This is a genomic window from Mycobacterium sp. Marseille-P9652 (genome assembly GCF_902652685.1).
In the GTDB taxonomy this organism is placed as follows: Bacteria; Actinomycetota; Actinomycetes; order Mycobacteriales; family Mycobacteriaceae; genus Mycobacterium.
Genome location: NZ_CACRUY010000034.1, coordinates 1 through 55657, shown reverse-complemented (window position 1 = coordinate 55657; position 55657 = coordinate 1). Strand labels below are relative to the sequence as shown.

Genomic DNA, 55657 nt, shown 5'->3' with positions numbered 1-55657 from the left:
CCGCCTGATGAGCCAGGCGCTGCGGAAAATGACCGGCGCGCTGAACAATTCGGGCACCACGGCCATCTTCATCAACCAGCTCCGCGAGAAGATCGGGGTGATGTTCGGCAGCCCCGAAACCACCACGGGCGGAAAGGCTTTGAAGTTCTACGCGTCGGTGCGCATGGACGTGCGCCGGATCGAGACGCTCAAGGACGGCACCAACGCGGTCGGCAACCGCACCCGGGTCAAGATCGTCAAGAACAAGGTTTCGCCGCCCTTCAAGCAGGCCGAGTTCGACATCCTCTACGGCCGGGGGATCAGCCGCGAGGGATCGCTGATCGACATGGGTGTGGATCAGGGCTTCATCCGCAAGTCCGGGTCGTGGTTCACCTACGAGGGCGAGCAGCTCGGCCAGGGCAAGGAGAACGCCCGCACGTTCCTGATGGAGAACGCCGACGTCGCCAACGAGATCGAGAAGAAGATCAAGGAGAAGCTCGGCATCGGCGCGGTGGTGACCGACGATGACGTCCTGCCCGCCCCCGTCGACTTCTGAGGCCTCGCGCGAGGAGCAGGCGCGGGCGCTGTGCCTGCGCCTGCTCACCGCGAGGGCGCGCACCCGGGCCGAGCTGTCCGGTCAGCTGGCCAAGCGCGGCTATCCGGACGACGTCGCCGGCCGGGTGCTCGACCGGCTCGCCGCCGTCGGCCTGATCGACGACAGCGACTTCGCCGAACAGTGGGTGCAGACCCGCCGGGCCAAGAGCAGGCGCGCGCTGGCCGCCGAACTGCACACCAAGGGTGTCGACAGGGAGGTGATCACCGCGGCGCTCGCCGGGATCGACGCGGGCGCCGAGCGTGACCGGGCCGAGCAGTTGGTGCGGTCCAGGCTGCGGCGCGAGACCCTGAGCGGCGACGACGCGAAGGTGACCCGCAGGCTCGTCGGAATGCTGGCCCGGCGCGGGTACAGCCAGAACCTGGCGTGCGAGGTGGTGCTGGCCGAGCTGGCCGCCGAGCGGGATCGCCGGCGCGTCTGACGGTCGGGTGGCCGGGGCCGGGCACCCCCCGGCCGCCGTACCATGGCCAGGTGACTTCGGTGGTGGCGCGAGACGACGTGACGGGCCCGGGCGGGCTCGACGGCGCGTCGTCGCGCACCTATCAGGTCCGGACGTACGGCTGCCAGATGAACGTCCACGACTCTGAGCGGCTGGCGGGCCTGCTGGAGGCGGCCGGCTACCGCCGCGCCGACGACGGGGCCGACGCGGATGTGGTGGTCTTCAACACCTGCGCCGTCCGCGAGAACGCCGACAACAAGCTGTACGGCAACCTGAGCCACCTGGCGCCGCGCAAGCGCGGCAACCCCGACATGCAGATCGCGGTCGGGGGCTGCCTGGCCCAGAAGGACCGGGAGGCGTTGCTGCGCAAGGCGCCGTGGGTGGACGTCGTGTTCGGCACCCACAACATCGGGTCGCTGCCCACGCTGCTCGACCGGGCCCGGCACAACCGGGTGGCCCAGGTCGAGATCGCCGAGTCGCTGCAGCAGTTCCCGTCCTCGCTGCCCAGCGCCCGCGAATCCGCCTACGCCGCCTGGGTTTCCATATCCGTCGGCTGCAACAACACCTGCACGTTCTGCATCGTGCCGTCGCTGCGCGGCAAGGAGGTCGACCGCGACCCGGCCGACGTGCTGGCCGAGGTGCGCTCGCTGGTCGCCGACGGCGTCCTCGAAGTCACGCTGCTCGGGCAGAACGTGAACGCCTACGGGGTGTCGTTCGCGGACCCGGTGCTGCCGCGCGACCGCGGGGCCTTCGCCGCGCTGTTGCGCGCCTGCGGGGACATCGACGGCCTCGAACGGGTCCGGTTCACCTCGCCGCATCCGGCGGAGTTCACCGACGACGTCATCGAGGCGATGGCCGAGACCCCGAACGTCTGCCCGGCGCTGCACATGCCGCTGCAGTCCGGCTCGGACCGGGTGCTGCGGGCGATGCGCCGTTCCTACCGCGCCGACCGCTACCTCGGGATCATCGACCGGGTGCGGGCCGCGATGCCGCACGCGGCCATCACCACCGACCTGATAGTCGGCTTCCCCGGTGAGACGGAAGAGGACTTCGCGGCGACGCTCGAGGTGGTTCGCCAGGCCCGGTTCGCGGCGGCGTTCACCTTCCAGTACTCCAAGCGGCCCGGCACGCCGGCGGCCGAGCTCGACGGGCAGCTGCCCAAAGCCGTTGTGCAGGAACGCTATGAACGGCTGGTCGAGCTGCAGGAGGAGATCTCGCTGCAGGGCAACCGGGCGCTGGTGGGCGAGGTCGTCGAGCTGCTGGTCGCCGCCGGCGAGGGTCGCAAGGACAGCCGCACGGCGCGCATGACCGGGCGCGCGCGCGACGGCCGCCTGGTGCACTTCGCCGCCGGCGAGGGGGTGCGGCCGGGCGACGTCGTCACCGCCGCCGTAACCGGCGCCGCGCCCCACCACCTGATCGCCGACGCGGGCGTCCTCACCCACCGCCGCACCCGTGCGGGCGACGCGTTCGCCGCGGAACTGCGCCCGGCAGCCACCGGCCTCGGCATGCCGACCATCGGGCCGTCCGTCGGCCCCGTACCACCCATGGGATGTGCACGATGAAGGAAGAACCCACCGGCCTCGACGCCCTGCGGACCGAGATCGAAGCCGCGGAGAAGCGCGTCGCCAGTGAAATCGACCCCGGCCCAAGGGGTTTGGTGGTGGCCATCCTGGTGTTCATTCTGCTGGCGACGTTCATCCTGCCGCACACCGGCGGGGTGCGCGGCTGGGACGTGCTGTTCGACAGCCACGGCGCCGACCGGGCCGCCGTGGCCCTGCCCTCGCGGGTGTTCGCCTGGCTGGTGCTGGTGTTCGGCGTCGGGTTCTCGATGCTGGCGCTGACGACACGGCGCTGGGCGCTGGCGTGGGTCGCCCTGGCGGGCTCGGCGATCGCCGGCGCGGCCGGGCTGCTTGCGGTCTGGTCGCGCCAGACCGCGCCGGCCGGACAGCCCGGTCCCGGCATCGGCCTGATCCTGGCGTGGATCACGGTGCTGGCGTTGACGTTTCATTGGGCCAGGGTCGTGTGGTCGCGCACGATCGTGCAGCTCGCGGCCGAGGAGCGGCGGCGCCAGCTCGCCAGAGACCAGCAGTCGAAGACCTTGCTGGAAAGCCTCGAAAACCCCGCCCGGCCGCAGACGCCCCCCGAGGCCCCACCTTCTTCGAGCTAGGACCTGCGGGTCAGCGCCTGGGCGGCCGCATCCGCCCACTGCCGCCACTGCTCGGCGTTGGCCCTGGCCTCCTCGGCCTCCTTGGTGCGGCCCGCCGCGGCGGCCTTCTGTGCCTGCTGCTCGTACTGCTCGGCGCGGTTGCGGAACTGCTCGGCGCGGGCCTGCGCCTGCGGATCCGACCAGCCGGCGTCGCCCGCGTCGCGCACCTTCTTCTCCACCGCGCGCAACCGCCGCTCCAGCTCGGCCGACCGCTCCCGCGGCACGCGGCCGATCGCGTCCCACTTGTCCGCGATCGCCCGCAGCGCCGCGCGGGCGGCGTCGTGGTTGGTGGTGTCGATCTTCTCCGCCTCCGCCAGCAGCGCCTCCTTGGCGGTGGCGTTGGCCCGCAACTCGGCGTCCTTCTCCGCCGTCGCCGCGTTGCGGGCGGTGAAGAAGGCGTCCTGGGCGGCCTTGAACCGCTTCCACAGCGCGTCGTCGACCTCCCGGCTGGTGCGGCCCGCCGCCTTCCATTCGGTCAGCAGCTTCCGGAACTCCGCGCTGGTGGCCGTCCAGTCGGTCGAATCGGACAGCTCCTCGGCGCGCTCGCACAGGCGTTCCTTCGACTGCCGCACGCCCGACCGCTCCCGGTCGAGTTCGGCGAAATGCGCGCCGCGCCGCCGGTTGAAGGCCTCGCGCGCGGCCGAGTACCGCTTCCACAGCGCGTCGTCGACCTTGCGGTCCAGGCCGCTGATGGTCTTCCACTCATCGAGGATCGTGCGCAGCCGGTCGCCCGCGCTCTTCCACTGCGTCGAGTTGGCGGCCAGCTCCTCGGCCTCCGCGGCCAGCGCCTCCTTGCGGGCCGTCTGGGCGGCCCGGTGCTCGTCGCGCCGCGAGCGCTCCTCCGAGACGGCCGCCCCGGCGCGTTCGACCAGGGTGGTCAGCCGCGCGGCCAGCGCGTCGATGTCGCCGAGCACCGCGGCCGTCGGCAGGGTCTCGGCGAGGGCGGAGGCGTTCGCCCGGATCTTGCGGGCGTCGCCGGTCCCGGCCGCCAGCCGCTCCTCCAGGAGCGTGACCTCGGTGCTCAGGTCGTCGAATCGGCGGCCGAAGTGGGCGAACGCCGCTTCCCGGTCGCCGGCCTGCCACGAGCCGACAACGCGCTCGCCCGCGCCGCTGATCAGCCACACGGTGCCGTCGTCGTCGACGCGGCCGAACCGGTGCGGATCGCTGCGCGGCGGCGCGATCACGGGGTGGGCGGCGGGCCTCGCAACGGGCCGGGGGCCGGGGCGCGGGCCCGGGCGCGGCACCGGGCCGGCGGCCGAGACCGGTTCGGGAGCCGGCTCCGAGACCGGGCCGGGCGAATCGCTGCCGTGGGGCCCCTCGACCGTCATGCGCTCGTCACCACCTTCCGCGCGGTCACCTACCCGCGCACCTGCCGCGCGAAGCGGCACCCGTACGGCCTTCGGGGCCGTTTCCCTCAGTATTCAAGCACTTGCCTGATCGCGTGCCGCAACCTTCGACCGCGCGGGCGCGGCGGCAGAGTCATGACACAGATTCCGCACAGCCGACGCATAGGTTCACGGAGTATGAATTGTCCAACCGTCGGTCGAGACCGTGACCGTCTCGCACTACAGTGTTGGTTTAACCGGTATCAAACATCACGTGTACATGCGTCTTTCGTAGGGAACGCTGGTCGGGACGCTGATGAGGGGGTTCCCATGTCGAAAGTGGACGTAGCGGCGCTGATCGCCTTGTGCGCGGCGCTGGCCTCCGCCGTGGGCGACGTGATCCGTCAGCGCTCGGCGCAGGAGATCACCGACAAGGAAGTCGGACACCTCGAACTGTTCCGCATGTCGTTGCGCGACAAGCGGTGGTGGCTGGGCGGGCTGGCGGCGGTCGTCAACTACAGCCTGCAGGCCGGGGCCCTGGCCTGGGGCTCGGTGGTGCTGGTGACCGCGCTGCAGGTGACCGCCCTGCTGTTCGCCCTGCCGATCTACGCGCGGCTGAGCAACAACCGGGTGACCCGCTGGGAGTGGATGTGGGCGGTCGTGCTGGCCGCCTCGCTGGCCGTCGTCATCATCGTCGGCGACCCGGCGTCCGGGCATCAGCGGGCGCCGCTGTCGACGTGGCTGGTGGTGGCCGCGATCATGGGCCCCTTGTTGGTGTTGTGCGTCGTGGGGGCGCGGGTGTGGCGCGGCCGCCCCGTCGCGGCGATCTTGCTGGCCCTCGTGGCCGGGTCGTCCCTGGCGTTGTTCGCGGTGCTGACCAAGGGCGTGGTCGAGGTGGCCGAGGACGGACTCGGCGCCGTGGTGCGCGCACCCGAGCTGTACCCGTGGCTGGTCGTGATGATCTGCGGAATGGTGTTCCAGCAGTCCGCCTTCCGCGCGGGCGCGTTGACCGCGTCGCTGCCGACGATGACCGTGGCGAAGCCCGTGGTGGCCGGCGTGCTCGGGGTGACGGTGCTGGGTGAGGCGCTGGGCGCCAGGGGCCCCGCGGCGGTCGTGCTGGTGGCGGCCGTGGCGATGGTCGTCATCGCGACCGTGGCGCTGGCCCGCGGCGAGGCCGCCTCGATGGCCGCCGAGCACGGAAGCGACGTGAACCTCGCCGGCGCGCACGAGCGGCTCCCCGGCGGGGATCGGCCACCGGCCGAGGGCACGGGGGGCGCACTCGCGCGGGACGCGGCCGCATCCGAAAGCGCGCGGACCATCCCCTAGTTTGGTGGCGTGCTGAGCGCCATCGCGATCGTGCCCTCGGCGCCGGTCCTGGTACCCCAACTGGCGGGAGCGGCGGCCGCCGAGGTGGCCGACGTCGCCAACGCCGCGCTGGCCGCGGCCGCCCTGCTGCCGCCGCGATGGGTGGTCATCGGCATCGGTGAGGCCGACGCCGCTTACGGTCCCGACGCCGCCGGCACCTTAGCGGGCTTCGGCGTCGACGTCCCCGTCAGCCTTTCCCCGCGGGGCGGCCGACCCGTCGAACTCCCCGTCTGCGCGCTGCTGGGCGCGTGGCTGCGGGGCCGGGCGCGGCCCGAGGCCAGCGCCAGGGTGCGCGTCTACCGCGCCGACCACGACGCCGGCGCCGCGCTGGAGCACGGCCGGCGGTTGCGCGCCGAGCTGGATGCGGAGCCGGACCCGACCGGGGTGCTGGTGGTTGCCGACGGGGCGAACACGCTCACGCCGGCCGCGCCGGGCGGACACCACCCGGAAAACGCCGACGCGCAGCGGGCCCTGGACGACGCGCTGGCGCGCGGCGACGTCGCCGCCCTGACCCGGCTGCCCCGGCCGATCCCGGGGCGGGTCGCCTTCCAGGTGCTCGCCGGCCTCACCGAGCCGGGGCCCCGCTCCGCCAAGGAGCTCTACCGCGGCGCCCCCTACGGGGTGGGCTATTTCGTCGGCGCCTGGCAGGCGTGACGGTGGCCGTGCGACCGCTGGCGATCATCGGGCCCACCGGCACCGGCAAGTCCGGGCTGGCGCTCGACTTCGCCGAGCGGGCCGAGCGGCTGGGGCTCGGCGCCGAGATCGTCAATGCCGACGCGATGCAGCAATACCGGGGCATGGACATCGGCACCGCCAAGCTGCCCGTCGAGGAGCGCCGCGGCATCCCGCACCACCAGCTCGACGTCCTGCACGTGACGCAGACGGCGACCGTCGCCCGCTACCAGCGGGAGGCCGCCGCCGACGTCGAAGCCATCGCGGCCCGGGGCGCGGTGCCGGTGATCGTCGGCGGCTCGATGCTCTACATCCAGTCGTTGCTTGACGACTGGTCGTTTCCCGCGACGGACCCCGACATGCGGGCCCGCTGGGAACGGCGCCTGGCCGAGGAGGGCGTCGGCCGGCTGCACGCCGAACTGACCCGCCGCGACCCCGCCGCGGGCGCGGCCATCCTGCCCACCGACGCCCGGCGCACCGTGCGGGCGCTCGAGGTCGTCGAGCTCACCGGGCAGCCGTTCGCCGCGTCGGCGCCGACCATCGGCAGCCCCCGATGGGACACCGTGATCGTCGGATTGGACTGCGACACCGCCATTCTCGACGAACGGCTGGCCCGGCGCACCGACGCCATGTTCGACCGGGGCCTGGTCGCGGAGGTGACCGCGCTGCTCGACGAAGGCCTGCGCGACGGGGTCACGGCGTCGCGGGCACTGGGGTACGCGCAGGTGATCGCGGCGCTCGACGCGGGCGGCGGGGCCGACCGGCTGCGTGCCGCGCGCGACGAGACCTACGTGGGCACCCGGCGCTACGTGCGACGGCAGCGGTCGTGGTTCCGACGCGACCACCGGGTGCGCTGGCTCGACGCGACCGACGGCGCCAGTCTCGTCGACGACGCCGTGCGGTTGTGGCGAGACGTACCCTGAACAGGTGATCCGCTTCGCCAAGGGCCACGGCACCGAGAACGACTTCGTGCTGCTGCCCGACCTCGACGCGGCGCTGGCGCTGAGCCCCGACAGGGTCGCCGCGCTGTGCGACCGGCGTCGTGGCCTGGGCGCCGACGGCGTCCTGCGGGTCACGACGGCCGGCGCCGCGCTGGGGGCCGGCGTCCTCGACCGCCTGCCCGACGGCGTCGCCGCGGGCGACTGGTACATGGACTACCGCAACGCCGACGGCTCGACCGCCCAGATGTGCGGCAACGGGGTGCGGGTGTTCGCACACTACCTGCGCGCCGCCGGCCTCGAGGGCCGCGACGACTTCGTGGTCGGCTCGCTGGCCGGGCCGCGGCCGGTCACCGTGCACGGCGTGGACTCCACCAACGCCGACGTCACCGTCGACATGGGCAAGGCCAACACGCTCGGGAGGGGAGAGGCGGTCGTCGGTGGCCGGCGGTTCGCCGGCCTGGCCGTCGACGTCGGCAATCCGCACCTCGCCTGCGTCGACCCCGGCCTGACCGCCGAGGCGCTGGCGGCGCTGGACGTCGCCGCGCCGGTGCGCTTCGACCACGGGCAGTTCCCGGAGGGGGTCAACGTCGAGATCCTCACCGTCCCGGTCGACGGCGTCGTGCGGATGCGGGTCCACGAGCGGGGGGTCGGCGAGACGCGATCGTGCGGCACCGGAACGGTCGCGGCCGCCGTGGCCGCGCTGGCCGACGCCGGCGCGAACACCGGGGCCCTGACCGTGCGGGTGCCCGGCGGCGACGTCGTCGTCACGATCACCGACGCCACCAGCTACCTGCGGGGACCGTCCGTCCTGGTGGCCCACGGCGAGATCAGCGGGGAATGGTGGCGCGCCCAGGAGCGTTAATTCGGATGCACGCCACCGATTCCGCGTGCATCATCGTTTATTGCCTATGACAAATCCCGAATTCACTGAAATTGTGCCGGAGCCCAGCACCGGCGAGCTCGCACTCGAGGACCGCTCCGCGCTGCGCCGCGTCGCCGGCCTGTCCACCGAGCTCGCCGACGTCTCCGAGGTCGAGTACCGGCAGTTGCGCCTGGAGCGCGTCGTCCTGGTGGGGGTCTGGACCGACGGCACCGCCGCCGACAGCCAGGCCAGCATGGCCGAGCTCGCGGCCCTCGCCGAGACCGCGGGCTCCCAGGTGCTCGAGGCGCTGATCCAGCGCCGCGACAAGCCCGACCCCGCCACCTACATCGGCTCGGGTAAGGCCCAGGAACTACGCGAGGTGGTGCTGGCGACCGGCGCCGACACCGTCATCTGCGACGGCGAGCTGTCCCCGGCGCAGCTCACCGCGCTGGAGAAGGCCGTCAAGGTCAAGGTCATCGACCGCACCGCGCTGATCCTCGACATCTTCGCCCAGCACGCCACCAGCCGGGAGGGCAAGGCGCAGGTGTCGCTGGCGCAGATGGAATACATGCTGCCGCGGCTGCGCGGCTGGGGTGAATCGATGTCCCGGCAGGCCGGCGGCCGCGCCGGCGGCAGCGGCGGGGGAGTGGGCCTGCGTGGCCCCGGTGAGACCAAGATCGAGACCGATCGCCGCCGCATCCGCGAGCGCATGTCCAAGCTGCGCCGCGAGATCAAGGACATGAAGCAGGTGCGCGACACCCAGCGCAGCCGCCGGCTGGCCAGCGACGTGCCATCCGTCGCGATCGTCGGTTACACCAACGCCGGCAAGTCAAGCCTGCTCAACGCGCTGACCGGGGCGGGCGTGCTGGTGCAGGACGCCCTGTTCGCCACCCTCGAGCCCACCACCCGGCGCGCCGAGTTCCCGGACGGGCGTCCGTTCGTGCTCACCGACACGGTCGGGTTCGTCCGGCACCTGCCCACCCAGCTGGTCGAGGCGTTCCGCTCCACCCTCGAGGAGGTCGTCGACGCCGACCTGCTGGTCCACGTCGTCGACGGCTCCGACGTCAACCCGCTCGCCCAGATCAACGCCGTCCGGCAGGTTGTGTCCGACGTGGTAGCCGACCACAACGGCGCGCCGCCGCCGGAGTTGTTGGTGGTCAACAAGATTGACGCCGCCAGCGACCTGGCACTGGCCAAGCTGCGGCACGCGCTGCCCGGCGCGGTGTTCGTCTCGGCGCGCACCGGTGACGGGATCGACGCCCTGCGGCGGCGGATGGCCGAGCTCGCCGCTCCCAGCGACGCCGCCGTCGACGTGGTGATCCCGTACGACCGCGGCGACCTCGTGGCCCGGCTGCACGCCGACGGGCGCGTCCAGCAGGAGGAGCACAACGCCGACGGCACCCGGATCAAGGCGCGGGTGCCGGTCGCGCTGGCCGCCACTCTCCAGGGCTTCGCCGCCGAATAGCCCGTCGGTCGCGACCCGCATCGCCCGGCGACGCCGCGCTCGCCGCCCCCTAGGCCGCGCGGCGGCTGAGACCGGCACGCCCCGACACCCTGCCGACCAACCGCCCGGTTGGTATATGTTGGGCGACAGAGTTGCCAGTCGGCGGCGGTCACCGGAGGTCTTCCATGGGCAGTGCCATCAAGTATCAGCGCACGTTGTTCGAGCCCGAGCACGAGCTGTTCCGCGAGTCCTACCGCGCCTTCCTGGACCGCCACGTGGCCCCCTATCACGACGAGTGGGAGAAGGCGAAGATCGTCGACCGCGGCGTGTGGCTCGAGGCCGGCAAACAGGGCTTCCTCGGCATGGCCGTCCCGGAGGAGTACGGCGGCGGCGGCAACGGCGACTTCCGGTACAACACGATCATCACCGAGGAAACGACCGCCGGACGTTACAGCGGAATCGGTTTCGGCCTGCACAACGACATCGTGGCGCCCTACCTTCTGGAGCTCGGCACCGAGGAGCAGAAGCAGCGCTGGCTGCCGAAATTCTGCTCCGGCGAGATCATCACGGCGATCGCGATGACCGAACCCGGGACGGGAAGCGACCTGCAGGGCATCAAGACCCGCGCGGTCAAGCAGGGCGACCACTACGTTCTCAACGGGTCAAAGACGTTCATCACCAACGGGATCAACTCCGACCTGGTGATCGTCGTGGCGCAGACCGATCCCGACAAGGGGGCACAGGGCTTTTCGCTGCTTGTCGTCGAACGCGGCATGGAAGGCTTTGAGCGGGGCCGTCATTTGGACAAGATCGGCCTCGACGCCCAGGACACGGCGGAATTGTCGTTCACCGACGTCAAGGTGCCCGCCGAGAACCTGCTGGGCCAGGAGGGCATGGGCTTCATCTACCTCATGCAGAACCTGCCGCAGGAACGCATCTCGATCGCCGTCATGGCGGCCGCGGCCATGGAGCAGGTGCTCGAAGCGACCCTGCAATACACCAAGGAGCGCAAGGCATTTGGCAAGCCGATCGGCAGCTTCCAGAACAGCCGCTTCGTGCTGGCCGAGCTCGCGACCGAGGCCACCGTGGTTCGCATGATGGTCGACGAGTTCGTCCGCCTGCACCTGGACAAGAAGCTCACCGCCGAGCAGGCCGCGATGGCCAAGTGGTACACCACGGAAAAGCAGGTGCACCTGATCGACCGGTGCCTGCAGCTGCACGGCGGGTATGGGTACATGCGCGAATACCCGGTCGCCCGTGCCTATCTCGACGCCCGGGTGCAAACCATCTACGGCGGCACCACCGAGATCATGAAGGAAATCGTCGGCCGCAGCCTCGGCGTCTGATAGCGGCGCCGCACGCCATTGCGGCAAAGATTGGCGTTTCCTCGGGTGGATTGTCGCCCCGTGGAGGGCTTCACGTACCGTCTGCACATGCGGGTCGTCGGTGAACGCGGCGCTTTTCGGTTATCTCGCGGCGTCGTGAATGGGCTGCGATATGGGCGCGGTCCGGCATCATTTCCACATCGGCGCGGTCTCCGTTTCCGTACTATTCCGGAATCGACTTCGCATTTTCCGATGGCAGGAGCAAAGTTATGCGAGCCGGCGATAATGCGGATCGTCATCGGGTCGCGTCCCATTGGTGGGGGCGCGACCCGTTCGCCGGGTCTGCAGGATACGGACGTGGCCGCAGATAGCTGCATATCCGTCGGCTGGGAGGCTTGGTGAACGGGCACAAAGGGCGCATGCGCAGGCTGATCGGGACCGCGCTGGTCAGCTTGGCGGTCACGGCGGCGGCCGCGGCATTGCTGGGGCCCGCGGCGGTGGCGTCTCCGATCGGCGACGCCGAGGCCGCGATGATGGCGGCCTGGGAGAAGGCCGGCGGCGACACCTCACCGCTCGGCGCACGCAAGGGCGACGTCTACCCGGTGGCGGACGGCTTCGCCCTGGACTTCGACGGCGGCCGGATGTTCTACACCACCGACACCGGCGCCAAGTTCGTGTTCGGCCCCATCCTCGACAAGTACTCCTCGCTCGGCGGCCCGGCCGGCAGTGACCTGGGGTGGCCGACCATCAACGAAGTGCCCGGCCTGGCGGGCCCGGACAGCCGCGTGGCCACGTTCTCCGCGAGCGACAAGCCGGTGATCTTCTGGACGTCCGAGCACGGCGCCTTCGTCGTGCGCGGGGCGATGAACGCCGCCTGGGACAAGCTCGGCAGCTCCGGCGGCGTCATGGGCGCCCCGGTCGGCGACGAGACCTACGACGGCGAGGTGACCTCGCAGAAGTTCACCGGTGGCCAGGTGTCGTGGAACCGGCAGACCAAGCAGTTCGCCACCGAGCCGCCGGCCCTGGCCGAACAGCTCAAGGGCCTGCAGGTGCCGATCGACCCGACGGCGGCGATCAACATGGCGTGGCGCGCGGCCGGCGGCGCGAACGGCCCGCTGGGAGCCAAGCAGGGAGGGCAGTACCCGATCGGCGGCGACGGGATCGCCCAGAACTTCGCCGGCGGCAAGGTGTTCTTCAGCCCGGCCACCGGCGCGAACGCCGTCGAGAAGAACATCCTCGCCAAGTACGAGTCGCTGGGCGGCCCGGTGGGCAGCGACCTGGGCTTCCCGGTGGCGAACGAGTCCGACGGCGGCGTGGGGCCCTCGAGCCGGATGTGTACGTTCTCCGCCGCGGACAAGCCGGTGATCTTCTGGACATCCGACCACGGCGCGTTCGTCGTGCGCGGCGCGATGAAGGCCGCGTGGGACAAGCTGCGCGGCGCCGCCGGGAAGTTGGGCGCGCCGGTCGGCGACCAGTCCGTGGACGGCGACGTGGTCTCCCAGCAGTTCACCGGCGGCAAGGTCTCGTGGAACCGGGCGAAGAACACGTTCAGCACCGACCCGTCCAACCTGGCGCCGCTGCTGTCCGGCCTGCAGGTGCCCGGACAGAACCAGCCGAGCAGCGCGGCGGGACCGTCCCACGCCAAGAAGTTCACCTGGCAGTGGTGGTGGCTGCTTGCCGCCATCCCGGTGCTGGTCTTGCTCGCGGTGTCGGCGCTGCTGGCCCTGGGCTGGCGTCGTCGCCGCGCGGGCAGGCTGGCCGCCTCGTGGGACCGGCAGCCCGACGCGGATGCCGGCTACGAGAGCGGCTACGAGGCCGCGGGGGACCGGCGCTGGGGCCACGACGACGCCGACGGCGGCCACTACCCGGTCGACGACTACGCGGCGCCCGAGCAGGAACCGGCGCGCGTCAGCTGGCGGCGCGGGCCGGACGACGACGACGGCGCGGCGCCTGCGGCCGCGGAGGACGAATACGGCCGTGTGCCCGGTGGATTCGCCGCCGACGAGGACGAAGATCCCGACTCGATCGACACCGACTCGATCCCGGTCGTGTCCGGAGCGGCGCTCACCGGGGCCGCACACCCCGAGGCGGGCTACGACGAGCACGGCTATGACGAGGCGGGCTACGACGAGCACGGCCATGACGAGGCGGGCTACGAGGAGCCTGGCTATGACGAGCCGGGCTATGGCGAGCCGGGTTATGCCGAGCACGGCTACCCGGAAGCGGAGACCGCCGCGCAGCATCCGTTCGCGGGCCACCCGGACGAAGCGGGGGAGCAGGGTCCCGAGGAGCACCCGGACGTCGCGATCCCGCGCGCCGCAGCCGATCTCGGCACGCCCGAGGCCACCGCACCCGACGAGGAGGTGGCGGAGGCGGGCGTCGCCGACACCACCGGCGACGAGCCCCGCACTGACGAGCCCCGCACCGGCCGTCACGCGGCCGTGGATGCCGACGATGACGGCGAGTGGGCCGCAGCCTTGGCGCCGAGCGGCCGGCCGACCATCCACCTACCGCTCGACGACCCCTATCAGGTTCCCGACGGCTATCCGATCAAGGCCAACGCCAGCTTCGGCCTCTACTACACACCCGGCAGCGCGCTCTACCATGACACGCTGGCCGAAATATGGCTCACGAGTGAGGAAGTCGCGCGGGCCAACGGCTTCATCAAGGCCGACTGAAGCCGGCAGGCGCTAGACCTTGCGGATCACGGTGACGACCTTGCCGAGCACGGTGGCGTCATTGCCCGGTATCGGATCGAACGCCGGGTTGTGGGGCATCAGCCACACCTGACCGCCCGCGCGCCGGAACGTCTTGACGGTGGCCTCGCCGTCGAGCATGGCGGCGACGATGTCGCCGTTGTCGGCGACATTCTGCTGGCGCACCACTACCCAGTCGCCGTCGCAGATCGCCGCCTCCACCATCGAGTCGCCGACGACCTTGAGCAGAAACAGCGTGCCCTCACCGACGAGCTCGCGGGGCAGCGGGAAGACGTCTTCGACGGCCTCCTCGGCGAGGATCGGCCCGCCGGCCGCGATGCGCCCGAGGACCGGAACGAAGGTCGGTTCCGGCAGGGCGTCCGACCCGGCGACCTCGGTGGTCGGCACGGCATCGTCGCGGGCGTCGTCGGCACCGCGGACGTCGACGGCGCGCGGGCGGTTCGGGTCGCGGCGAAGGAAGCCCTTGCGCTCCAGGGTGCGCAGCTGGTGGGCCACAGAGGAGGTCGACGTCAGGCCGACGGCGTCGCCGATCTCGCGGATGCTCGGCGGGTAGCCCCGGCTGGTCACCGAGGCGCGAATCACGTTGAGGATGGTGCGCTGACGTTCGGTCAGCGAAGAATCGGCGGAAGGCAACCGGCCGCCCCGGCCGGCGGATGAGGTGTCGTTGCTGTCGCTCATGGACTGAGGGTAACCGCGGCGTTGGCAAGAATCAAACATGTGTTCGACTGGCGTGTCGCGGGCCGCAAGACCGCCCGAAACGCTGTCAAGCCTGGGGAATAACAATGGTGTAACTCTTCGGGCGACGGGGTACTTCTGCTCCATGCCATTGGTAGCGACCGACGGACTTGTCGGTGGTGTGATCTAGCGTCTTGCTCGTGGAAGACACGCTTCGCTCAAACGTTCGGTTTCGAACACGCGAGCGACTACAGTGTCGAACACACGAGCGAGACTTAGTTGACCGGAGGGAACGCAGATGACCATCATCCACACACTCTCGCCGCATACCGGCAGCGTTCGGCGCCCTGGCCCGTTCCCCAGCGCACCCGCGCCGGGCCAGCGCTACGGCCGCGACGGAATGTCCCGCTCACGCAGGCCGGGGCCGTCCCGTCCGGCGGTCGCACCGATGCGCTACCACGGGACAGGCGTCCGGATGTCCGCGGCGCCGCACCGCCGGCGTCCCGTGACGGTGGCGACGACGGTCGGACTCGCCCTGGTGGCGGGCCTGATCACGCTGTGGCTCGGTCTGGTCGCAAACGTCGGGCAGGTCCTCAACGGCGACGCCGGCGCAGCGTCGGCCCGCGTTCCCGACCGGCTCGCCGTCGTGCGGGTCGAGGGTGGAGAGTCCCTGGAAGACGTCGCGCACCGCGTGGCGCCGGACGCGCCGGCCGCCCAGGTCGCGCAGCGGATCCGCGAGCTCAACGACCTCCCGTCGCCGGCGCTGGCCGCGGGCCAGACCCTGATCGCCCCGGTCGACTGACGGTGTGGGCCGCGCGCCCCGTGGTCGCTCCGCGCTCGCCCGGCAGGCGAACGCGCGGGTACGCTCAGGTTCTGCGGTACCCGGTTTCATCACGGCGAAGGAGCGGCCATGCACTGTCCGTTCTGCCGTCATCCCGATTCGCGGGTGATCGATTCCCGGGAAACCGATGAGGGGCAAGCCATCCGGCGCCGCCGATCGTGCCCCGAATGCGGTCGGCGCTTCACCACCGTCGAGACCGCGGTCCTGGCGGTCGTCAAACGCAGCGGCGTCACCGAGCCGTTCAGCAGGGAGAAGGTCATCAGCGGCGTCCGACGGGCGTGCCAGGGCCGCCAGGTGGACGACGACGCGCTGAACCTGCTGGCCCAGCAGGTGGAGGACACCGTGCGGGCGGCCGGCTCGCCGGAAGTCCCCAGCCACGAGGTCGGCCTGGCGATCCTCGGGCCGCTGCGCGACCTCGACGAGGTCGCCTACCTGCGGTTCGCGTCGGTGTACCGGTCCTTCTCGTCCGCCGAGGACTTCGAGCGCGAGATCGAGGCGCTGCGCGAGCACCGCAAGGTCTCGGCCCCGGGCTGACCATGCCCGCCGACCTGCACCCCGACCTGGCCGACCTGGCCCCGCTGCTGGGCACCTGGACCGGCCGGGGCGCGGGCAAATACCCGACTATCGAGCCGTTCGACTACCTCGAGGAAGTCGTGTACTCGCACGTCGGCAAGCCGTTCCTGGTTTACGGCCAAAAAACCCGGGCGGTCAGCGACGGCAGGCCCCTGCACGCCGAAACCGGTTACCTGCGGGTGCCGCGGGCCGGGCACGTCGAACTGGTCCTGGCGCACCCCAACGGCATCACCGAGATCGAGGTCGGCACCTACTCGCTCACCGGCGGCGGCGTCGAGATACAGATGGCGTCGACGGCGATCGGTCTGACCCCGACCGCCAAAGAGGTGACCAGCCTCAGCCGTTCCCTGCGCATCCGGGGCGACGAGCTGTCGTATTCACTGCGGATGGGCGCGGTCGGCCAGCCGCTGCAGGATCACCTCGACGCGGTGCTGTACCGCGGCCACTAGGCCGCGGGACGTCAGGTCGCGCTGCGTTCGTCGGAACCCATGGCGTTGAGGACGGCGACGCGCGTGGGGGCGGGCCCGGTGACCGTCTTCTCGCCGCCACCGCTGCGGAGCAACTCGCGCAGCGCGGTCTGGTTGTATTCGGCGGGCTCGGTCGTATCGACGAAGCGCTGCACCACATCGATGAACCGGGCCGGGTCGTCGTGGAACGGGAAATGGCCGGCGCCCTCGAAGATCTCGAGGCGGGAGCCCGGCATCGCGGCGTGCGCCATCCGCGCATGACCCACGGGCACCACCGAATCCTTGGCGCCCCAGACGATCTGCACCGGGATGGCCTCGGTCAGGTAGCACCGGTCCAGCATCGTGACGATCTGCCCGCGCCAGTCCACCACCGCCCGCAGCGTGCGGCTGAACGCCGCCGACGCCGTCGGCTCCGGCAGGTCGTCGAGGATCCGCAGCATGTTGGGCAGGTCGCGGCCCAGGCCCGTGCTGCCCAGCATCGTGCCCAGCACGCGGCCGAAGATCTGAACTGCCGGCAGCACCAGCGGCAGGCGCAGCAGGGCGAGCGCCTCGCTGCCCATCGGCAGGGATGCGCAGCGCAGGACGAAGTTCACGTCCTTGGTGACGCCGCCGGCGCCCACCAGGATCAGCCGCTCCACCAGATGCGGGAACTGGTAGGCGAATTGCATGGCGACCCCGCCGCCGAGCGAATGGCCGACGATGGTCGCCCGCTCGATGTCGAGCACGCTGAGCAGGTCGCGCATCCCGTTCGCGTAGGCCGCGACGGAGTAGTCGGCCCGGGGCTTGTCGGACCGCCCGTGGCCCAGCAGGTCGGGGGCGATCACCGTGAACCGCTGAGCGAGCTTGGCCTGCACGGTGTTCCACGTCGTGGAGTTGTCGCCGATGCCGTGGATCAGCAGGATCGCCGGCCCCGAGCCGGCGATCCGGAAGGCCCGTCGGTACCCGTGGATGGTGCGGAACTCCAGCCGGGGTGCGGTCACTTCACGCACCGGGCGGAGGGTGGCCGTGCGCTTCCGCTCGGTCATCTCGCCAACCTTGGTGTCGGGCCGGGGCATGAGCCGCGGCGAAGGGCGGGTGGGAGTAGGTCGGACGGAAACTCAAGCCTGGTCGTCGTCGTCGAACTTCTTCTCCGCCTGCTGGGCCAAGAATCGCTCGAACTCTGCGCCAAGCTCGTCGCCGCTAGGCAGGTCCTCGTCGCGTGTTAGTAACGACCTGTTCTCCTGAGCGTCGATGAAGGCATCGTACTGTCGCTCCAGCGCGGCCACCACTTGAGCCACTTCGGCGCTCGCCTGCACCTGCTCGTCGATCTTGGCGCGGATTTCGGTAGCGGCCTCCGCCAGGGCGGCCAGGGGCAACTCCAGCGAGCCGGTCTTCGCGACCTGCGCGAGCAGCGCCTGCGCGGCGGCGGGGTAGTCGGTCTGGGTGAGGTAGTGCGGGACGTGCACCGTGAAACCGACCACCTCGTGGCCGTGCTGGGCCATCCGGAACTCGAGCAGGTTGGACGCGCTGCCGGGGACCTGGATCTCGGAGATCCACGGCGTGAAGTCGGCGATCAGTTCGGGGTTGTTGGAATGCGCCGTCATCGTGATCGGACGCGTGTGGGGGACCGCCATCGGGACCGTGCCCAGCCCGATGGTCTGACGCACCCCCAGCCGCTCGGCGAGCAGGCGCACCGCGGTGACGAAACGCTCCCACTTGAGGTCCGGCTCCATGCCGGCGAGCAGCAGGAACGGGGTGCCGACGCTGTCGCGCAGCGCGTACAGGCTGAGGTCGGGGTCGTCGTAGTTGGTGAAGTGGTCCGTCTTGAAGGTCATCAGCGGCCTGCGCGAGCGGTAATCCAGCAGGTCGTCGATGGCGAACGACGCGACCAGCTCGGTGTCCAGCACCGCCCGCAGGTGGGCCGAGGACAGGCGAATGGCGTGGCCGGCGTCGGAAAAGCCCTCCAGCGCGTGCACCAACACCGGGCCGCGGCCGTCCGACGCCGACAGCTGGGGCGCCGGGAACTCGAGCTCGTACATGCCCTGTTGCCCGGGCTGGTAGTAGTCGTCGTCTCGGCCTCGGTGGTCGGCCATGGGATTGCCTCCTGCCGGTCCTGTCCAGGGTGCCCTGACTATTCTCTCTCGAATCGTCCCGCGATTCAGCGAACAGCACCGCGTCTGGTCGGTCAAACTCCGGTGCGTGGCCCGGGGCGCTGGGAGGCGCGGTGAAGTGCGCCCGGCACAGGGTGGTCAGGCATGATGGGGACACAATGCGCGTGCCGAAACTCTTGCTGTGCTTGGTGGTCGGTCTGGCGACGTCGGTGACGTCGTGCCACCGGCCCGGCGACCATGCGTCGGGTCCCGCCCCGTCCGCCCCCAAGGCCAGCGGCCCGGTCCAGCGGCTCGCCCAGCCCCAGCAGAAGGCAACCGCGACCCCGGTGGACCCGGATCGGCGGGTCGGTGCCATCTTCATCGACGGCGGCTCCCTGCACGTGTGCACGGGCTCGGTGGTGCACTCGGCGAGCGGGAACCTGATGATCACCGCGGCGCACTGCCTGGCGGGCGCGTCCAAGATCACGTTCGTCCCGGGGCTGGCCGGCGACGCCGCGCCCGCACCCGCGGACGTGTGGAAGGCCGACGCGATCTACCTCGATCCGCGCTGGTCGGCCGACAAGGACCCGCACGCCGACTACGCGGTCGCGCGGATGAGCAACGAGGCCGGCATTCCGGTCGAGTCGCACGTCGGCCTCGCGCTCACGCTCGGGACGACGCCCCCGCCCGGCAGCCACGTCACCGTCCTCGGGTATCCGGCCGGCGTGGGCGGGTCACCCATCGGCTGTCAGGCCAGCACGTCACTCAACGACAGTGGCTTCCCCTCGCTCGCCTGCGAGGGGCTGGTGGACGGAACGAGCGGCGCGCCGTGGGTCAGCGGTACCACGCTCACCGGGCTGATCGGCGGGTTCGAGCGGGGCGGGTGCGCCCCCAACGTCTCGTACTCGGCGCCGTTCGACGAGCACGTCGCCCAGTTGCTCGCCCGCGCCGACGCGGGGGGTCCCGGCGACCCGCTGCCGGGTGACGTGCCCGACACCTGTTAGGGCTCAGCGCCGGAACTGGTGGAGCGCCCGAATCTTGTTCATGACGTCGAGCGCGGCCACCTTGTAGGCCTCGGAGAACGTCGGGAAGTTGAACACCGCCTCCACCAGGTACTCGACGGTGCCCCCACAGCCCATCACGGCCTGCCCGATGTGCACCATCTCGGTGGCGCTGGTGCCGAAGATGTGCACGCCCAGCAGCCGCAGGTCCTCGGTGGACACCAGCATCTTGAGCATGCCGTAGGAGTCGCCGGCGATCTGGCCGCGGGCCAGCTCGCGGTACCGCGCGACGCCCACCTCGTAGGGGATGGCGTTCTTGGTGAGTTCCACCTCGGTGGCGCCGACATAGGAGATTTCGGGGATCGAGTAGACGCCGATCGGCTGCAGTTGGGTGATGCCCTCGGTCGGCTCGCCGAACGCGTGGTAGGCGGCCAGCCGTCCCTGCTCCATGGAGGTCGACGCCAGCGCGGGGAAGCCGATCACGTCACCGACGGCGTAGATGTGCGGCACCTTCGTGCGGAAGGTGTCGTCGACGAAGATCCGTCCGCGGCTGTCGGCCTCGAGCTCGGCGTTGTGCAGGTCCAGGTGGTCGGTCTGCCCTTGCCGGCCGGCGGAGTACATCACCGTCTCGGCGGGGATCTGCTTGCCGCTGGCCAGCGTGGTGACGGTGCCCGCCGCGCCGACGTCGACCGCGGTCACCTCCTCGCCGAAACGGAACGTGACCGCCAGGTCGCGCAGGTGGAACTTGAGCGCCTCGATGACTTCCGGGTCGCAGAAGTCGAGCATCTCGTTGCGCTTCTCCACCACGGTCACCTTGGTGCCGAGCGCGGCGAACATCGAGGCGTACTCGATGCCGATCACACCGGCGCCGACCACCACCATCGAGGAGGGGAGCGACTTGAGGTCGAGGATCCCGTCGGAGTCGAGCACCCGCTCCTCGTCGAACTCGACGCCGGACGGCCGCGCCGGCCTGGTGCCGGTGGCGATCACGATGTTCTCGCCGGTGACGGTTACGCTTTCGCGGCGGGCGGGGTCCTCGACGAGGACGGTGTGCGGGTCGACGAACCGTCCGTGGCCGATGAGCAGGTCGATCCGGTTGCGCATCAGCTGGTTGCGCACCACGTCGATCTCCTTGCCGATCACGTGCTGGGTGCGGGCCAGCAGGTCGGCCGGGGTGATCCGCTCCTTCACCCGGTAGCTCGCGCCGTACAGCTCGCGCTGGTTCATCCCGGTGAGGTATAAAACCGCTTCGCGCAAGGTCTTTGACGGGATGGTGCCGGTGTTCACGCAGACGCCGCCGAGCATCCGGCCTCGTTCGATGATTGCGACGGACTTGCCCAACTTGGCCGAGGCGATGGCGGCCTTCTGTCCGCCGGGCCCCGAGCCGATGACCACCATGTCGTACTCTTGCGCCGACTCCATGCGTAAACAGTAGAGCAGCGGAACTCACAGTGCTGGGTTCATTCACAGGAGGTGGGCGGTAGCGGGGCCGCCGGGCACCGGCTGACGGTGGGGGCCGTCAGCGTTGGTGCCCATGACGACGCATCCACCTGACTTCCACCTCAACCGCCCTGCCGCGTTGATCGCCGCGCTACCGGCCGTTCTCGGGTTCGTCCCGGAGAATTCATTGGTGCTGGTGTCCGTGGGCGACGGCGAACTCGGGGCGGTGATGCGCGCGGACCTCTCCGACGATCTGCTCGACCAGATCCCTCATCTCGCCGATGTCGCCGCCGTCGCCGAGCCCGAGGCGGCGATCGCGGTCATCGTCGACGAAGAGGGCGCCCACTGCCCGGGTTGCAACGACGATCACCGAAAACTGTGCGATGCGCTCTCAGAGGCCTTGTCGCGGCACGACATTCAGTTGTGGGCGGTCCACGTGGTGGACCGGGTCGCGCTGGGTGGCCGCTGGCACTGTGTCGACAAATGCGGTTCCTGCGGCACGGTCGACGACCCCTTTGCATCGCCGCTGGCCGCGGCGGCGGTGCTGGAGGGGAGGCGGCTGTACCCGCGGCGCGCCGACCTGCAGGCGGTCATCGCGGTCGAAGACCCTTCGCGCACCACGGATTTGGGGCGGGAGGTCGAACGGCAGGCGGCCCGGCGCCGGACGGCGCATCGCGCGGATCCGTCCCGCTGCGCCCGGCGGGACGTGGATCATGCGATGGCCGCGGCCGCCCGCGTCGCATCCGGGGAGTCGCTGTCGGACACCGAGCTGGCCGAGGTCGGCTGTGCCCTGAGCGACGTCGAGGTGCGCGACACCCTGTACGCCCTCGCCGTCGGCGAAACCGCCGGCGAGGCCGAGTCGCTGTGGGCGCTGCTGGCGCGCACGCTGCCACCGCCGTGGCGGGTGGAGGCCCTGGTGCTGCTGGCGTTCAGCGCCTACGTGCGCGGCGACGGGCCGCTGGCCGAGGTGTCCCTGGAGGCCGCGCTGCGCTGTGAGCCCGACCATCGCATGGCGGGCATGCTCGACACCGCCCTGCAGTCGGGGATCCGGCCCGAACGCATCCGGGAGCTGGCGGCCACGGGTTACCGGCTGGCGAAGCGGCTGGGCGTGCGGCTGCCGCCGCGGCGGGCCTTCGGCCGCCGGGCGGGCTAGCGGCGATCACGAGCGCGGCGTAGCCGGGCGACGTGGGTCGCCGCCAGAAGACGTCAGACCTTCTCGACCTTGACCGCGTGGGCCATCTCGTGCGGCAGGGTGACGTTCTCGTGCCCGGGGATCAGGATGGTCACCCCACCGCCCGTCGGGCTGGTCTGCACGCTCACCCGGGCGTTGGGCACGACGCCGGCGTCCTTGAGCCGCGAGATCAGGTCGATGTCGCCCTGGACGTGCTCGGTGAGCTGACGCACCACGACCGCCACGGGGGAGCCGGCCGGCAGCTCGGTAAGCCGGACCAGGTTGGCGTCGTCGGAGCCGGATTCCGGCCCCACGCCCAGGTCCAGCAGGCCGGGGATGGGGTTGCCGAACGGGGACGTGGTGGGGTTGTTGAGCACCTTCACCAGCCGCCGCTCGACCTCCTCGCTCATCACGTGCTCCCAGCGGCACGCCTCGGCGTGCACCTCTTCCCAGGGCACGCCGATCACGTCGACGAGCAGCCGTTCGGCCAGGCGGTGCTTGCGCATGACGGCGACGGCCAGCGCCCGGCCCTTGTCGGTGAGCTCCAGGTGACGGTCGCCGGCGACGTGCAGCAGGCCGTCGCGCTCCATGCGCGACACAGTCTGGCTGACGGTCGGCCCGCTCTGCTCGAGCCGCTCGGCGATCCGGGCGCGCAGCGGCGTAACGCCCTCTTCCTCGAGGTCGTAGATGGTCCGCAGGTACATCTCGGTGGTATCGACCAGCTCGTTCATCCGGCATCCTCCATTGCGGCTGAGTCTACTTGGCCAGCTGCACGAATGGGTGTAACGCCTCCTCGCAAAGCGGTATGCCCGCCGCTCACGCGACGGGCATACCGATTGCTGCAGGCTCTAGCTGGCGTACGAGCGCAGCCGGTCGGCGCGCTCGCCGTTGCGAAGCTTCGACATGACGTCGCGCTCGATCTGCCGGACCCGCTCGCGGGACAGGCCGAACAACTTGCCGATCTGGTCCAGCGTGCGCGGCTGCCCGTCGTCCAGGCCGAACCGCAACCGGATCACCTGGTGCTCGCGCTCGTCGAGGGTGGCCAGCACGCTGCGGATGTCGGTGTGCAGCAGCTCGGCGATCACCGCGTTCTCGGCGGACATCGCCTCGGCGTCCTCGATGAAGTCGCCCAGCGGGGCCTCCTCCTCCGAGCCGACCGGCATGTCGAGGCTCACCGGGTCGCGGCTGTGCTCGAGCAGGTCGTTGATCTTCTCGACCGGGATGCCCGACTCGGCGGCCAGCTCCTCGTCGGTGGCCTCGCGGCCCAGGTTCTGGTGCATCTCACGCTTGATGCGGGCCAGCTTGTTGACCTGCTCGACCAGGTGGACCGGCAGCCGGATGGTGCGGCTCTGGTCGGCCATGCCGCGGGTGATGGCCTGGCGGATCCACCACGTGGCGTAGGTCGAGAACTTGAATCCCTTTGTGTAGTCGAACTTCTCCATCGCGCGGATGAGGCCCAGGTTGCCCTCCTGGATCAGGTCCAGCAGCGGCATCCCGCGGCCCGTGTAGCGCTTGGCCAGCGACACCACGAGGCGCAGGTTGGCTTCGAGCAGGTGACGGCGTGCCGCCTCGCCATCGCGCACGACGGCCTCCAGCTCACGTTTGCGGTTGTCGCCCAAGCGCTTACGAGTCGCGAGCAGATGCTCGGCGTACAACCCCGCTTCGATTCGCTTGGCGAGTTCGACCTCACCCGCAGCGTTGAGCAGCGCCGTCTTACCGATGCCGTTGAGGTATACGCGCACAAGGTCGGCTGCCGGGCTCTGAGCATCCAGATCGCTGTCAATCCTGCTTGTGGTGGCGTTCGCCATAGCGACCTCCCAATAGGCTTTTACTGTCATGAGGTTCAACGACAGATCAAGCCTCTGAGTTCCCAGCGATCCCAGATCTCACACGGATTGACGTGCAGAAATGTGCCGGCGACCTGAGAATGTCCTGAGAACCGCGACCGGTTGGAGAATGGCGCTACGCGCGCTCGTCCCAAAGCGGCGCCTTCGCCTGCGGTTCGGGCTGCCGAAGCGGGGCCTCGATCGCCGGCCGCTCGGCCGTCGGGAACAACGGTGTGCGCCGGGGGACGGCGTCGAACCGCCGGGGCTCGTCGGAGCGGCGCGGCGGCCGGTCATTCGCGATCAGGACGGCCATCCACGGCAGCGGCAGCGACGCGGCCACGATCGCCAGCGAGATCAAGCCGTTGTGCCAGGCGCCGTAGGCCAGCGCCGCGAGGATCAGCGCGGGGATGCGGAATGCCATCAGCGTCAAATATTTACGGACGCGCGCCCGGTGCTGTTCCTCGTAGGACACGGCGGCGCCGGTGATGAGCACTGGGCGACCGCCGTCGTCGAAGCCAAAATCCGAGCCGCGCTTCATTAACCCACTCTTCCACTACGAATAACTCCACTCTTCCACAGAGAACGGATTCCGGCCGCAAGAAGTTCGAGGCAGAATGTGCCGTATGGACACCCAGACGATCGAACGCACCGATACCGACGAACGCGTCGATGACGGGACCGGCAGCGACACCCCCAAGTACTTCCACTACGTCAAGAAGGACAAGATCGCCGAGAGCGCGGTGATGGGCACCCACGTGGTGGCGCTGTGCGGCGAGGTGTTTCCCGTCACCAAGGCCGCGAAGCCCGGTTCGCCGGTGTGCCCGGACTGCAAGCAGATCTACGAAAAGCTCAAGAAGGGCTGATCAGCCGGGCGGCGAGTCCGCCGCCGCCTTGGCCGTCGGCATGCGGGCCGCCAGCCAGTTGCGCAGCCGGTGGGCGTGCGTCTTGGGGGCGGGGAACTCCTCCTGGATCGCGGCATTGAGTTCGGCGCCGATCATGATGGCGAAGCCGCCGAAGAAGGCGAACAGCAGGAACGCTATGGGGGTGGACAGCGCGCCGTAGGTGTAGCCGGTGCTGGTGATCCACCGCAGGTAGAAGCGCAGTCCCAGGGTGGCGATCACGAACACGGCCGTCGCCAGGATCGCGCCGAAGACCAGCCGGTGCGACGGCAGCGGCTCGGGCAGCGAGACCCGGTACAGGATCATCACGCCGACCATCAGTCCGAGCAGCAGCGCCGGGTAGTAGCCGTAGCGCAGCACGTTGGCCAGGCCGACCGGGATGTGCTCGGCGATCTTGCGCGGCCCGACGACCACCAGCGGGGCCGTCGCCACGACGACCACCAGACCCACGACGTACAGGAACAGTGCGAACAATCGCTGCCGCACCGGGTGGCGCAGTGGGGTCTGGTCATGAGCCTCGACGACGGAGTCGACGAACGCGGAGATGGCCGACGACCCGGCCCACAGCGAGATCAAGAATCCCAGCGACACCACCTCGCCGCGGGCGTGGTTGGCGATGTCGCGAACGGTCGGCTCGATGATCTCGTTGACGACGCTGGGGGAGAACACGCTGTGGGCCGTCGAGATCAGTTGACGCAGGATGGCGGGCAGCATGTCAGGGCCGAAGAGGGGTGCCACGTAGGCGAGGCTCCCCAGCATTCCCAACAGCAGCGGGGGAAGAGAAAGCGCAGACCAGAAACCGGCCTGCGCTGACTCAGAAAAGATCGAATCGTCCCAGCTTTTCCCCAACGTCCTCAGACTGATGCGCCAAATATGGTGGCGGGACGGCTTTGCGACCTGATCACTCGAACCCGTCTGATCGCTCATACCCGTCCAGCTTTACCGATGACCGCCCGCTCAACAAACGTTGTCGATGGGCGAGTCGGGTAAAGCTAGCTTCCGCTGACCTCCAGAACGGCGGCCAGCTCGATCAGCTTGGCCTCGTGCTCGTTGGCGTGGTGCTGGCAGAAGAGAAGCTCTGCACCGGAAGGCAGCTTGGCGCGAACCCGGGCCGCGGCACCGCAACGATCGCAGCGGTCCGCACGAGTCAGCTCGGGACTGGTCAGAGTTGCTTGCATGGCTTCTCCGTTCTTACGTTGATTCACTCTCTCAGACGTATGGGGTTTTCGCGTTGTTCCCTAACCGTTGTGAGGTGTGTCGTTTCTCACGGGCTGTTTGATACCCGCTTTCGACCCCGTTTAAGGTGGCCGACTGTGGGTTTCGCTCCTGGCGTATTACTGCACCTGTGCGGGGCCGACGACTGGCAGGCCGCCCGCACGCGCGGCGCCATCGAGCCGGATCCCGCAACCGGCGGCCGCTTCGTGCACCTGTCCACACCGCGGCAGGTGCACCTGCCGGCTAACCGGCTGTTCCGCGGGCGACCCGACCTGGTCCTGCTCGAGATCGACCCCACCCTGCTGGACTCGCCGGTCCGCTGGGAGCCCGGCGTGCCCGCCGACCCCGAGTCGATGCGCTTTCCGCACCTCTACGGTCCGCTGCCGGTGCGCGCGGTGGTCAGCGTCATGCCCTATCGGCCGGCGCCCGACGGCGCCTTCCCGTCGTTCGACGCCTAAGTGACCACGTAGGCGTCGGCCTCGATCTCCACCAGCAGCCCGGGAGCGATGAGCGCCGAGACCTCCACCATGGTGGCGACGGGACGGATGTCCCCGAAGACCTCGGCGTGAACGTCGCCCACCTCCCGCCAGCGCGAGATGTCGGTCACGTAGATGCGCGTGCGAACCACGTCGGTCAGCGCGGCGCCGGCCTCGTTGAGCGCAATCTCTATGCGGCGCAACGCGTCTCGCGTCTGGGCCGCGACGTCACCGCCGGCTCCGGTCGTCCCCGCGACCGTGACCAGGGGCCCGACGCGGACCGCCCTCGAATAGCCGACCGCGGCTTCGAAGTCGGAGCCGGACGAGACGAGGACGCGGTCACGTGACATGCGGTTACCGTACGGCGGCGGTCGCTGCGCGTGGCCGGTTACGGCAACAGGCGAAGGATGTTGAGGAAGCCCGATATGAAGGTGCCAGTATTGAAGAAGCCGGAGTCCTTACCGCTGAAGGCAGGACCAAAAAGGTCCGGGACACCAGTATTGCCGATGCCCGAGATCTGGCCGCTCTGGAAAGTCCCGAAGCTTGCGGTGTTGAAGAAGCCCGAGATGTCGCCGTTGTTAAGGGGGTTGATAGCGCCGCTCGCGGTGTTGAAAAAGCCCGAGATGTTGGTGCCAGTGTTCCCGAAGCCGGAGTTGATCAGACCGGTGTCGGTGGTGAACCCGAACCCGGTGTTTACGTCGCCCGAATTCCACAAGCCGGTGTTGGTGCTGCCGGAGTTCCCGTTGCCCGTGTTCACGTCGCCCGAGTTCCAGAGTCCCGTGTTGAAGTTGCCGTTGTTCCCAAAGCCGGTATTTTGTAACCCCGAGTTCCCGAAGCCGGTGTTTCCCTGGACCGTGTTCCCAAAGCCGAAGTTGTGGTTTCCGAAGTTCCCGATCCCGATGTTGACTTCGCCCGCGTTCCCGAAGCCCACATTGTTGAAATGGTTCGAAAATCCTAGCGGGGTCCCCGCATTGAAGATGCCGATGTTGCCGTCACCGGAGTTGAAGAAACCGATGTTGCCGTTGCCCGAGTTCCCCAGGCCGATGTTGCCGGTTCCCGAATTCAGCAGCCCGGCGAGGTTGATGCCGACCTGGTTGTTGCCGGTGAGCCCGATCCCGATGTTTCCGTTTCCGGTGTTCCCGAAGCCCCAGTTCCCGTTGCCTGTGTTGCCGCCGCCGAAGTTTGCGTTGCCGGTGTTTCCGCCGCCGGTGTTCGCGTCGCCGATGTTTCCGAAGCCGAAGTTGCCATTGCCGCGGTTGCCCATGCCCACGTTGTGGCCCGGATCTGAGCTGGTGCCGGCATTGCCCATGTTTCCGAAGCCGATGTTCGAGTTGAAGACGTTTCCGCTGCCGAAATTGTTGTTGCCGTCGTTGCCGCTACCGATGTTGTTCAGAGCCGGTGAAGAAGCACTACCGTTGCCGCCACCAATGTTTCCGCTGCCGGTGTTTCCGCTGCCAACGTTGGCGCTGCCGGTATTGCCGTTGCCGATGTTCCCGGTGCCGCCTTTGTTCCCGAAGCCAACGTTCGGTAGCGCCTGCAGCAACTGCGCGACGGGGTTCAGCTGGGAGGCTGCCGCCACTGCCTCGGCGTGATAGCCCGTCATGGCGGAGACATCGGCGGCCCACATTTCCTCGTACAGGCCCTCGACGGCCATGATCGAAGGCGCGTTGAGTCCGAGGAAGTTCGTCCGCACCAACTGCACGAACGCGTTGCGGTTCGCGGCCACCAGCATCGGATGCACCGTCGCCGCCTGAGCGGCCTCGAAGGCGCTGACCGCCGCCTGTGCCTGTGCCGCCGCTCCGGCAGCCTGGGCCGACGCTGCGCTCAACCACCCCGTGTACGGGACGGCTGCGGCAGCCATGGCGGCCGAGGCCGGTCCCTGCCAGGCCTGGCTGGCCAGGCCGGAGGTCACCGAGGAGAACGACTCGGCCGCGGCCCCGAGCTCGTCTGCCAACGAATTCCATGCCGCAGCCGCTTGCAACATTGGCGCTGAACCGGCACCGCTGAACATCAACGAAGAGTTGATCTCCGGCGGCAGCATCGGAAAACTGACCATGGCCGAGCCTCCTACCCGCATAAGCGGCCGCCCCGACGCGACCCGTGCGCAGATGCTATGAGGAGTGCAGCGCGCGTGTTAGGGACCAATGTCCCTAACAGCGATGAGCGAGTGGCCTATTAGCCCTGCAGAATCCGCACCGCAAGCCACCCGCGCGGCCTCGGAACGCCCGCACATCGTCAGTCCAGGTAGTCGCGCAGGACCTGCGACCGGCTCGGGTGGCGCAGCTTCGACATGGTCTTGGACTCGATCTGACGGATGCGCTCGCGGGTCACGCCGTAAACCTGGCCGATCTCGTCGAGCGTGCGCGGCTGGCCGTCGGTGAGTCCGAAGCGCAGCCGTACCACGCCGGCCTCGCGCTCGGACAGCGTCTCGAGCACCGACTGCAGCTGGTCCTGCAGCAGGGTGAAGGAGACCGCGTCGACGGCCACCACGGCCTCGCTGTCCTCGATGAAGTCCCCGAGCTGGCTGTCGCCCTCGTCGCCGATGGTCTGGTCCAGCGAGATCGGCTCCCGGGCGTACTGCTGGATCTCCAGCACCTTCTCGGGCGTGATGTCCATCTCCTTGGCCAGCTCCTCGGGCGTGGGCTCGCGGCCCAGGTCCTGAAGCAGCTCGCGCTGGATGCGGCCCAGCTTGTTGATGACCTCGACCATGTGCACCGGGATGCGGATGGTGCGGGCCTGGTCGGCCATCGCGCGGGTGATGGCCTGGCGGATCCACCAGGTCGCATACGTGGAGAACTTGTAGCCCTTGGTGTAGTCGAACTTCTCGACCGCGCGGATCAGGCCCAGGTTCCCCTCCTGGATGAGGTCGAGGAACGCCATGCCGCGGCCCGTGTACCGCTTGGCGAGCGAGACGACCAGCCGCAGGTTGGCTTCCAGCAGATGGTTTTTGGCGCGGTCGCCGTCGCGGCAGATCCACATCATGTCGCGGCGCTGGGCGGCGGGCAGCTTGTCGCCGCGCTCGGCCATCTCGGCCATCAGCTGCGTGGCGTACAGGCCGGCCTCGATCCGCTTGGCCAGCTCCACCTCTTCCTCGGCGTTGAGCAGCGCCACCTTGCCGATCTGCTTGAGGTAGGCGCGAACCGAGTCCGCCGACGCGGTGAGCTCGGCGTCCTTGCGGGCCTGCCGCAGCGCCTCGGACTCGTCCTCGTCCCAGACGAAATCGCCCGAGGCCTTGTCCTTTTCGCTGGGCTCGGCGATCTCCTCGTCCTCGTCGGCGGGCGCCTTCACGGCCGCCGCCGCGGGGGCGGCCGGTCCCTCCTCGGCGTCGTCGGCCTCGGCGGGGTCGATCTCGACGTCCTCGGCCTCGACCTCCTCTTCCAGGTCGTCCAGGCTGAGGTCGGCGGCGTCGATCTCGATGTCCTCGACGGGCTCGGCCTCGAGGTCGGGATCGACGTCGAGGTCCTCGACGGCGCCGTCGGTCTCGACGGCTTCGAGTTCGACCTCCGGCTCGGCGCCGGCGCCCTTCCCGGATCGCGGGGCGGCCTTCGCGGCGCGGCCCGACGGTGCCTTCGCGGCGTCGCCCTTGGCGGCGCGGGTCTTCTTCGCCGGGGCGGCGGGCGAGGTGTCCGGAGCGGGGGCCGCGGCTTTGGCGGCACGCGGCGCCGACTTCGTCGCCCGTTTGGCGGGGGCGGCGCCGTTGGCCGCCTTGGCCACGGCCCGCTTCGACGACGGAGCCTTGGTGGCGGTGCGTTTCACCGGCTCGTCAGTTGCCGAGCTTGCCTTGGTCGCTGCCACGTACACCCCTTCGTTTGGACTCACTTCCGGTGGGTACGGGCATGCAAAACCGAAAGTGTCTGCTATGTCGATGTTGGCGTTGGTATCAGCGTGGGTGAGGCACGCTGTCGGTCTGGGCTGGGCGACTTGGCACCGCCGACGACCATTGTAACGACAGCATGCGCCCGCACCCCCTTACCGGCCGGAATTCAGTGCGTCACGTCGACGGTGGCGGCCATGGCGGCGCCGACGATGCCGGCGGTGTTCTGCAGGGCGGCGGCGACCACCGGGGTCCGGTTCTCCAACAGCGGCAGCCACTTGTCGGCCTTGCGGCTGATGCCGCCGCCGGCGATGAACAGGTCGGGCCAGATGGCGTTCTCGATGGCCACCAGCACGCGCGTCACCTGCTTGGCCCACCTCTCGTAGCTCCAGCCGTTGCGCTCCTTGACCGACGACGCCGCGCGTTGCTCGGCCTCCTTGCCGCCGACCTCGAGGTGGCCGAATTCGGTGTTGGGAATGAGGATGCCGTTGTGGATCAGCGCGGAGCCGATTCCCGTGCCGAACGTCAGGAGCACGACGACGCCGGACTTGCCCGCGCCCGCGCCGTAACGCTCCTCGGCGAGGCCCGCCGCGTCGGCGTCGTTGAGGACCGTGACCCGCTGGCCGTTCAGCTCGGCGCTGATGACGTCGCGCACGTTGGTCCCGATCCACGACTTGTCCACGTTGGCCGCCGTCTGGACGACCCCGTGGGTGACGACCCCGGGGTAGGTCACGCCGAGCGGGCCGGTCCACCCGAACTCGTTGACCACCGCGGCGATGGTCTTCGCGACCGCGGACGGCGTCGCCGGCTGCGGCGTCAGCAGTTTGACCCGGTCGCCGATCAGCAGACCCGTGTTGAGGTCGACGATGCCGCCCTTGATGCCGCTGCCTCCCACGTCGATGCCGAACGCGCGCCGCTCCGGCGCCCCGTCGGCGCTGCCGGGCAGAACCGTGGTCGAGTCGGTGGTGGTCAAGAGAACCCCCTCGGCGAGACGTGGGCTGTCCGCCCACCTTATCCCCCGGCGACCGCTCGATGGGATGGTTGCGCGTTCAGGTGGCCCGGGCGGCTGTGATGCGATGGTTGGGTGACGCGACCCGAGCACGATCCCGCGCGGCTGCGCTCCGTCGCCGAGACCCTGGCCGCCGAGGCGGCCGAATTCGTCGGGCGCCGGCGACGGGAGGTGTTCGACGGCGACACCGCGGGCGGTGACGCGGTGCGCTCCAAGAGCACCCCGACCGATCCGGTGACCGTGGTGGACACCGAAACCGAACGCCTGCTGCGGAACCGGTTGGCGGAATTGCGGCCCGGCGACCCGATTCTCGGCGAGGAGGGCGGCGGCCCCGCGGCGGCCCCGCCGGGCGCGGTCACCTGGGTGCTCGATCCCATCGACGGCACGGTGAATTTCGTCTACGGCATCCCCGCCTACGCGGTGTCGGTCGGCGCACAGGTCGACGGCATCTCCGTCGCCGGCGCGGTCGCCGACGTCGTCGCCGGGCGGGTGTACTCGGCGGCCGCCGGCCTCGGCGCGCACGTCACGGACGGGCGGGGGCGCCGGGCGCTGCGCTGCGCCCAGGTCGACGACCTCTCAATGTCGTTGCTGGGCACCGGGTTCGCCTACACGCGGGGCCGCCGAGAGGTGCAGGCCCGGCTCGTGGCCGGGCTGCTGCCGGTGGTTCGCGATGTGCGTCGGATCGGTTCGGCGGCGCTGGACCTGTGCATGGTCGCCGCCGGGCGCTTGGATGCCTTCTACGAGCACGGTTTACAGGTGTGGGATCGCGCGGCGGGCGCCCTGATCGCGTCGGAGGCCGGCGCGCGCGTGGTGTTACCCGCCCCCGGCTCGGACGGCGGGGAGTTGGTGGTGGCGGCCGCCCCGGGCATCGCCGACGAACTGCTGGCGGCCCTGCAACGGCTGGGCGGGCTCGAGCCGATTCCCGACTGAGCGGTCAGCAGCTGCTGGAGTGAATCCTGGCCAGCAGAGCGGGATCTGACGGCTCCGAGGCCCCCGGCCGAAGTGTGGCCAGGACGGCGTCGATGTCGTCGTTGTGGGCCAGTGCCGTGAACTCGGTTCCGACCGCGAGGTCGACGGTGTCGTCGGCGCGGTTGTCGTTGTACAGCTCCGTGCACGGCGCCACCAGCCACACCGCGGCGGCGCTGGCCTGGCCGGCCGTGCCGAACCGGATCTGGCCCTGGCAGTTGAGCCGGGTGCCCGCGTAGACGGGGTCGTTGGCGGCGGCGGGCTGGGCGAAGCCCAGATCCTTCATCGCGCCCGCGACGTCGGCGGCCTGGCCGCCTCGGCCGCTGGCGTTGAGCACCCGCACCTTGGTGTCGGCCAGCTTGGCCGGTGTGACGTCGGCCATCACGCTGCGAGAGACCTGCTCGCCGAGCTGGGGCGCCGCCGACCCGGCCGGTTGCGGCGGCGGGTTGCACGCCACGGCTTCGTGCTCCTTCGCGGGGCGGGTCAGCGCCACGGTCCACACGACCGCCGTCGCCACCACGAGCAGGACGGTAACGATGATGGCGGGGCGGGGGTTGCGTCGCCGGAAGGGCCGACCGTGCTTGTCGAAAGCGGTTCCCTCGGTGATTTGTGCGACCACAGCTGCACTCTAATCGGACGCCAAACACACTGTTCACAGCCGAGCACAAGTGCCGTCGGTCTAATGTGACGTAAATCACACGTAGCCGCGCGGCGATCCGGGCACGAATCGTTTGGTGGATGCGTTCGACGCTGGTACAAAGCGATGCTTGGGATACGAGGGCATGCATAGGGAATTGAGGGCAGGGGACTAGGGATATGCCTACCGACTACGACGCTCCGCGGCGTACCGAGACCGACGACGTCTCGGAAGACTCGCTGGAGGAGCTCAAAGCGCGGCGCAACGAGGCGGCCTCGGCCGTCGTTGACGTCGACGAATCCGAAACCGCTGAGTCTTTCGAGCTGCCGGGGGCCGATCTTTCGGGGGAAGAGCTTTCCGTTCGCGTGATACCGAAGCAGGCCGACGAGTTCACCTGCTCGAGCTGTTTTCTGGTGCAGCACCGCAGCCGTCTCGCCAGCGAGAAGAACGGGATGATGATCTGCACCGACTGCGCGGCCTGACCGGATCCTTCCGATCAGCTGCGCAATGCCGACAGCACCCGCTCCGGGTGGCGGCAACTCACCAGCCAGTAGGGCGTCGGGTCGTCGGGGTCGTCGAGGACCACCAGAACCATGGGGCCGATCCATGCGCGGTGCAGCACGTAGGCCGCCGGGTCGAGCTGGCGGCCGAGCGCTGCGGATTTCGCCGACGGCGCGATATCCGCGGAGCGGGCGATGGCCGTGACGGGTAGGTGCGCGTCGCCGGCCCACAGCTGGACGCCGTCGTCTGCCGCTGTGACCTTGATCTCGATCCGGCCCAGCCAGAGCAGGGCGCCGACGACGGCGGCGGCCAGGACCGCGTACGGAACCCAGGGGGGCATGGAGCGCACCCCGAGGTCGACCTCGAACGCGACGACGGCCGCGAGCCCGAGGGCCGGCGGCCACCACCACCACGGCACCCACAATCGCTCGCGATATCGCACGGCGTGCGGCGCGACGCGCGTCTCAGACACGCGGTCAAGGGTAGTCTGTGGCCCCGTGTCGACCAGTCTGGCCATCGTTCGCCTCGACCCTCAGCTGCCCCTGCCCAGCCGGGCCCACGACGGCGACGCCGGGGTCGACCTGTACAGCGCCGAGGACGTCGAGCTGGCGCCCGGGCACCGGGCCCTCGTGGGCACGGGCGTCGCGGTCGCCATCCCGCACGGGATGGTCGGCCTCGTCCACCCGCGGTCGGGACTGGCTGCGCGCGTTGGGCTTTCGATCGTCAACAGCCCGGGGACCATCGACGCCGGCTACCGCGGCGAGATCAAGGTCGCGCTGATCAACACCGATCCGTCGGCGCCGATCGTGGTGCACCGCGGCGACCGCATCGCCCAGCTGCTGGTGCAGCGGGTCGAGTTGGTGGAGCTGGTCGAGGTCTCGTCGTTCGACGAGGCCGGGCTGGCCCAGACCTCCCGTGGCGACGGCGGCCACGGTTCCTCCGGAGGACATGCGAGTTTGTGATGATGGCAGCGGGTAAACGCTCAAGCGACAAGAACGATCAGGACGGGACCGTGACACAGCCAGGCGACGACCAGGCTCCCGAGGATTCGGAAGAGCTCGAGGGCCCGTTCGACATCGACGACTTCGACGACCCCTCGGTCGCCGAGCTCGCCCGGCTGGACCTGGGCTCGGTGCTCATCCCCATGCCGGAGACCGGGCAGCTGCAGGTCGAGCTGACCGAGACGGGCGTGCCCAGCGCGGTATGGGTCGTCACTCCCAACGGTCGCTTCACCATCGCCGCCTACGCGGCGCCGAAGACGGGCGGGTTGTGGCGCGAGGTGGCCGCCGAGCTCGCCGAGTCCCTGCGCAAGGACTCGGCCAAGGTCAGCATCAAGGACGGCCCGTGGGGCCGGGAGGTGGTCGGCACCGCGTCGGGCGTGGTGCGCTTCATCGGCGTCGACGGCTACCGCTGGATGATCCGCTGCGTCATCAACGGCCCGCACGAGACGATCGACGCGCTGGACGCCGAGGCGCGGGCGGCGTTGGCCGACACCGTCGTTCGGCGCGGCGACACCCCGCTCCCGGTGCGCACACCGCTGGTGGTGCAACTGCCCGAGCCGATGGCCGAACAGCTGCGCCAGGCCGCGGCCGCGCAGCAGGCCCAGCAGCAGGAGGCCGCGCAACAGCCGGCCGACGAGCCGGCCGCCCGCCGCAGCGCCGACGGGTCGGCGATGCAGCAACTTCGCACGACCACCGGCGGTTAGTGGCGATCGCAAGCGCGGCCGCGGCGATCACGAGCGCGGCGAAGCCGGGCGAAGTGGGTCGCCGCCAAAGGCGTTAGCCGGGCGCTGCGGGTCGCCACCATCGGGTCAGCCCAGGTCTTCGAGCGCGGCCAGGCAGGCCGCGCCCAGCACCGCGGGCTCGGCGCCCATCGCGTCCAGCGTCACCGTCCGTAGCGCCGCGCGCGGTGCGGCGCTCACCCATTCGACCGCCGCCTGCACCGGGTGGACGGTGTCGTCAACGGCAGCCGCGACGCCCAAGGGCGCGGCCAGGCGCGCCAGCTCGGCGCGACTGGGCGCCACGTAGGCCGCGGCCTCGTCCATCGCGTCGGGCAGCAGGGGCCACTGGGCGCGCCACGAGCGGGTCAGCTCCTCGGCCAGCCAGGCCGGGCTCGACGCCCGCATCTGCGTGGTCGTGACCGCGAGCCCGTCCGCGCGTAGCCGCGACGCCGTGTACCGCGCGGCCTGGGCGGCCGGCGCGTCGCCGGGCGCGCCGGCCCAGGCCGGCAGCGCCGCGAGGACGGCGATCGTGCGGTCGGGGTGGGCCAGCGCCCAGGCCGTCGCGACGGCGGCGCCGATCGAGACGCCGCCGACGGCGATCGGGCCGTCGCGCGCGGCGTCGTCCAGCGCTGTGACGTAGCCCTCAATGAGCCGGTCCGGCCGCGGCGGCGGAGCCACCAGCAACGCCCCGACGTGCTGCAGGGGCTCGGCGAAAGCCCGCCTGACGTAGTCGTCGTCGGAGCCGGTTCCGGGCAACAACACGGTCGTCACACCCCGCAGGTCGACCGCCATCCCTCGATCGTGCCCGGGGTCCGAAATTCGCTCAATCACCATGTTTGGTTCGGTTGGCGTGGGGGAACCAGGAGGTCTACGTTATCCGTTGGCATAGAGACACAAAGGCTTTATCGGCATCGTCAGGAGTGGCCATGGGGGCCCAAGGATATCTGCGCCGTCTCACCCGTCGGCTGACGGAGGACCCGGAGCAACGCGACTGCGAGGAGTTGTCCGACGAAGTCGCCAGCACCGGCGCACAACGGGTGGTCGACTGCGAGCGTGGCCAGGAGGTCACGATGATCGGGACGCTGCGCAGTGTCGAGACGAACGGCAAAGGCTGCTCCGGGGGGGTTCGCGCCGAACTGTTCGACGGCAGCGACACCGTGACGCTCGTGTGGTTGGGGCAGCGGCGCATACCCGGCATCGACTCCGGACGCACCCTGCGGGTCCGCGGCCGGCTGGGCAAGCTGGAGAACGGCACGAAGGCCATCTACAACCCGCACTACGAAATCCAGCGGTGACGATCCCCGACAATCGGGGGGAGCCGGACTCGCCGGACGCCGCGCGCGCCGGCCGCATGAGCCCCGAGCGTTTGCTGGCGCAGGCCGGCGGCGTCAGCGGTGTCATCTACTCGTCGCTGCCCGTCGTCGCCTTCGTGGCGGTGTCCAGCGCGTCGGGCCTGCTGCCTGCCATCGCGGCCGCGTTGGGGGTGGCCGCCCTCGTCCTGGTGTGGCGGCTGATCCGGCGGGACTCCCTGCAGCCGGCGCTTTCGGGCTTCATCGGCGTCGCGGTCTGCGCGCTGATCGCCTACGTCGTGGGCCAGTCCAAGGGTTACTTCCTGCTCGGCATCTGGATGTCGTTGCTGTGGGCCGTGGTGTTCGCCGCGTCGGTCGCGGTCCGGCGGCCCCTGGTCGGCTACGCGTGGAGCTGGGCGAGCGGGCGCGACCGGGCATGGCGCGCGGTCCCGCGCGCCGTCTACGCGTTCGACGCGGCATCGCTGTGCTGGGTCTTGGTGTTCGGCGCGCGGTTCGTCGTGCAGCGGCTGCTGTACGACGCCGGCCAGACCGGCTGGCTCGGGGTGGCGCGCATCGCGATGGGCTGGCCGCTGACGGTGCTGGCGGCGCTCGTCACGTACGCCGCCATCAAGGCCGCGCAGCGCGCCATGGCGGGCGCGGGTGAGGTCGTGATCGAGGCGGATACCGCCAGCGACTGACCGGCCGGCGCGAACTACGGCTGGGCGGCGGGCGGCTTTTCGCCCGGCAACAGCAGCTCGCCCAGGGCCTCCTCGGCCTCCGCGGCCGCCACGAACAGCAGCTCGTCGCCGCCCTCCAGCGGCTCGTCGGCCTCCGGCACGATCACGCGCGGCCCGCGCAGGATGGTCACCAGCGCGGTGTCCCGCGGCAGCTGGAGCCTGCGCACCGGCTTGCCGCCCCACGGGGTGTCGTCGGGCAGGGTGATCTCGACCAGGTTGGCCTGGCCCCGGCGAAACTCCATGAGCCGCACCAGATCCCCGACGGCGACGGCCTCTTCGATCAGCGACGCCAGCATGCGCGGGGTGGACACCGCCACGTCGACGCCCCACGCGTCGGTGAACAGCCACTCGTTGCGGGGGTCGTTGACCCGGGCCACCACCCGCGGCACCGCGAACTCCGTCTTGGCCAGCAGGCTGAGCACGACGTTGGCCTTGTCGTCGCCGGTCGCGGCCACCACCACGTCGAAGTCCTCGAGGTGCACCGACTCGAGCAGGCTCAACTCGCAGGCGTCGCCCAGCCGCCAGTGCGCGGCCGGGATGGCGTCGACGTCGACGTGGTCGGCGTTGCGCTCGATCAGCGTCACGTCGTGGTCGTTGCCGACCAGTTCTCGCGTGACCGAACGGCCCACCGCGCCGGCCCCGGCTACCGCAACTTTCATTTGCGCCGCTCCTTCAACCCGGCTGCGCCGGCTTCATCGTCGTCGGCGCGCTTCATTTGCCCGGCCCCTCAATGTCCTCACTGGGCGGCAGCGCGGCGATCGCCACCGCCTCGGCGGCGCGGCCGGATATCGCCGCGATGTACACCTGGTCGCCGGCCTGGATGACCGTCTTGGGCTCGGGCAGCACGCCGGTCCCGAACCGGATCAGGAACGCCACCCGCGCCCCGGTGGCCTGTTCGAGATCGGTCACCCGGTGTCCCACCCAGTCCTCGTGCAGGTCGAGTTCGGCCACGGCGACGGTGCCGGTCGGGTCCCGCCACTTCGCGGTCTCGCTCTCCCGGGTGAGCGCGCCCAGCAACCGGTCCGTGGTCCACGGGACGGTGGCGATGGTGGGAATGCCCAGGCGCTCGTAGACCTCGGCGCGCTTGGCGTCGTAGATGCGGGCGACCACGCGCTTCACGCCGAAGGTCTCGCGCGCGAGGCGGGCCGAGATGATGTTGGAGTTGTCGCCCGACGACACCGCGGCGAAGGCGTCGGCCTCCTCGATCCCCGCCCGCAGCAGCACGTCTCGGTCGAATCCCTGGCCGAGCACCCGCTCGCCGGCGAACTCCGGGCTGAGCCGGTTGAAGGCGGCGCTGTCGCGGTCGATGACCGCCACATCGTGGCCGATGCGGGACAACCCGTCGGCCAGGGACGACCCGACGCGGCCGCACCCCATGACAACCACCCGCACTTGACGTCCTCTCGGCCGGCCCGGTTCGTGTCGCTCAATCGGCAACCCAGGTTGGCCAGCCGATTTCGTTCGGGATCATTCTCGCCCAGTGAACGCTACCGGCAAGTCGTACTGGGCTTACCCTTGGCTCTCGTGTCCAAATTTTCCACGGCCGCACGCCGGCTGCTGATCGGTCGGCCGTTTCGCAGCGACCGGCTGAGTCACACGCTGCTGCCCAAGCGCATCGCCCTGCCGGTGTTCGCCTCCGACGCGCTCTCGTCGGTGGCCTACGCGCCGGAAGAGGTCTTCCTGATGCTGTCGGTGGCCGGGGTGACGGCATACGCGCTGACGCCGTGGATCGGCCTCGCGGTGGCCGCGGTGATGCTCGTCGTGGTGGCCAGCTACCGGCAGAACGTGCACGCCTACCCGTCGGGGGGCGGCGACTACGAGGTGGTCACCACCAACCTCGGCGACACCGCCGGGCTCGTGGTGGCCAGCGCGCTGATGGTGGATTACGTTCTGACCGTTGCGGTTTCGACGGCGTCGGCCATGTCGAACATCGGCTCGGCCATTCCGGTGGTGGCCAGCCACAAGGTGCTGTTCTGTGTGGTATCGATCCTGCTGGTGATGGCGCTCAACCTGCGCGGCATCCGCGAGTCCGGGGTGGCTTTCGCGATTCCGACGTACGCGTTCATCGTCGGGGTCTTCGTCATGATCGGCTGGGGCCTGTTCCGGATCTTCGTGCTGGGCAACCCGCTGCGGGCCGAGTCGGCCGGGTTCCAGATGCACGCCGAGCACGGCCAGGTCGTCGGCTTCGCGCTGGCGTTCCTGGTGGCGCGCTCCTTCTCCTCGGGATGCGCGGCGCTCACCGGTGTCGAGGCGATCAGCAACGGCGTGCCGGCGTTCGAGAAACCGAAGTCGCGCAACGCCGCAACCACGCTGCTGATGCTCGGCGGCATCGCGGTGACCCTGCTGATGGGCATCATCGTGCTGGCCGAGAAGATCGGCGTCCAGATCGTGGAGGACCCCGCCAAACAACTCGGCGGCGCCCCGCCGAACTACTACCAGAAGACCCTCGTCACCCAGCTGGCCGAGACCGTGTTCGGCAGCTTCCACATCGGCTTCCTGCTGATCGCCACCGTCACCGCGCTCATCCTGGTGCTGGCGGCCAACACGGCGTTCAACGGCTTCCCGGTGCTGGGTTCGGTGCTCGCCCAGCACAGCTACCTGCCGCGCCAGCTGCACACCCGCGGCGACCGGCTGGCGTTCTCCAACGGCATCCTGTTCCTGTCGGGGGCCGCGCTCCTGGCGATCATCGCCTTCCGCGCCGAGGTCACCGCGCTGATCCAGCTGTACATCGTCGGCGTGTTCATTTCGTTCACGCTGAGCCAGATCGGCATGGTGCGGCACTGGACCCGGTTGCTGCGCACCGAGACCGATTCCCGGGCGCGACGCAAGATGATGCGCTCACGGGTGGTCAACACGGTCGGATTGCTCTCCACCGGGGCGGTGCTGCTCGTGGTGTTGGTCACCAAGTTCGTCGCCGGGGCGTGGATCGCGCTGTTCGCGATGAGCTTGCTGTTCGGGATCATGAAGATGATCCACCGGCACTACAACACCGTCAGCCGGGAGCTGGCCGAGCAGGAGGCCGCCCAGCACGACGTGGTGCTGCCCAGCCGCAACCACGCCCTGGTGCTGGTGTCCAAGCTGCACCTGCCGACCCTGCGCGCGCTGGCCTACGCGCGCGCCACCCGCCCCGACGTCCTCGAGGCACTCACCGTCAGCGTCGACGACGGCGAGACCCGCGAGCTGGTGCACAAGTGGGAGGAGAGCGACATCAGCGTGCCGCTCAAGGTCATCGCCTCGCCCTACCGCGAGATCACGCGGCCGATCCTCGACTACGTCAAGCGCGTCAGCAAGGAGTCGCCGCGCACCGTCGTGACGGTGTTCATCCCGGAGTACGTCGTGGGCCATTGGTGGGAACAGTTGCTGCACAACCAAAGTGCGCTGCGGCTCAAGGGCAGGCTGCTGTTCATGCCGAACGTCATGGTGACGTCCGTGCCGTGGCAGCTGACGTCGTCGGAGCGGCTCAAGGCCTTCGCGCCCCACGCGGCGCCCGGCGACGCCCGTCGCGGCATCTTCGACTGACGACTCACTGACTCGACCAGGTGAATCCGTGGAACTGACGCTCGTCACCGGTGCGCCGGCCAACGGCGGCAGCTGCGTGGCGCACCACGAGGGCCGGGTGGTGTTCGTCCGCTATGCGCTGCCCGGCGAGCGGGTGCGCGCGCGCGTCACGGCCGACCGCGGCTCGTACTGGCACGCCGAGGTGCTCGAGGTGCTCGAGCCGTCCGCCGACCGGACGCCGTCGCTGTGCCCGATCGCCGGGGTCGAGGGCGCCGGGTGCTGCGACCTCGCGTTCGCGTCGCCGGAGGCGGCCCGGCGCCTCAAGGCGCAGGTCGTCGCCAACCAACTGCAGCGCCTCGGCGGGCACCACTGGGACGGCCCGGCCGAACCGGTCGGTGATTCCGGTGCCACCGGCTGGCGCACGCGGGTGCGGCTGGACGTCGGCGCCAACGGCTGCCCCGGTTTTCACCGCTACCACAGCGACGAGCTGGTCACCGATCTGCGCTGCGCGCAACTGCCCGACGGCCTGCTCGACGGCCTGGGCGTCCCGGACTGGCCACCCGGAGCCCAACTGCACGTGGCCGTCAGCGACGACGGCGCGCGCCACGTGGTGCGCACGCTGCGGCGCGACCGGCGGACGCTGACCAAGGCGGTGGAGGGCGGCTACGAGGCCGTTCAGCGGGTGGCCGGGCGCACCTGGCGCGTCCCCGTGACCGCATTCTGGCAGGCGCACCGCGAGGCGGCGCGGGTCTACACCGGCGTCGTCGCCGAGTGGGCGCAGCCGGCCCCCGGGGCGACGGTCTGGGACCTCTACGGCGGGGCGGGCGTGTTCGCGGCCGCGCTCGCCGAGGCCGTGGGGGAGTCGGGGCGGGTCCTCAGCGTCGACACGTCGCGGGCGTCGACGCGCACCGCCCGCGTCGCGCTGGCCGACCTGCCGCAGGTGGAGGTCGTGACGGACTCCGTGCGCCGGGCGCTGACCACCCAGCGGGCCGGCGCCGGCGTCGCCGTCCTCGACCCGCCGCGGGCCGGCGCCGGGCGCGAGATCATCGACCTGCTGGCCGCCGCGGAGGTGCCCCGCATTGTCCACATCGGTTGCGAGGCAGCGTCTTTCGCCCGCGATATCGGTCTCTACCGCGGTCACGGCTACACCGTGGAGCGGATCAGGGTGTTCGACGCTTTCCCGTTGACCCATCACAGCGAGAGCGTGGCGCTGCTGACGCGCTAGGCCATGATGCTGTTCTCGAGACTGCGGTGAGTGCGGGCAATCTGGCTTCCGCAACACGGTGACGTCAGGCTCGATGCCGCCATTGCAGACTCGATACGGGCGGCCCAGTCTTCCGAGCCACGGGTGGTGCGTGGCTCGGATAGACTCCGTCGCGGTGTGCCGGGAAGCCTGGTCGGCGATGTTGCTCGTTTGTGTCCGTCCCGACCAGCCGGAAGGCTCAGGTATCCGAATGCCGCCGCCGTGAACGACACCCTGCGGTACGCGCTCATCATCCTGTTCTCCGGTGCGGTCGGCCTGATCGCCGTCCTGGCGAACCGTCTCACCGAACGCGTGAAGGTGCCGGCGCCCCTGCTCGTCCTGGTCGGAGCCGCCGTCGCGGTGCACACCGTGCCCCTGGTGCAGGTGCCGTCCGAACCGACCGTCGAGCGGGTGATCACCCTCGCGCTGGTGCTGGTGCTCTTCGACGGCGGCATGCACATCGGGCCGGCCCGCTTCCGCGCGGCGGCCCTGCCGATCCTGTCGGTCGGCGTCCTGGGCACGGCCCTGACGGCCGCCGGGGCGGCGCTGGTGCTGCACTACGCGGGGGGAATCGATTGGTTCCCGGCGGTTCTCGTGGCCACGGCGGTGGCCCCCACCGATCCGGCGGTGGTGTTCTCGGTGCTGGGCAAGCGCGAGATCAGGGGGCGCAGCGGCACGATCCTGGAGGGCGAGTCCGGCGCCAACGACCCGGTCGGCATCTCGCTGATGTCGAGCCTGATCGCCGCCGGCGGCCTCAGCGCGGCCGGGTTCGCCGCGGTGGGCGCCCAGTTCGTGCTGCAGATGGCCGTCGGCCTGGCCGTCGGGGTGCTCGGCGGGCGCGCGCTGCTGGTGTTCATGCGCCGCGTGGCTCTTCCGAGCGAAGGCCTCTATTCGCTGCGGACGTTGGCGTCCTGCCTGATGATCTACGGGATCGCCACCCTCGCGCACGGCTCGGGATTCCTGGCGGTCTTCGTCGCCGGCATCGTCATCGGCGATGCCCGGGCGCCCTACAAGCCGGAGATCAAGCGCTTCCACGCCGCGCTGGCCGGTCTCGCCGAGATCGTCGCGTTCGCCGTCCTGGGCGCGACCGTCGACCTGAACGTGCTGACCCATCCCGACGTGTGGGTGCCGGGCCTCGTTCTCGGCGTGGCGCTGACGGCCCTGATCCGGCCGCTGGCGGTGGGCGCCTGCCTCCTCGGCGTGCGGCTGCGGCGCAACGAACGCGTCTTCATCCTGTTCGCCGGCCTCAAGGGCGCGGTGCCCATCCTGCTCGGCGAGTTCCTGCGGGCCGCGCACGTCGGCAACGCCGAGCGCCTCTACGGCATCGTGGTCGTCGTCGTGATCTTCTCGGTCCTGGTGCAGGGCAGTTCGGTGCCCGCCGTCGCCCGCCTGCTGCGGCTGCCCATGCGCACCGTGGAGACGAAGCCGTGGGAGATCGGCGTCCGGCTCGCCGACGAACCCGAGGGCGTCCACCGCTTCAGCGTCGCCCGCGGGTCGGCCGTCGAGGGGTGCACCGTCGAGGGTCTCGGCGACCGCGTCGGCGACATCTGGGTGAGCATCGTCGTGCGCACCACCGGCCTGGTCGCGGTGCGCGGCGACACCGAACTCGAGGCCGGCGACGAGGTCGTCGTCCTGGCCGATCCGGAACTCCACGACACGCTGGCCGAGCTGTTCGGATCCCCATAGCGCGTCGGCGCCCGCCGCTTCGCCGCTGAACCATCCGGTGCGCCGCTGCGTAAACTGACTGAATGCTCGAACAGATCCGCGGACCTGCCGATTTGGCGCACCTGTCGCAAGGACAGGTGCGCCGTCTAGCTGCGGAAATCCGCGAGTTCCTGATCCACAAGGTCGCCGCCACCGGGGGACACCTGGGACCCAACCTGGGCGTGGTCGAGCTGACGATCGCCCTGCACCGGGTCTTCGATTCGCCGCATGACCCGATCATCTTCGACACCGGCCACCAGGCCTACGTCCACAAGATGCTGACCGGGCGCTCCCACGAGTTCGAGACCCTGCGCAAGAAGGGCGGCCTGTCCGGGTACCCGTCGCGCGCCGAGAGCGAGCACGACTGGGTCGAGTCCAGCCACGCCAGCGCGGCGCTGTCCTACGCCGACGGACTGGCCAAGGCGTTCGAGCTGACCGGGCACCGCAACCGGCACGTCGTCGCGGTGGGAGGCGACGGCGCGCTCACCGGAGGCATGTGCTGGGAGGCGCTGAACAACATCGCCGCCTCCAACCGGCCGGTGATCATCGTCGTCAACGACAACGGCCGCAGCTACGCGCCCACGATCGGCGGCCTCGCCGACCGGCTGGCCACCCTGCGGCTGCAACCGGCCTACGAGCAGGCCCTGGAGCGGGGCCGCGAGGCGCTGCGTTCCGTGCCCGTGGTCGGCCCGATCGCCTACCGCGTGATGCACAGCGTGAAGGCCGGGATCAAGGACTCGCTGTCCCCCCAGCTGCTGTTCACCGACCTGGGCCTGAAGTACGTGGGACCGGTCGACGGCCACGACGAGCGGGCGGTGGAGGCCGCGCTGCGCCACGCCCGCGGGTTCGGCCGCCCGGTGATCGTGCACGTGGTCACCCGCAAGGGCATGGGCTACGGGCCGGCCGAAGACGACGAGGCCGAGCAGATGCACTCCTGCGGCGTGATCGATCCCGTCACCGGCCGGGCCACCAAGGTCGCCGGACCCGGCTGGACCGCGACGTTCTCCGACGCGCTCATCGGCTACGGCCGCAAGCGCCGCGACATCGTGGCCATCACCGCGGCGATGCCCGGCCCCACCGGCCTGACGCCCTTCGGCGAGCGCTTCCCGGACCGGTTGTTCGACGTCGGCATCGCCGAACAGCACGCCCTGACGTCGGCGGCCGGGCTGGCGATGGGCGGGATGCACCCCGTGGTGGCGATCTACTCGACATTCCTCAACCGGGCCTTCGACCAGGTGATGATGGATGTCGGCCTGCACAAGCTGCCCGTCACCCTGGTGCTCGACCGCGCCGGCATCACCGGCAACGACGGCGCCAGCCACAACGGCATGTGGGACCTGTCGATCCTGGGCATCGTCCCGGGCATGCGGGTGGCGGCGCCGCGCGACGGCACCCGGTTGCGCGAGGAGCTGGGCGAGGCCCTCGAGGTGAGCGATGGCCCAACCGCGTTGCGGTTCCCCAAAGGCGATGTGGGAGAAGACATCCCGGCCGTCGAGCGGCGCGCGGACGTGGACGTCCTGGCGGTGCCGGGCGGTGGCCTGAACCACGACGTGCTGCTGGTGGCGGTCGGCGCGTTCGCGGCCATGGCGCTGGCGGTGGCCAAGCGGCTGCACAACCAGGGGATCGGCGTGACCGTCGTCGATCCGCGCTGGGTGTTGCCGGTGGCGCCGGGCCTCGTGGAACTCGCGACGCAGCACAAGCTGGTGGTGACGCTGGAGGACAACGGGGTCAACGGCGGCGTCGGGTCCGCGGTGTCGGCGGCCCTGCGCCGCGCGGAGATCGACACGCCCTGCCGCGACGTCGGGCTGCCGCAGGAGTTCTTCGAGCACGCCTCGCGCGGTGAGTTGCTCGCCGAGCTGGGGCTCACGGACCAGGACGTGGCCCGCCGGATCACCGGCTGGGTGGCCGCGCTGGGCACGTCGGTCAGCGACAGGGAAACGGAAGTCAGCGAGCCGCTCGACTAGGTTTGCGTCGAAATCGACGCGGGCGCGCTGGTCACTCGACGTTTTCCGCGCTGCCGTCGATCTCGGTGTCGGCCGGCGGCTTCAGCGCCTCGGCCAACACCGGGTCCACCAACTCCCGCTGCCACGCCCGCGCGTGCCCCGCGCGCAGGAACTCGTCGACGGCTTCGAGCGGATCGGGCGTGGGCTCCCAGTCCCAGCAGAGTCGTCGCACCAGGTCGGGGGAGACCAGGTTCTCGGTGGGAACCTGCACCCGCTCGGACACCTTGGACAGGGCGGCGCGAGCCGCCTCCAGCCGCGCCGCGGCCTCCGGCTTGCGCCGGCTCCACCGCGCCGGCGGCGGCGGGCCGTTCGGCGGCTCGGCGTCCTCGGGCGGGCGGGGGTTGTTGCGCGCGGCCTCCAGCGCCGCCAGCCAGGTGGCGGCGCTGCGGCGCTGATTGCGGCCGCCGAACACCGGCAGCGCCACCAACTCCTCGACCGTCTTCGGGTCGGCGACCGCGGCGTCGATGATCGCGGAATCGGGCAGCACCCGCCGCGGCGCGATGTCGCGGCGCTGGGCGATGCGGTCGCGCGTCGTCCACAGCTCGCGGACGGCGGCCAGCGCCCGCCGGTCGCGCACCCGGTGGATCCCCGATGTCCGGCGCCAGCGGTCGCGCCGCGCGGCGGGCGGGACCTCCCGGGTGCCGGCCTCGCGAAGGTAGTCGAATTCCTCTGCGGCCCAACCGCTTTTGCCCTGTTCGTCGAGCACGCCCGAGATCGCCGCGCGCAGCTCGAGCAGGAGTTCCACGTCGAGCGCGGCGTAGTTGAGCCATTCCTCGGGCAGCGGGCGCTTGGAGCAGTCGGCCGCCCCGTGGCCCTTGGCCAAGCCGAACCCGAGCAGTCGCTCGACCATGGTCGCCAGGTTCACCCGGTCGAATCCGGCGAGCCGCCCGGCCAGCTCGGTGTCGTAGAGCGCCGGTGGCCGCAGGCCGACCTCGGCCAGGCAGGGCAGGTCCTGGTCGGCGGAGTGCAGGATCCATTCGTCGGCGCCGAGCACGTCGGCGACCGGCCGCAGCGCCGTGATCGGGTCGGCGCCGTGGCTGACGGGGTCGATGAGCACGGTGCCCGCGCCGGCGCGGCGGATCTGGATCAGGTAGGCGCGGTTGGAGTACCGGAAACCCGACGCGCGCTCGGCGTCCACCGCGAAGGGGCCGCGCCCGCTGTCGAGCAGGTCGGCGGCCGCCGCGATCTCGCGGACGCTGACGGCGAGCTCGGGGATCCCCTCGGCGGGGTGGAGCAGCGGAGTGGGATCGGGCCCGTCGGTGTCCGATTCGGTCATGTCACGCGCGGGACCGCGAGCTGAGGTCGGTGACCCCGGCCGGCGGTAGGCCCGCGGCGTGCTCGAGCACGTCGCAGAACGCCTCGACGTGCACGCCGACGTCGGGGGTGGTGGCCGTCCACGACGCCCGAAGCTCCAGCTGGTGGGCCCGCGGCGGCCCGGAGATGTCGCCGTAGCGCACCGAGGTGGTGGCGGTGACGGTGCCGCCCAGCGCTGTGACCTGCCCGGTCCGCGACTCCAGCGCGTCGGCCAGCCAGCTCCACGCCACCTCGGGCAGCAGCGGGTCGACGGCCTCGCTGGGATCCAGGTCGGCCTGGATGTAGGCGACGAGCCGCAGCGTGCCGTCCCAGGCGTCGGCGCCGTCCGGGTCGTAGAGCAGGATCAGCCGGCCGAACGCGTCGCCCTCGGAACGCTCGGGGACGATCTCGAGGTCGGGGTGCTTCACCTCGGCCCCCAGCGCGTAGCTGAACGGCGCCAGCCGCTGCGGCGGGCGGATCGGTCCCAGCTCGATCTCCGACCGCACCGTGACGGCGTTCATCGCCGCCACCGCCTCGCGGAAGGGGGCCGGTTCCATGGAGGTCACAGCGTCCGACGGTAGACCCATCGGAAAAGACGCCGAAACAGGCGCGCCGATCCGCGCGCCCGCCGCGACCAAGCCGTTACCTGGGCTCACGGGCCTGCTCAGGTCGCATTCCCGCCGCTGAACCGGGCCGGGCGTTTCTCGCGGTGCGCGGCCAGCCCCTCCCGGACGTCGGGGCCGCCGAAGCTGAGGAATTCCAGCCCGAGGGATGTCTCGAACGTCGGCGCGAACATGCGGTACCACGAGTTCAGGCTGTGCTTGGTCCAGCGGATGGCGTCCTGCGCGCCCTGTGCCAGGCCCTCGGCGATCCGGGTCGCCGTGGGCAGGACGTCGTCGTCGTCGACGCAGGTGGACACCAGCCCGATGCGCTCGGCCTCCTCGCCGAGCAGCGTCTCGCAGGTCAGCAGGTAGTACTTCGCCTTGGCCATCCCGACCAGCAGAGGCCAGCAGATCGCGGCGTGGTCGCCCGCCGCGACGCCCAGCTTCGTGTGCCCGTCGATGAGTTTCGCGGTGCGGCCCGCCACCGAGATGTCGGCGAGCAGCGCAACCACCAGGCCCGCGCCGACGGCCGGGCCGCGGATCGCCGAGACCACCGGCTTGTCGAAGTTCACCATGTTGAGCACCATGTCGCGGGCCTCCCGCATGATGCGGATGCGGCTCTCGTAGTCGCCCATGGTCTCTTCGATGAGGTCGAAGCTGCCGCCCGACGAGAACGCCCGCCCCTCACCGCGGACCAGCACCACCCGCACGGCGGGGTCGCGGGCGATCGCCGGCCAGATGTCGGCCAGATCGCGGTGCATCTGCGGGCCCACCGAGTTGAGGCCGGGGGAGTCGAGTACCAGCGTCAGCACGCCGTTTGACCCGCGCTCGCAGCGCAGGCTCGGGAACTCGTCGTAACTCACGGGGGGCTGGCTGACCGGCACGCTCGCCGATATTACGCAGCGGGGCCGTCATGGCAGCATGGACGGCAATATGAGTACACGTCGCGACCTCGCGAAGTCGCCTTACCTGGCCGCCGTCTCGGGCCGCAAACCCGGCCGGGTTCCGGTGTGGTTCATGCGGCAGGCCGGGCGGTCGCTGCCGGAGTACCGGGCGCTGCGGGCGCAGCACGAGATGCTGGCGTCCTGCTTCGACGCCGAGCTGGTTTGCGAGATCACGCTGCAGCCGGTGCGCCGCCACGACGTCGACGCGGCGATCCTGTTCTCCGACATCGTGGTGCCGCTGCGCGGCGCCGGTGTCGACCTCGACATCGTGTCGGGGGTGGGGCCCGTCATCGCCTCCCCGGTGCGCACCGCCGCCGACGTCGCGGCGATGGAACCGCTTGAGCCGCAACGGGTTCAGGCGGTGGCGGACGCTGTTGCGCTGCTGGTGGCCGCCCTCGGCGACGTTCCGCTGATCGGTTTCGCCGGCGCGCCGTTCACCCTGGCGTCCTACCTGATCGAGGGCGGCCCGAGCCGCCACCACGCCCGGACGAAGGCGATGATGCTGGCCGAGCCCGACACCTGGCACGCGCTGCTCGACAAGCTGGCCGACATCACCATCGGCTTCCTGCGGGTCCAGCTCGACGCCGGGGTGGACGCGATCCAGATGTTCGACTCGTGGGCGGGCGCCCTGTCGCTCGCCGACTACCGGCAGTACGTATTACCGCACAGTGCAAGGGTTTTCGCCGCGCTGGCCTCCTACGGCGTGCCGATGACACATTTCGGGGTCGGCACCGCGGAATTGTTGGGCGCCATGTCGGACGCGGGCGCGTCGGTGGTCGGCGTGGACTGGCGCACCTCGCTCACGGATGCGGCGGGGCGCGTCGCTCCCGGGACCGCGTTGCAGGGCAACCTCGACCCGGTGGTGCTGCTGGCGGGCTGGCCGGTGACCGAACGCGCCGCGCGCGCCGTGGTCGACGACGGCCGTCGCGCCGTCGACGCGGGCGCGGCCGGCCACGTCTTCAACCTTGGTCACGGGGTGCTGCCCGAGACGGACCCGGGCGTGCTGACCGAGCTGGTGTCGCTGGTCCACTCGCTATGACCAAATCCTATTGCGTTGTCGGAGGCGGCATTTCGGGGCTGACGGCGGCATACCGGCTGCGCGCGACGGTAGGCGAAGGGGCGACCATCACGCTGTTCGAGCCGGGCGACCGGCTGGGCGGGATCCTGCGCACCGAGCGCGTCGGCGGCCGGCCGATGGACCTCGGCGCCGAGGCGTTCATCCTGCGCCGGCCCGAGATGCCGGCGCTGCTGGCCGAACTCGGCCTCTCCGGACACCAGATCGCGTCCGTCGGCGCCCGGCCGCTGATCTACAGCGAGCGCACGCTGCATCCGGTGCCCACCGGCACGGTGGTCGGCATCCCGTCCTCGCCGGCGTCGATGGCGGGACTGGTCGACGAGGCGACCCTCGCGCGCATCGACGCCGAACCGGCGACCCCGCTGGACTGGAGGCCCGGCGACGACCCGTCCGTCGCCGAGCTGGTGGGCGGCCGGTTCGGGGAGCAGGTGGTGGCGCGGTCCGTCGACCCGCTGCTCAGCGGGGTGTACGCGGGTTCCGCGGAGACGATCGGGCTGCGCGCGGCCGCCCCAAGTGTGGCGGCGGCGCTGGACCGCGGGGCCACCAGCCTGATCGACGCGGTGCGGCGGGCCTTGCCGCCGACCACCGGCGCGCCGGTGTTCGGGGCGCTGGACGGTGGATACCGGGTGCTGCTCGACGAGCTCGTCGCGCGGAGCGGACTCACCTGGGTCCGGGCCGCGGTGCGCCGGCTCTGCCGCGCCGGGTCCGGCTGGGAGGTGCTCGACGACACCGGCGCCCGCCGAACCGCCGACGCGGTGATCCTGGCCGTGCCGCCGGCGCCGGCGGCGGCCCTGCTCGGCGAGATCGCGCCCGGTAGCGCCGCCGCGGCCGGCCGGATCACCAGCGCGTCGTCCGCGGTGGTCGCGCTGGCGGTGCCGGCCGACACCGCGTTTCCCGAGTGTTCGGGGGTGCTGGTCGCCAGCGGAGAGCGGTTGCGCAGCAAGGCGATCACGCTGTCGTCGCGCAAGTGGGGGTTCGGCGGGGACGTCCAGTTGCTGCGGCTGTCGTTCGGCCGGTTCGGCGACGAGGTCGCCGCCCGCACGCCGGATGACGAGCTGCTGGGCTGGGCGTTGAGCGACCTGGTCGACGTGTTCGATCTCGCGGTCGAGCTCGTCGACGCCCGCGTGCAGCGGTGGATCGAGGCGATGCCGCAGTACGGCCCCGGGCACGCCGACCTGGTGGCGGAGCTGCGCGCGGGGCTGCCACCGACGATGGCGGTGGCCGGCAGCTACCTGGACGGCATCGGCGTGCCGGCATGCGTCGGGGCGGCGGGCAGGGCGGCCGACAGCGTGATCCAGGACCTGGACGCGCAAGTGGCACGATAGGTGCCATGGCCAAGCTCGACTACGACGCCCTCAACAACACGCTGCGCTATCTGATGTTCTCGGTGTTCTCGGTGCGCCCGGGGGCGCTCGGTGACCAGCGTCACGCCGTCATCGACGAGGCGGCGACCTTCCTCAAGCAGCAAGAGGAACGCGGCGTGGTGGTCCGCGGCCTCTACGACGTCGCGGGCCTGCGCGCCGACGCCGACTTCATGATCTGGACCCACGCCGAACGCATCGAGGACCTGCAGGCGACCTACGCCGACTTCCGCCGCGCCACCGCGCTGGGGCGGGCCTGCTCGCCGGTGTGGAGCAGCGTCGGGTTGCATCGGCCGGCGGAGTTCAACAAGAGCCACATTCCGGCCTTCCTGGCCGGCGAGGAGCCGGGCGCCTACATCTGCGTCTATCCGTTCGTGCGGTCCTACGAGTGGTACCTGCTGCCCGACGAGGAACGCCGCCGGATGCTCGCCGAGCACGGCATGGCCGCCCGCGGCTACAAGGACGTGCGCGCCAACACCGTGCCGGCCTTCGCGCTCGGCGACTACGAATGGATCCTCGCGTTCGAGGCACCCGAGCTCGACCGCATCGTCGACCTGATGCGCGATCTGCGGGCCACCGACGCCCGCCGGCACACCCGCGCCGAGACCCCTTTCTTCACCGGCCCGCGGGTGGGCGTCGAGCAGCTGGTGAACGCGCTGCCATGACCGCGCCCCGGTTTGATCCCACGGACCCGACCCGCTTCGAGGAGATGTACCGAGACGACCGGCAGTCGCACGGGCTGCCCGCCGCGACGCCCTGGGACATCGGCGGCCCGCAGCCGGTCGTGCAGCAGCTGGTCGCACTTGGCGCGGTCAGGGGCGAGGTGCTCGACCCCGGCACCGGGCCGGGGCACCACGCGATCTATTACGCGTCGAAGGGCTACTCGGCCACCGGCATCGACGGCTCGGAGGCCGCGCTGGAGCGGGCCCGTCGGAACGCCGAGAAGGCCGGGGTGTCGGTGGACTTCCGGCTGGCCGACGCCACCAAGCTCGACGGGCTGGACGGCCGGTTCGACACCGTCGTCGACTGCGCGTTCTACCACACGTTCAGCACCGATCCGGACCTGCAGAGGTCCTACGCGCGCGCCCTGCACCGGGCGACCAGGCCGGGAGCGCGGCTCTACATGTTTGAGTTCGGCGAGCACGACGTCAACGGCTTCACGATGATGCGGGCGTTGTCCGAGAACGACTTTCGCGACGTGCTGCCCGAAGGCGGCTGGGAGATCACCTACCTCGGCCCGACGACCTACCTGGTCAACATGAGCGCCGAGCAGATCGAGATGATGGTCGCGCGCAACCCCGACATGGCCGACCAGATCCAGCCGATGCTGGAGCGTTTCCGCGCCATGGAGCCGTGGCTCGAGGGCGGCCGGGTGCACGCCCCGTTCTGGGAAGTGCACGCGACGCGCGTCGACTGAGGGGCGTTACTCGTCGCCGCCGAGCGTCGACTTGTTGGGACCGTTACGCCCAAATCGCGACAACAACTCGACGTTCGAGGCGCGCCTAACTCCCCGCCGGCACCAGGCGCAGCGAGATCGAGTTGATGCAGTAGCGCTGGTCCGTCGGGGTGGGGTATCCCTCGCCCTCGAAGACGTGGCCGAGGTGACTGTGGCAGTTGGCGCACAGCACCTCAACCCGCCGCATGCCCAGCGAGTCGTCGGGACGCAGGATCACCGCGTCCGAGCTCGCCGGGTCGAAGAACGACGGCCACCCGCAGTGCGACTCGAATTTCTCACTGCTGCGGAACAATTCGGCGCCACAGGCCCGGCACTGGTAGACGCCCTCGGTCTTGGTGTCGGTGTACTCGCCGACGAACGGCGGCTCGGTGCCGGCGCGGCGCAGCACGTGGAACTCTTCTGGGGTGAGCTTCTGCCGCCACTCGTCGTCGGTGAGCTGCAGCTTGGGAGACGTCATGCCTCCACGCTAGCCGTAATTGCGGTGACCCGCTGCGCCCGGCTGCGCCGCGCTTGCGATCACCGCGCAGCCCGATTTGCGGGGTCGCGCCCGGGCGTCAGCCACGCCGGGTCGATGCCCTCGTCCAGCCGGTTCTCGGCCTTGGCGTCCAGGTAGCGGTAGTAGAGCACCACGAACACCACGATCAGCAGCAGCGACCAGCCGTAGGTGATCTTCAGGTACTGCAGCGCGCGGCCGTATCTCATCCAGTTGAAGAGCAGGTAGCCGTCCAACGTCATGAAGCCGTAGATCCCGAGCCACGCCGGCCAGTTGCGGATCAGCGAGTTGGGCAGCACCACCGTCATCAGGAACGGGAACAGCATCATCGAGTAGTAACCCTGCGCCAGGGGCAGCACCAGCCACGACCACAGCAGCAGCACGCCCGAGGAACTGGTGAACCAGAACCGAGGGTCGCGGGTGCGGTAGTAGCGGTACAGCAGCCACATGGCGCCAATCGCCAGAACAGTGAACAGGATCCGCAGGAACACGATCAGCCAGGTGGGCAGCCCGAAGTACACGCCGTTGCCCTGGACCGAGCTGTTGAAGTAGTCCCGCACGCCCCCGATGTAGGGCAACGTCTTGGTGACGAAGTCCATCGGGTCGCTGACCAGCGGCCACGCGATCGCGTTGATCACCACCGGCACCGCGATCGCGGGCACCAGCGTCCGCCATTGCCGGTTCAGCAGCGGCAGCAACAGCAGCGGGCCGAGCAGGGGTTTCAGGGTGAGCGTGAGTCCGATCGCCACGCCGGCCCACCACTGGCGACTCACCCGGCCGTCGAGCAGCCAGCGGAAGAAGAGCATCTCGGCGAGCAGCACGCAGCCGTTGATGTTGGTGAACACCAGTGTGCTGCTCACGCTTTCGGTGCAGAACATGGCTAGCAGGAGGGCGGGGGCGGCCACCGAGGACAACGTGTAGTTGAACATCCGCAGCAGCAGGTACCAGGCGATCAGGATGGCGATGGCGTTGATACCGATGAACAGGTACCGCGACGGCGTGAAGGGCAGGTAGCCGAACGGCGCCATCAGCAGCGTCCCGCCCGGCGGATACAGGTAGTGCGGGTCGACGTAGTCGAAGTGCTCGTTGTAGATGTCCCACCCGCGCCGGAAGTTGAGCACCGCCCGGTAGACCGGCTTGAAGTCGTCGGTGATGTTGCCGTTGAGCGGCAGGATGATGCTGCGGTGCACCACCGACATGATGGCGATGGGCCACAACGCCGACCGCAGGATGCTCGCGACGCTCGGTGCGCCGGGACGGAAAGCGGCCAACACCCTGTCCTGCAAGCCGGTACGCGTCGTCACCAGGGCACCGTACCGTGGCAATCGTGGCCCGCGGCCCGAACCCCTAGGCGGGACAGTACGTGTCGGTTCCCGGAAGCTTGCCGCTGTTGACGTAGGCGACCAGCGGGGGGACGGCGCAGGCCGAATAGATGCTCGCGCCGTGGCCGATGCCCTGCCACATGACCCGCTTGCTGGCCGCATTGGCGTTGATGATCGTCGCGGCCGTCGCCGCGACCCCCTCGTTGCCGACGATCGCGTCGTTCTGCACGCCGGCGAGCAGCACGTCGACCTTGAGGTCCTTCGGCGGCGGCTGCGGCGAACCGGTGGGCCAGTGCACGCACTTGACGAGGTTCAGCGCGGCGACGGTGCCGAACTGCGGGTAGAGCTTGCCCCACGCCACGACGAGCTCGCGCACCCGGTCCGGGGTGGGCCGGTTGATCGCGTCGCTGCAGGAGTTGACGAACTGGCCGTCGGAGTCCTGGGCGGCGTCGGCGCGGTTCATCAGGGCGGTCAGCTGGTTGGTGTCCCCGGACCGGGCCGCCGCCAGCGCCCCCGCCAGGCCCGTGGTGGCGCCGACGCGGCCCCCGGACGGGAAGCCGAGGGCGACGGTGATCGCGCCGGCCAGTTCGGCCACCGACGCGCCGCCCGGGCCCCTGCCGGCGCGGGCGTCGGCCAGCATGGCGCTGACGGCGGCCTTCGGGTCGGGGCCCAGCGCGCAGTTCACCGCGACACACTGGGCGGCGAACGCGTCGAGGGCGGCCTGCTGGCCCTTGACCTGCTGCTCGGCGGCGGCTTCGGCGCTGACGCCCAGCGCGACGGGGGAGTCGAGGATCAGCCGGGCGACCTTGTCGGGCCGCGTCGCGGCGTAGGTCAGCGCCACCTGCGCGCCGTTGCCGATCCCCACCAGCGCGACCGCGGGAACGTCCCACGTGCTGCGCAGCCGCTCGATGTCCGAGGCTGCGTGGGCGTTGTCATAAGCCGAGGCGCCGAGGGCGATGGCGTCGGTGCAGTTCGTGGTCGCGGTGTTCGAGACGTCGGACAGGTTGGCGACGGGGTCGTCGCCGCTCTGGAACTGCGCCTGGTCCCGCATCGCCTGGCGGTCGCCGCGTTCGCGGCAGTCGATGGGGCTCGACATGCCGATGCCGCGGCGGTCGACGGCGACGATCGGGTGCGACTGCAGCACGTCGGCCCCGGCCCCGGCGAGCCAGACCGGCAGCTGGGTCGACGACGGCAGGTCGGAACCCGTGGTGAAGACCAGCGGTCCGGCGTCGTGCGGGGTCTGGCTCGAGCGGGCGCGGACGACGCCGATGCTCAGGGTGCCCGAACCGCCGCCCGTGGGGTCGAGGTCGGCGTCGTAGTTGGCGCAGTCCAGCTGCACGCCGGGGGCGGGCCGGACGGCCGCGTCGGAGAACACGCGCGCGGTGCAGTCGTGCCACGACAGGTCGTTCTTGGGGGCGGCGATGGGGGGCGGTCCGCTGGGCGGCGGCT

At 70.5% G+C, this 55657-nt stretch carries 57 protein-coding genes (1 of these 57 cut by a window edge); 32 read left to right on the top strand and 25 right to left on the bottom strand.

The annotated features are described in order from the left end of the window. The 4 genes in view from recA to GPY60_RS17605 are tightly spaced (at most 50 nt apart) and all read left to right on the top strand, a layout consistent with a single transcriptional unit that may run on beyond the window. On the top strand, window positions 1–535 hold the 3' portion of the coding sequence (gene recA, locus GPY60_RS17620) for a recombinase RecA (RefSeq protein WP_156688979.1). It extends 506 nt beyond the left edge of the window; 535 of the gene's 1041 nt are visible here — the last part of the coding sequence; the start codon falls outside the window, past its left edge; it ends in the stop codon at window positions 533–535. Continuing rightward, window positions 504–1013 carry a recombination regulator RecX gene (gene recX / locus GPY60_RS17615; protein WP_156688978.1) on the top strand — a complete coding sequence of 170 codons (510 nt, stop codon included), beginning with the start codon at window positions 504–506 and terminating at the stop codon, window positions 1011–1013. The genes recA and recX overlap by 32 nt, the downstream gene beginning before the upstream one ends. 50 nt (window positions 1014–1063) lie before the next feature. Further along, window positions 1064–2593: a tRNA (N6-isopentenyl adenosine(37)-C2)-methylthiotransferase MiaB gene (miaB, locus tag GPY60_RS17610; protein ID WP_156688977.1), complete on the top strand. Its 1530-nt coding sequence runs from the start codon at window positions 1064–1066 to the stop codon at window positions 2591–2593. Then, window positions 2581–3198 carry an Rv2732c family membrane protein gene (locus GPY60_RS17605; RefSeq protein ID WP_156688976.1) on the top strand — a complete coding sequence of 206 codons (618 nt, stop codon included), beginning with the start codon at window positions 2581–2583 and terminating at the stop codon, window positions 3196–3198. The genes miaB and GPY60_RS17605 overlap by 13 nt, the downstream gene beginning before the upstream one ends. Here GPY60_RS17605 and GPY60_RS17600 read toward each other — a convergent pair. Continuing rightward, a complete protein-coding gene (locus GPY60_RS17600) occupies window positions 3195–4565 on the bottom strand; it encodes a DUF349 domain-containing protein (RefSeq protein ID WP_156688975.1) in 1371 nt (456 codons plus the stop codon). The genes GPY60_RS17605 and GPY60_RS17600 overlap by 4 nt on opposite strands. 327 nt (window positions 4566–4892) lie before the next feature. Here GPY60_RS17600 and GPY60_RS17595 point away from each other — a divergent pair, with 327 nt between their 5' ends. The 7 genes from GPY60_RS17595 (at window position 4893) to GPY60_RS17565 (ending at window position 13849) form a co-directional block, all read left to right on the top strand. Then, window positions 4893–5888 (top strand): DMT family transporter, encoded by a 996-nt coding sequence (locus GPY60_RS17595; RefSeq protein WP_197283713.1) that lies wholly within the window; start codon window positions 4893–4895, stop codon window positions 5886–5888. 9 nt (window positions 5889–5897) lie between these two features. Then, window positions 5898–6581 carry a hypothetical protein gene (locus tag GPY60_RS17590; protein WP_156688974.1) on the top strand — a complete coding sequence of 228 codons (684 nt, stop codon included), beginning with the start codon at window positions 5898–5900 and terminating at the stop codon, window positions 6579–6581. 8 nt (window positions 6582–6589) lie between these two features. Continuing rightward, window positions 6590–7522: a tRNA (adenosine(37)-N6)-dimethylallyltransferase MiaA gene (miaA, locus tag GPY60_RS17585; protein ID WP_156688986.1), complete on the top strand. Its 933-nt coding sequence runs from the start codon at window positions 6590–6592 to the stop codon at window positions 7520–7522. Window positions 7523–7529: 7 nt separating this feature from the next. Then, on the top strand, window positions 7530–8402 hold the full coding sequence (dapF, locus tag GPY60_RS17580) for a diaminopimelate epimerase (RefSeq protein WP_156688987.1): 873 nt from the start codon (window positions 7530–7532) through the stop codon (window positions 8400–8402). Window positions 8403–8448: 46 nt separating this feature from the next. Further along, window positions 8449–9867 (top strand): GTPase HflX, encoded by a 1419-nt coding sequence (gene hflX / locus GPY60_RS17575; protein ID WP_156688973.1) that lies wholly within the window; start codon window positions 8449–8451, stop codon window positions 9865–9867. Between the two features lie 164 nt (window positions 9868–10031). Then, window positions 10032–11192, top strand: a complete 1161-nt coding sequence (locus GPY60_RS17570) for an acyl-CoA dehydrogenase family protein (protein ID WP_156688972.1) — start codon at window positions 10032–10034, stop codon at window positions 11190–11192. Window positions 11193–11569: 377 nt separating this feature from the next. After that, complete coding sequence (locus tag GPY60_RS17565) at window positions 11570–13849, top strand: sunset domain-containing protein (RefSeq protein WP_444850861.1); 2280 nt, start codon at window positions 11570–11572, stop codon at window positions 13847–13849. 12 nt (window positions 13850–13861) lie between these two features. Here GPY60_RS17565 and lexA read toward each other — a convergent pair whose 3' ends face one another. Then, window positions 13862–14566 (bottom strand): transcriptional repressor LexA, encoded by a 705-nt coding sequence (gene lexA, locus GPY60_RS17560; protein WP_156688970.1) that lies wholly within the window; start codon window positions 14564–14566, stop codon window positions 13862–13864. A 295-nt stretch (window positions 14567–14861) separates the two neighbouring features. On the opposite strand from lexA, the gene GPY60_RS17555 reads away from it, so the two are divergent. From GPY60_RS17555 to GPY60_RS17545, 3 genes are all read left to right on the top strand, one after another. Continuing rightward, window positions 14862–15365 (top strand): LysM peptidoglycan-binding domain-containing protein, encoded by a 504-nt coding sequence (locus GPY60_RS17555; protein ID WP_156688969.1) that lies wholly within the window; start codon window positions 14862–14864, stop codon window positions 15363–15365. 108 nt (window positions 15366–15473) lie between these two features. Further along, window positions 15474–15938 (top strand): transcriptional regulator NrdR, encoded by a 465-nt coding sequence (gene nrdR, locus GPY60_RS17550; protein WP_156688968.1) that lies wholly within the window; start codon window positions 15474–15476, stop codon window positions 15936–15938. A gap of 2 nt (window positions 15939–15940) precedes the next feature. Beyond that, window positions 15941–16426 (top strand): peroxynitrite isomerase, encoded by a 486-nt coding sequence (locus tag GPY60_RS17545; protein ID WP_156688967.1) that lies wholly within the window; start codon window positions 15941–15943, stop codon window positions 16424–16426. Between the two features lie 11 nt (window positions 16427–16437). Here GPY60_RS17545 and GPY60_RS17540 read toward each other — a convergent pair whose 3' ends face one another. Beyond that, a complete protein-coding gene (locus GPY60_RS17540; protein WP_156688966.1) occupies window positions 16438–17469 on the bottom strand; it encodes an alpha/beta fold hydrolase in 1032 nt (343 codons plus the stop codon). A gap of 72 nt (window positions 17470–17541) precedes the next feature. Beyond that, window positions 17542–18516, bottom strand: a complete 975-nt coding sequence (locus GPY60_RS17535; RefSeq protein ID WP_156688965.1) for a PAC2 family protein — start codon at window positions 18514–18516, stop codon at window positions 17542–17544. Window positions 18517–18692: 176 nt separating this feature from the next. Here GPY60_RS17535 and GPY60_RS17530 point away from each other — a divergent pair, with 176 nt between their 5' ends. Beyond that, window positions 18693–19517, top strand: a complete 825-nt coding sequence (locus GPY60_RS17530) for a trypsin-like serine peptidase (protein ID WP_156688964.1) — start codon at window positions 18693–18695, stop codon at window positions 19515–19517. 3 nt (window positions 19518–19520) lie between these two features. On the opposite strand, the gene sthA is transcribed toward GPY60_RS17530, so the two are convergent. Next, entirely contained in the window at window positions 19521–20936 is a 1416-nt protein-coding gene (sthA, locus tag GPY60_RS17525) for a Si-specific NAD(P)(+) transhydrogenase (RefSeq protein WP_156688963.1), read from the bottom strand. A gap of 112 nt (window positions 20937–21048) precedes the next feature. Between sthA and GPY60_RS17520 the strand changes: the two genes are divergently transcribed. Next, on the top strand, window positions 21049–22107 hold the full coding sequence (locus GPY60_RS17520; protein WP_156688962.1) for a DUF4192 domain-containing protein: 1059 nt from the start codon (window positions 21049–21051) through the stop codon (window positions 22105–22107). A 53-nt stretch (window positions 22108–22160) separates the two neighbouring features. On the opposite strand, the gene GPY60_RS17515 is transcribed toward GPY60_RS17520, so the two are convergent. From GPY60_RS17515 to GPY60_RS17505, 3 genes are all read right to left on the bottom strand, one after another. Beyond that, window positions 22161–22856: a metal-dependent transcriptional regulator gene (locus GPY60_RS17515; protein ID WP_156688961.1), complete on the bottom strand. Its 696-nt coding sequence runs from the start codon at window positions 22854–22856 to the stop codon at window positions 22161–22163. 117 nt (window positions 22857–22973) lie between these two features. Beyond that, window positions 22974–23963 carry a sigma-70 family RNA polymerase sigma factor SigB gene (gene sigB, locus GPY60_RS17510; RefSeq protein ID WP_370462747.1) on the bottom strand — a complete coding sequence of 330 codons (990 nt, stop codon included), beginning with the start codon at window positions 23961–23963 and terminating at the stop codon, window positions 22974–22976. 124 nt (window positions 23964–24087) lie between these two features. Next, a complete protein-coding gene (locus GPY60_RS17505; protein WP_156688959.1) occupies window positions 24088–24489 on the bottom strand; it encodes a DUF3099 domain-containing protein in 402 nt (133 codons plus the stop codon). An 85-nt stretch (window positions 24490–24574) separates the two neighbouring features. Here GPY60_RS17505 and GPY60_RS17500 point away from each other — a divergent pair, with 85 nt between their 5' ends. After that, on the top strand, window positions 24575–24814 hold the full coding sequence (locus tag GPY60_RS17500; RefSeq protein ID WP_197283712.1) for a DUF3039 domain-containing protein: 240 nt from the start codon (window positions 24575–24577) through the stop codon (window positions 24812–24814). On the opposite strand, the gene GPY60_RS17495 is transcribed toward GPY60_RS17500, so the two are convergent. Together GPY60_RS17495 and GPY60_RS17490 are read right to left on the bottom strand one after the other, a co-directional pair. Continuing rightward, window positions 24815–25777: a YihY/virulence factor BrkB family protein gene (locus tag GPY60_RS17495; RefSeq protein ID WP_156688957.1), complete on the bottom strand. Its 963-nt coding sequence runs from the start codon at window positions 25775–25777 to the stop codon at window positions 24815–24817. Between the two features lie 65 nt (window positions 25778–25842). Beyond that, window positions 25843–26028 (bottom strand): DUF7455 domain-containing protein, encoded by a 186-nt coding sequence (locus GPY60_RS17490; protein ID WP_156688956.1) that lies wholly within the window; start codon window positions 26026–26028, stop codon window positions 25843–25845. Window positions 26029–26163: 135 nt separating this feature from the next. On the opposite strand from GPY60_RS17490, the gene GPY60_RS17485 reads away from it, so the two are divergent. Further along, a complete protein-coding gene (locus GPY60_RS17485) occupies window positions 26164–26523 on the top strand; it encodes a DUF952 domain-containing protein (RefSeq protein ID WP_231639701.1) in 360 nt (119 codons plus the stop codon). Here the strand turns inward: GPY60_RS17485 and GPY60_RS17480 are convergent. The 4 genes from GPY60_RS17480 to ppgK form a co-directional block, all read right to left on the bottom strand. After that, entirely contained in the window at window positions 26520–26891 is a 372-nt protein-coding gene (locus GPY60_RS17480; RefSeq protein WP_156688954.1) for a RidA family protein, read from the bottom strand. The genes GPY60_RS17485 and GPY60_RS17480 overlap by 4 nt on opposite strands. 38 nt (window positions 26892–26929) lie before the next feature. Then, window positions 26930–28597 carry a PPE family protein gene (locus GPY60_RS17475; RefSeq protein WP_156688953.1) on the bottom strand — a complete coding sequence of 556 codons (1668 nt, stop codon included), beginning with the start codon at window positions 28595–28597 and terminating at the stop codon, window positions 26930–26932. 179 nt (window positions 28598–28776) lie between these two features. After that, window positions 28777–30336, bottom strand: coding sequence for an RNA polymerase sigma factor (locus GPY60_RS17470; RefSeq protein WP_156688952.1), 1560 nt, complete (start codon window positions 30334–30336; stop codon window positions 28777–28779). A 188-nt stretch (window positions 30337–30524) separates the two neighbouring features. Then, entirely contained in the window at window positions 30525–31328 is an 804-nt protein-coding gene (gene ppgK, locus GPY60_RS17465) for a polyphosphate--glucose phosphotransferase (protein ID WP_156688951.1), read from the bottom strand. 111 nt (window positions 31329–31439) lie between these two features. Here ppgK and GPY60_RS17460 point away from each other — a divergent pair, with 111 nt between their 5' ends. Then, on the top strand, window positions 31440–32294 hold the full coding sequence (locus GPY60_RS17460; RefSeq protein ID WP_156688950.1) for an inositol monophosphatase family protein: 855 nt from the start codon (window positions 31440–31442) through the stop codon (window positions 32292–32294). A gap of 4 nt (window positions 32295–32298) precedes the next feature. On the opposite strand, the gene cei is transcribed toward GPY60_RS17460, so the two are convergent. Further along, a complete protein-coding gene (gene cei, locus GPY60_RS17455) occupies window positions 32299–32949 on the bottom strand; it encodes an envelope integrity protein Cei (protein WP_156688949.1) in 651 nt (216 codons plus the stop codon). A 197-nt stretch (window positions 32950–33146) separates the two neighbouring features. Between cei and GPY60_RS17450 the strand changes: the two genes are divergently transcribed. Continuing rightward, window positions 33147–33449 carry a DUF4193 domain-containing protein gene (locus GPY60_RS17450; protein WP_156688948.1) on the top strand — a complete coding sequence of 101 codons (303 nt, stop codon included), beginning with the start codon at window positions 33147–33149 and terminating at the stop codon, window positions 33447–33449. A gap of 14 nt (window positions 33450–33463) precedes the next feature. Here the strand turns inward: GPY60_RS17450 and GPY60_RS17445 are convergent, their stop codons facing one another. Beyond that, the gene (locus tag GPY60_RS17445) at window positions 33464–33940 is read right to left on the bottom strand and encodes a DUF3093 domain-containing protein (protein ID WP_156688947.1); all 477 of its coding nucleotides are present in this window, start codon (window positions 33938–33940) and stop codon (window positions 33464–33466) included. 25 nt (window positions 33941–33965) lie between these two features. On the opposite strand from GPY60_RS17445, the gene dut reads away from it, so the two are divergent. Further along, window positions 33966–34430 carry a dUTP diphosphatase gene (gene dut / locus GPY60_RS17440; protein ID WP_156688946.1) on the top strand — a complete coding sequence of 155 codons (465 nt, stop codon included), beginning with the start codon at window positions 33966–33968 and terminating at the stop codon, window positions 34428–34430. Further along, complete coding sequence (locus GPY60_RS17435) at window positions 34430–35173, top strand: DUF3710 domain-containing protein (RefSeq protein WP_156688945.1); 744 nt, start codon at window positions 34430–34432, stop codon at window positions 35171–35173. The genes dut and GPY60_RS17435 overlap by 1 nt, the downstream gene beginning before the upstream one ends. Before the next feature lie 105 nt (window positions 35174–35278). Here the strand turns inward: GPY60_RS17435 and GPY60_RS17430 are convergent, their stop codons facing one another. Beyond that, window positions 35279–35980 carry an alpha/beta hydrolase gene (locus GPY60_RS17430; protein WP_156688944.1) on the bottom strand — a complete coding sequence of 234 codons (702 nt, stop codon included), beginning with the start codon at window positions 35978–35980 and terminating at the stop codon, window positions 35279–35281. Window positions 35981–36114: 134 nt separating this feature from the next. Here GPY60_RS17430 and GPY60_RS17425 point away from each other — a divergent pair, with 134 nt between their 5' ends. Both GPY60_RS17425 and GPY60_RS17420 read left to right on the top strand, forming a co-directional pair. Beyond that, the gene (locus GPY60_RS17425; RefSeq protein WP_156688943.1) at window positions 36115–36483 is read left to right on the top strand and encodes an OB-fold nucleic acid binding domain-containing protein; all 369 of its coding nucleotides are present in this window, start codon (window positions 36115–36117) and stop codon (window positions 36481–36483) included. A 56-nt stretch (window positions 36484–36539) separates the two neighbouring features. Further along, window positions 36540–37175, top strand: a complete 636-nt coding sequence (locus GPY60_RS17420) for a DUF3159 domain-containing protein (protein WP_156688985.1) — start codon at window positions 36540–36542, stop codon at window positions 37173–37175. A 14-nt stretch (window positions 37176–37189) separates the two neighbouring features. On the opposite strand, the gene GPY60_RS17415 is transcribed toward GPY60_RS17420, so the two are convergent. Together GPY60_RS17415 and GPY60_RS17410 are read right to left on the bottom strand one after the other, a co-directional pair. Continuing rightward, the gene (locus GPY60_RS17415; protein ID WP_156688942.1) at window positions 37190–37873 is read right to left on the bottom strand and encodes a potassium channel family protein; all 684 of its coding nucleotides are present in this window, start codon (window positions 37871–37873) and stop codon (window positions 37190–37192) included. 52 nt (window positions 37874–37925) lie between these two features. Next, window positions 37926–38606, bottom strand: coding sequence for a potassium channel family protein (locus GPY60_RS17410; protein ID WP_197283711.1), 681 nt, complete (start codon window positions 38604–38606; stop codon window positions 37926–37928). A gap of 132 nt (window positions 38607–38738) precedes the next feature. Between GPY60_RS17410 and GPY60_RS17405 the strand changes: the two genes are divergently transcribed. The 4 genes from GPY60_RS17405 to dxs all read left to right on the top strand — a co-directional run bounded on the left by GPY60_RS17405 (window position 38739) and on the right by dxs (window position 45623). Further along, window positions 38739–40733, top strand: coding sequence for an APC family permease (locus tag GPY60_RS17405; protein ID WP_156688941.1), 1995 nt, complete (start codon window positions 38739–38741; stop codon window positions 40731–40733). Window positions 40734–40740: 7 nt separating this feature from the next. Then, on the top strand, window positions 40741–41937 hold the full coding sequence (locus tag GPY60_RS17400) for a class I SAM-dependent RNA methyltransferase (RefSeq protein ID WP_156688940.1): 1197 nt from the start codon (window positions 40741–40743) through the stop codon (window positions 41935–41937). Between the two features lie 240 nt (window positions 41938–42177). Next, complete coding sequence (locus GPY60_RS17395) at window positions 42178–43641, top strand: cation:proton antiporter domain-containing protein (protein WP_156688939.1); 1464 nt, start codon at window positions 42178–42180, stop codon at window positions 43639–43641. A 62-nt stretch (window positions 43642–43703) separates the two neighbouring features. Further along, window positions 43704–45623: a 1-deoxy-D-xylulose-5-phosphate synthase gene (gene dxs, locus GPY60_RS17390; protein ID WP_156688938.1), complete on the top strand. Its 1920-nt coding sequence runs from the start codon at window positions 43704–43706 to the stop codon at window positions 45621–45623. Window positions 45624–45654: 31 nt separating this feature from the next. Here the strand turns inward: dxs and GPY60_RS17385 are convergent, their stop codons facing one another. The 3 genes from GPY60_RS17385 to GPY60_RS17375 all read right to left on the bottom strand — a co-directional run bounded on the left by GPY60_RS17385 (window position 45655) and on the right by GPY60_RS17375 (window position 48441). Continuing rightward, window positions 45655–46938, bottom strand: a complete 1284-nt coding sequence (locus GPY60_RS17385; protein ID WP_156688937.1) for an HRDC domain-containing protein — start codon at window positions 46936–46938, stop codon at window positions 45655–45657. 1 nt (window position 46939) lies between these two features. Further along, window positions 46940–47542: a DUF3000 domain-containing protein gene (locus tag GPY60_RS17380; protein ID WP_156688936.1), complete on the bottom strand. Its 603-nt coding sequence runs from the start codon at window positions 47540–47542 to the stop codon at window positions 46940–46942. Between the two features lie 77 nt (window positions 47543–47619). Continuing rightward, window positions 47620–48441 (bottom strand): enoyl-CoA hydratase/isomerase family protein, encoded by an 822-nt coding sequence (locus GPY60_RS17375; protein ID WP_156688935.1) that lies wholly within the window; start codon window positions 48439–48441, stop codon window positions 47620–47622. Window positions 48442–48490: 49 nt separating this feature from the next. Here GPY60_RS17375 and hemE point away from each other — a divergent pair, with 49 nt between their 5' ends. Genes hemE through GPY60_RS17355 form a run of 4 tightly spaced genes read left to right on the top strand, consistent with a single transcriptional unit; the run spans window position 48491 to window position 52354 of the window. Beyond that, window positions 48491–49540 carry a uroporphyrinogen decarboxylase gene (gene hemE, locus GPY60_RS17370; RefSeq protein ID WP_156688934.1) on the top strand — a complete coding sequence of 350 codons (1050 nt, stop codon included), beginning with the start codon at window positions 48491–48493 and terminating at the stop codon, window positions 49538–49540. Next, the gene (locus GPY60_RS17365) at window positions 49537–50901 is read left to right on the top strand and encodes a protoporphyrinogen oxidase (protein ID WP_156688933.1); all 1365 of its coding nucleotides are present in this window, start codon (window positions 49537–49539) and stop codon (window positions 50899–50901) included. The genes hemE and GPY60_RS17365 overlap by 4 nt, the downstream gene beginning before the upstream one ends. A gap of 5 nt (window positions 50902–50906) precedes the next feature. Continuing rightward, window positions 50907–51602, top strand: coding sequence for a hydrogen peroxide-dependent heme synthase (hemQ, locus tag GPY60_RS17360; protein ID WP_156688932.1), 696 nt, complete (start codon window positions 50907–50909; stop codon window positions 51600–51602). Next, on the top strand, window positions 51599–52354 hold the full coding sequence (locus GPY60_RS17355; RefSeq protein WP_156688931.1) for a class I SAM-dependent methyltransferase: 756 nt from the start codon (window positions 51599–51601) through the stop codon (window positions 52352–52354). The genes hemQ and GPY60_RS17355 overlap by 4 nt, the downstream gene beginning before the upstream one ends. An 85-nt stretch (window positions 52355–52439) precedes the next feature. On the opposite strand, the gene msrB is transcribed toward GPY60_RS17355, so the two are convergent. The 3 genes from msrB to GPY60_RS17340 form a co-directional block, all read right to left on the bottom strand. Then, complete coding sequence (gene msrB, locus GPY60_RS17350) at window positions 52440–52850, bottom strand: peptide-methionine (R)-S-oxide reductase MsrB (RefSeq protein ID WP_156688930.1); 411 nt, start codon at window positions 52848–52850, stop codon at window positions 52440–52442. A 59-nt stretch (window positions 52851–52909) separates the two neighbouring features. Then, complete coding sequence (gene aftC / locus GPY60_RS17345; protein ID WP_156688929.1) at window positions 52910–54211, bottom strand: arabinofuranan 3-O-arabinosyltransferase; 1302 nt, start codon at window positions 54209–54211, stop codon at window positions 52910–52912. A 22-nt stretch (window positions 54212–54233) separates the two neighbouring features. Next, the coding region (locus GPY60_RS17340) for an alpha/beta hydrolase (RefSeq protein ID WP_156688928.1) at window positions 54234–55657 on the bottom strand (1424 nt) is incomplete at its 5' end.

Coding starts and splice junctions, on each gene's coding strand:
- GPY60_RS17570 (WP_156688972.1), top strand. CDS start 10,032: ATGGGCAGTGCCATCAAGTATCAGCGCACGTTGTTCGAGCCCGAGCAC.
- GPY60_RS17480 (WP_156688954.1), bottom strand. CDS start 26,891: ATGTCACGTGACCGCGTCCTCGTCTCGTCCGGCTCCGACTTCGAAGCC.
- GPY60_RS17495 (WP_156688957.1), bottom strand. CDS start 25,777: ATGAGCGATCAGACGGGTTCGAGTGATCAGGTCGCAAAGCCGTCCCGC.
- GPY60_RS17430 (WP_156688944.1), bottom strand. CDS start 35,980: ATGGCGGTCGACCTGCGGGGTGTGACGACCGTGTTGTTGCCCGGAACC.
- hemE (WP_156688934.1), top strand. CDS start 48,491: ATGAGTACACGTCGCGACCTCGCGAAGTCGCCTTACCTGGCCGCCGTC.
- GPY60_RS17435 (WP_156688945.1), top strand. CDS start 34,430: ATGATGGCAGCGGGTAAACGCTCAAGCGACAAGAACGATCAGGACGGG.
- GPY60_RS17505 (WP_156688959.1), bottom strand. CDS start 24,489: ATGAAGCGCGGCTCGGATTTTGGCTTCGACGACGGCGGTCGCCCAGTG.
- GPY60_RS17425 (WP_156688943.1), top strand. CDS start 36,115: ATGGGGGCCCAAGGATATCTGCGCCGTCTCACCCGTCGGCTGACGGAG.
- GPY60_RS17380 (WP_156688936.1), bottom strand. CDS start 47,542: ATGGGTCTACCGTCGGACGCTGTGACCTCCATGGAACCGGCCCCCTTC.
- GPY60_RS17420 (WP_156688985.1), top strand. CDS start 36,540: ATGAGCCCCGAGCGTTTGCTGGCGCAGGCCGGCGGCGTCAGCGGTGTC.
- GPY60_RS17500 (WP_197283712.1), top strand. CDS start 24,575: ATGGACACCCAGACGATCGAACGCACCGATACCGACGAACGCGTCGAT.
- msrB (WP_156688930.1), bottom strand. CDS start 52,850: ATGACGTCTCCCAAGCTGCAGCTCACCGACGACGAGTGGCGGCAGAAG.
- GPY60_RS17475 (WP_156688953.1), bottom strand. CDS start 28,597: ATGGTCAGTTTTCCGATGCTGCCGCCGGAGATCAACTCTTCGTTGATG.
- GPY60_RS17355 (WP_156688931.1), top strand. CDS start 51,599: ATGACCGCGCCCCGGTTTGATCCCACGGACCCGACCCGCTTCGAGGAG.
- sigB (WP_370462747.1), bottom strand. CDS start 23,963: ATGACAGTAAAAGCCTATTGGGAGGTCGCTATGGCGAACGCCACCACA.
- hemQ (WP_156688932.1), top strand. CDS start 50,907: ATGGCCAAGCTCGACTACGACGCCCTCAACAACACGCTGCGCTATCTG.
- sthA (WP_156688963.1), bottom strand. CDS start 20,936: ATGGAGTCGGCGCAAGAGTACGACATGGTGGTCATCGGCTCGGGGCCC.
- GPY60_RS17385 (WP_156688937.1), bottom strand. CDS start 46,938: ATGACCGAATCGGACACCGACGGGCCCGATCCCACTCCGCTGCTCCAC.
- GPY60_RS17415 (WP_156688942.1), bottom strand. CDS start 37,873: ATGAAAGTTGCGGTAGCCGGGGCCGGCGCGGTGGGCCGTTCGGTCACG.
- recX (WP_156688978.1), top strand. CDS start 504: ATGACGTCCTGCCCGCCCCCGTCGACTTCTGAGGCCTCGCGCGAGGAG.
- GPY60_RS17365 (WP_156688933.1), top strand. CDS start 49,537: ATGACCAAATCCTATTGCGTTGTCGGAGGCGGCATTTCGGGGCTGACG.
- GPY60_RS17605 (WP_156688976.1), top strand. CDS start 2,581: ATGTGCACGATGAAGGAAGAACCCACCGGCCTCGACGCCCTGCGGACC.
- GPY60_RS17600 (WP_156688975.1), bottom strand. CDS start 4,565: ATGACGGTCGAGGGGCCCCACGGCAGCGATTCGCCCGGCCCGGTCTCG.
- GPY60_RS17545 (WP_156688967.1), top strand. CDS start 15,941: ATGCCCGCCGACCTGCACCCCGACCTGGCCGACCTGGCCCCGCTGCTG.
- hflX (WP_156688973.1), top strand. CDS start 8,449: ATGACAAATCCCGAATTCACTGAAATTGTGCCGGAGCCCAGCACCGGC.
- lexA (WP_156688970.1), bottom strand. CDS start 14,566: ATGAGCGACAGCAACGACACCTCATCCGCCGGCCGGGGCGGCCGGTTG.
- GPY60_RS17555 (WP_156688969.1), top strand. CDS start 14,862: ATGACCATCATCCACACACTCTCGCCGCATACCGGCAGCGTTCGGCGC.
- GPY60_RS17540 (WP_156688966.1), bottom strand. CDS start 17,469: ATGACCGAGCGGAAGCGCACGGCCACCCTCCGCCCGGTGCGTGAAGTG.
- GPY60_RS17595 (WP_197283713.1), top strand. CDS start 4,893: ATGTCGAAAGTGGACGTAGCGGCGCTGATCGCCTTGTGCGCGGCGCTG.
- GPY60_RS17515 (WP_156688961.1), bottom strand. CDS start 22,856: ATGAACGAGCTGGTCGATACCACCGAGATGTACCTGCGGACCATCTAC.
- GPY60_RS17520 (WP_156688962.1), top strand. CDS start 21,049: ATGACGACGCATCCACCTGACTTCCACCTCAACCGCCCTGCCGCGTTG.
- GPY60_RS17490 (WP_156688956.1), bottom strand. CDS start 26,028: ATGCAAGCAACTCTGACCAGTCCCGAGCTGACTCGTGCGGACCGCTGC.
- GPY60_RS17450 (WP_156688948.1), top strand. CDS start 33,147: ATGCCTACCGACTACGACGCTCCGCGGCGTACCGAGACCGACGACGTC.
- nrdR (WP_156688968.1), top strand. CDS start 15,474: ATGCACTGTCCGTTCTGCCGTCATCCCGATTCGCGGGTGATCGATTCC.
- GPY60_RS17535 (WP_156688965.1), bottom strand. CDS start 18,516: ATGGCCGACCACCGAGGCCGAGACGACGACTACTACCAGCCCGGGCAA.
- GPY60_RS17530 (WP_156688964.1), top strand. CDS start 18,693: ATGCGCGTGCCGAAACTCTTGCTGTGCTTGGTGGTCGGTCTGGCGACG.
- dxs (WP_156688938.1), top strand. CDS start 43,704: ATGCTCGAACAGATCCGCGGACCTGCCGATTTGGCGCACCTGTCGCAA.